Here is a 54,418-nt window from a genome sequence, read left to right as displayed (position 1 = left end):
GGATGCGGCGCAGAAGAAGATCGGCACCATGACGCAGGAGCTCGACGAGCAGAAGCAGGTGAGCGAGCGGGCGCTCAGCCAGGTCGAACTCTTGAACCAGCAGATCGCCGCACTTCGCAGCCAGATCGCCGCCGTCGAAGCCGCCCTTCAGGCGTCGGAGGAGAAAGACCGGGTCTCGCAGACGAAGATCGCCGATCTCGGCAGCCGCCTCAACGTGGCGCTCGCCGCGCGCGTGCAGGAGCTGAACCGTTATCGCTCCGACTTCTTCGGCCGCCTGCGCGAGATCCTGTCCGATCGCGAGAATATTCGCATCGTCGGCGACCGTTTTGTCTTTCAGTCGGAAGTGCTGTTTCCCTCGGGCGGCGCCGACCTCAACCCGGAAGGTCAGACGGAGATGGCAAAGCTTGCCGCCGCTCTTCTCGATCTCGCCAAGGAAATTCCGCCGGAGATCAACTGGGTGCTGCGTGTCGACGGCCACACCGACAATGTGCCGCTTGCCGGAACGGGCCGTTATCGCGACAACTGGGAGCTTTCCTCGGCGCGTGCGATTTCCGTCGTCAAGTTCCTGATCGCGCAGGGCGTGCCGGCGGACCGGCTCGTTGCCGCCGGTTTCGGTGAATTCCAGCCGATCGCACCGGGCGATACGGCGGATGCGCGCTCCACCAACCGCCGCATCGAGCTAAAGTTGACCGAGAAATGATAAATCTGACATCGCCTGCCGCGCCTTCTTCTGCCGGCCTGTCAGGAAGTCACGCACGGCGGGACTCTCGCTGAGGCCGATTGCTGCGATGTAGGCGTCGGTCGCCGCGGTATCGTCGCCGGCCTCAGACAGAAGAAAGGCACGCACCGCCCAGTAGGGTTGGTAGCTTGCGACCGCGCGCTGATCGAGCTGGTCGAGCCGCTCCAGGCCGGCGGCGGCATTCAGCGCCCTGCCGATCACAGCAGCCTGGCTGACGCGGGCACCCAGCGTCGGCTTCATCGTCACCAGCGCCGCATAGAGTATCGTCAACGCCTGCCAGTCGGTCTTTCCCGACAGCCGGCGGGCGGCATGCACGGACTGGATTGCCGCCTGGCACTGGAAGGGGCCGAAACGCTCGAAACCTCCGGCCTTACGCAGCAATGCATCCGCCTCGTCGATCATGATCGCGTTCCACGCAGCCATATCCTGCTCGTCCAGCGGCACATATCGGCCGTCGCTGTCGCGCCGGGCGCTGCGGCGGGCTTCGCAGTGAAGCATCAACGAGAGGAGGCCGATTGCCTCCGGTTCGTCCGGCAGTACTGCCAGAAGCGCTCGGCCGAGCCAGATCGCCTCGCCGGAAAGCGAATGACGCTCTTCCTCGCCGTCGAGACCGTCCCAGCCGAGGCCGTAGGCGGCGTAGATCGCCGAGAGCACCGCGGCGAGCCGCCCGGGCAAGGTGGGACGCGGCGGAACGGCGAAGGGAATGCCGGCATCGCGAATCTTCACCTTGGCCCGCACCAGCCGCTGGCTCATCGTTTCCGGTGAAACGACAAAGGTCCGCGCGATGGTTCGCGCCTCAATGCCGAGAACGGTCTGCAGCATCAGCGCCGTATGCACGGAGCTGTCGATGGCGGGATGGGTACAGGCAAAGAGCAGTTTCAGCCGTTCATCGGGAAAGACCGCGTTGCCGGCCTCGTTCATACGTTCCTCCGCTTCTTCGAAGGCGATCGATATCGTCGGTTGCGCATTGGCCGCGACCGTGCGGTGGCGGGTGGCCTGCATGAGGTTGCGGCGTGCCGCCACCAGCAGCCAGGCTTCCGGATTGTCGGGAACGCCGCGCTCCGGCCAGACGCGTAGGGCCGAAGCCAGCGCTTCCGACAATGCGTCTTCCGCCGCCGGCACATCGCGCGAGCGGGCGGCAAGGAACGCGATCAGCTTGCCGTAGGATTGACGCGCCACCCTTTCGGCAACGCGTCCGGCATCGGGCGGCATCGTCACCTCACATCTGCAGGCGCGGGCGCACCTCGACCGAACCCTTGTCGGAGATCGGCACGCGGGTCGCCCATTCGAGTGCGGTGTCGATGTCGGGAACGTCGATCAGATAAAAGCCGCCGAGCTGTTCCTTGCCTTCCGGATAGGGTCCGTCCTGAACATCGTGTTCCCAGCCTTTGCGGCGCACGATTGTGCCGGTCTCCGGGCCCGTCAGTCCGGCGCCGCCGGTCATGATCCCTGCCTGGGCAAGCGCCTTGCTGTAGGCGACCCAGCCGTCGCGATAGGCGGGATCGTCACGGCGGGCGAAATCCTCAGGGGCTTCGCGAATGATGAGAGCATATTGCATAAAAAACTCCTGATCTCGTTGTTGGCGTTGATCCAGGCATCCCGATGGAGAGAACCGATATCCTATAGTGACGCCCGGTGGAGCGGTTCGGCCGTTCCGAGACAATGAGGCGCGGCCAGCGATCATTTCGACATGGCCTTAAAAAAATATGCGAAAAAGGAGAAATGGCGCCAAGGTCACAGGCAAACGCGCCGGGCTCAAGGGCCAGTGGCGCTCGGAGGCGCGGGCAGGGCGGCGTTTCACGCCGCCACTGCTTCTGCTCAGGCTTCGGCCTTCGTCTGGTCGACGACGTCGGCACTGGGCGTGTTTTTCTTGATCGATTCGATGGCGCTCATGGCGGACGCCTTCGCCTTGTAGCCTTCGGAAAGGAACATGGTTTCCCCGTTCGATGCCTTGAAGCGGAAGCGGAACTCGCCGGCCTTATCCTTATAAACTTCGAATTTATACATGGATGTCTCCCGAAACGCTGGATTGCAATCATCAGCATCGGGAGGCTAGATCAAAATGGCGAGCTTTTCCACTGCCTTAATTAGAATTGGGTTGCTTAGCGTCCAATTGTCACCACTCTGATTGGACGCAAGCAAAGAGATGGCAAGCGATTGCCTGCTCGTCTCACTCCATCTGGATATTCGCGCCCTTGACGACCGGTCCCCATTTGGCGAGCTCGGCCTTCACATGGGCGGCGAGTTGCTCCGGCGTCGAGCCGACGATGGTGGCGCTGAATTCCTTCATCCGTTCCGCGACGGCAGGGTCGGCGAGCGCTTTCTTGGCCGAGGCGTTCAGGCGCATCACCACGTCGTTCGGCGTCTTGGCCGGAGCGAAAAGCGCGTTCCAGGTATAGGTTTCGTAGCCTGGAATGCCTGACTCGGCGATCGTGGGCACATCGGGAAAGGAAGGCGCGCGTTCGGCCGTCGTCACCGCCAGCGCCCGCAGGGTGCCGGCTTTGATGTGGCTGGACGAGGACGGCAGATTGTCGAACATGATCGGCACCTGATTGCCGATGACGTCGTTCAATGCCGGGCCGGCGCCCTTATAGGGGATGTGCTGCATGCTGACGCCGGCCATCGACTTGAAGAGTTCGCCGGAAAGATGCAGCGGCGTGCCGTTGCCGGACGAGGCGTAGCTGTATTTGTCGGGCTCGGCCTTCAGCAGCGCGACCAGTTCCTGCACGGTCTTTACCGGCAATTCCGGATTGACGACCAGCACGTTCGGCACGACGACAAGCAGCGAGACCGGGGCGAAATCCTTCTCGGGGTCATAGGGAGTCGATTTGAGGATCAGCGGGTTAAGGGCGTGAGTTGCGACGGTGCCCATCAGAATGGTGTAGCCGTCAGGTTCGGCCCGGGCGACGTTGCCGGCGCCGAGATTGCCGCCGGCGCCGGCGACGTTCTGGACGATCACCTGCTGGCCGAGATCCTCCGACATTTTCTGCGCGACGATGCGGGCAACGACGTCGGTCGAGCCGCCGGCCGCGAAGGGCACGACCATGGTGATCGCGCGATCGGGAAAATCCGCAGCAGTGGCAGACGCGCCGGCAGCAAAGGCCGCAAGCACACCAAAGCCAAGCGCAAGGCCCGTGCGTCGCGTCATATCGGAAAGCGCCATTCCTATCTCCTCCCAAGAATTTCAACGGCAATATCCCCACCCCGGGGAATGAAAAGGTTAGGGCGGAGGGCGCGAAAAACAACCGCAGGGAAGCGCGGCGGAGGTCAGACTTTAGTCGCTGCTTGCAGAGATACGCATGCCGGCTATTTCGCGGTGGCGAGCACATCCTCGTTGGCGGCGTCGAATTGCAGCCGCGCCAGCCGTGCGTAGATGCCGCCATGGCGGATCAGGCTCTGATGCGTGCCCTCTTCGACGACACGGCCCTGATCCATGACGAGGATGCGGTCGGCCTTCAACACGGTTGCCAGGCGATGGGCGATGACGAGCGTCGTGCGGCCGTCGACCAGGCCGTCGAGCGCCTTCTGCACCAGCGTCTCGCTTTCGGCATCGAGGGCGGAGGTTGCCTCGTCGAGCAGCAGCACGGGCGCGTTTTTCAGGATGGCACGAGCGATGGCGATGCGCTGGCGTTGGCCGCCCGAGAGTGTAACGCCACGCTCGCCGACCTCGGTCTCGTACCCCTGATCCAGCCGCGTGATGAACTCGTCGGCCTGGGCGGCAAGGGCTGCGGCGCGAACCTCGTCACGCGAGGCGCCGGGACGACCAAAAGCGATATTGTCGTGGATCGAGGCGGCAAAGATGGTGACGTCCTGCGGCACGATGGCGATGCGCTGGCGCAACTCGTCGGGCGTCGTCAGTTGCGCGTCGACATCGTCGATCTTCACGCTGCCCTGCTGTGGATCGTAGAAGCGCAAAAGCAGCGAGAAGACGGTGCTCTTGCCGGCACCGGAAGGACCGACGATGGCAACGGTCTCGCCCGGCGTGATGGCGAAGCTTAAGCCATGCAGCGCCGATCTGCCGGGGCGCGAGGGATAGGCGAAATGCACACCGGAAAATTCGACGCGGCCACGGCCGGGCGAAGGGAGAGCCTGCGGGCTGGCGGGGGCGGCGATCGGCGAGACCTCGTCGAGGAGTTCGGTCAGCCGGTCGGCGGCACCGGCAGCCTGCGAAAGTTCGCCCCAGACCTCCGACAGCGCACCCAGCGAACCGGCTGATATGACGGCATAGAGCAGGAACTGGCCGAGCGTGCCGGCTGAAAGCGTGCCAGCAAGCACGCTATGGGCGCCGAACCAGAGCACGGCGACGACGCTGCCGAAGATCAGCGTGATGGCGATCCCCGTCAGCAGGGCGCGGGAGCGGATGGCGGCGCGGGCCGCTTCATAGGCGGATTCGACGGCGGCGCCGTAACGTGTCGCTGCGGCATCCTCGCCGTTGAAGGCTTGGACGGTGCGCGTCGCGGCGATCGTCTCGTTGGCGAAGGCGGAAGCCTCGGCGAGCGTATCCTGGGCGGCGCGCGAGCGCTTGCGCACCGAGCGGCCGAAGGCGACGAGCGGGAAGACGATCAGCGGGATGGCGCCGATGACGAGGCTCGAAAGCTTCGGCGAGGTGACGATCATCATGCCCATCGCGCCGATACAGAGGATGAGGTTCCTGAGGGCCACCGAGGCGGTGGCGCCGACCGCTGATTTGATCTGCGTCGTATCGGCAGTCAGGCGCGAGACGATCTCGCCGGACTGGTTGACGTCGAAGAAGGAGGGCGACAGCCTCGTCACATGGGCAAAGACATCGCGGCGAAGATCGGCGACGATGCGCTCGCCGATGGTGATGACGAAATAATAGCGTAGCGCGCTCGCGACCGCGAGCACGACAGCCATGACCAACAGCATGGCGAAGTAGCTGTTGATGAAGCGGCCGTCGGACTGGGTGAAGCCGTGATCGATCATCCGGCGCACGGCAAGCGGCAGTGTCAGCGAGGTGACGGCGGCAAGCGCCAGCGATATCAGCGCCCCGGCCACCATGCCGCGATAGCGCATGACATAAGGTGTCAGCCTGCCGAGCGGCCGCAGCGACCGCCTCTTGTTTTCCTCAGCTTGTGCCTGCTCTGCCAAATCGTCTCCGATCGCCCGCAGGACCCGCGCAATGCGGCCTGTTGGCTCTTGTTATCCCGGCGTCCTTCATGTATAGGCACCGCATCCTAATGGGAAGCCGTAGCCACCACGACTGCGGCTTCATTTATTCAATCGGTTCGTTGGCCGCAACTGCATGCGTCAATTGACCTCTGGTATCGCAGGAAGATTGTTATGAAGGCAGGCATCCATCCCGACTATCACATGATCAAGGTGGTCATGACCGATGGCACTGAGTACGAAACCCGCTCGACTTGGGGTTCGGAAGGCGCCGTCATGAACCTCGAAATCGATTCCAAGTCGCATCCGGCCTGGACCGGCGGCAACCAGCAGCTCATGGACCGCGGTGGCCGCGTCTCCAAGTTCAACAAGCGTTTCGGCGGCCTCGGCCTCTAATCGCTTCTGCTCGACGGAATTTGAAGAAGCCCGGTTTCGCCGGGCTTTTTTTGCGTCTATGCTGGCTGAGGCGTGTTTGGCTACAACAAAAAACCGGCCGCGCGGGGCGCAGCCGGTCTGTATCGAATTCTCGCGATGCGTCAGTTGTTGCCGAAGGCGGTCTGCAGCAGAGAAAGCTGGGCTTGGACGCTGTTCTGATTATCATGAACGATCACGGCTTCGGACGGGCGGTAGATCTCGCGGTCGAGCAAAGCAATGCGGTTCTGCAGACGGAGCGAGCGCTCGACGAGGTCGCGGAAGGATTCCGGCAGGTCGCCCCAGCCGGGTGCGGCGCGATCGACGTTGAAGCCGTCGAGGCGGACCTTGTTTTTCTCGGCCAGTACCTGGTCGCGGGACATTTCACCATTGTTGACGGCGCGCTGCAACAGCAGCCAGGAGGCCATCTGCATCAGGCGGGTGGTGAGGCGCATCGATTCTGCGGCGTAGAGAACCGAGGCCATCCGCGGCAGAACCTTTGAGGCGGCGCGGCCCTGGCCATCGAGATAGGCGGCGGTCTCTTCGACCAGCGACATGCCTTCCGCATAAAGTGCCTTGAACTGCGAGGATGCAGCGGCGCGGCCTGCAAAACTGATCGTGTTCAATCCAACTTCCGACATCGCAATAGTCCCTGTTGCACGCAGCTACTTTATATTCAGGTAACGCCGGCACAGACGGAAAAGTTTCCTGTGCCGGTCTCTATGACTTTAAGATGGTATCATTAGCCCAAATGCGCAAGCCGTTTCTTAAGAAAGGGTTAATCTCCACAGTTTCGTGGAAATGCGCCGGCCATGGGAAAAAGAAGAGCCGCAAAAGCGGCTCTCAAGGTAAAACAGGGAGAAAAATCAGACCAATTCACCGCTTGGAAAACTGTCTGAAATCCAGAGAAAATCTGGATGAGTACAGTAATATCTTATAAAGCTTAATATTCTATTAACATTGTGCCGGATTAAGACTTGAGGCGGGCTCATTTTGTAAGCCTACAGCCTTGTTTTCAGAAGTTTTTAGCAGATTACGAGCGGAAGAAGTTTTCCGCCGCCTGCCGCCCGGAGGCCTTGCGAGCGGCCTCGGCTTCGAGACGGTCGATCTCCGTCTTCAGCAATTCGACCCGCGCCTTCAGCTCGTCCACCGAAAGCATGGAGAGATCGGCGCCGATCTCGTGGGCGACCTTTTTCTGCGGCCGGTCGTCGTCGATGAAGCTCATGGTTCGTCCTCCGTTTGCTGTTCTATCGCTTTAACGCAATTCCGGACGCAAACCGCTGCGCATTTTTCGCGAAATTGCTCAGCCGAACTTTACCGCAGGATCGCCGCTTTCGGGAGACTTCCCGGTTTCAGGAGTTTTGCCGGTGCCGCGATCGGCAAGCGACATGCTTTGCGGTGTCAGCATCGGCGAGGTGCCGGTCGGGATCGTCGTGTAGGCATCGCGGTCGCTGGCCGGGACGGCGGCGCGGATGCGGCTCCTGATGATGGCGTAAACGGTGATCAGCACATGGGCGACGGCGGTGACCAGGAAAAGCGCGTGCGGGGTGATCACCGACATGACGGGGCCGCCGATCGTCGGGCCGATCACCGTGCCGATGCCGTAGAGCAGCAGCAGGCCACCGGAGACCTTGACGAAATCCTCCGATGCCGCGAAGTCGTTCGCGTGGGCGACGGCGATCGGATAGAGCGTATTGGCCACAGCACCGTAAAGGACAACGAGCCCGATCAGCAAGGCGGGCGACGTCGGGTGCAGCAAAAAGATCAGCAGGCCGGCAAGGGCGGCGACCCCGGACATGGCGGCAAGCACATAGCGCCGGTCGATACGATCGGAAAGCCGGCCGGCCGGCAGCTGCATCATGGCGCCGGCGAAAATGGTGGCGCTCATCATGACGGCGATGCTGGTGTCGGAGAGGCCGGCGCCGGCGCCGAACACGGCGCCGAGCGTGCCATAGGCGCCGTTGGCGATGCCGACGAGCAGGATGCCGAGGCAGGAGACCGGCGAGTTGCGATAGAGCGCCGGCAGGTCGAGGCGCACCGCCTTCAGCGGCTGCGGCGAAGCGGCGGTCGACAGCGTCGTCGGCAGCATGGCGATGCAATAGAAGATGCCGCAAATCATGAACAGCACCGGCGTGCGCACGTCCTCGAGCGGGATCATCATCTGGCCGCCGACGACGCCGATGAGTGTGATGCCGATATAGAGTGAGAAGATCATGCCGCGGCTCTCGTTGCTGGCGCGCTCATTCAGCCAGCTTTCGATGATCATCGAGGTGCCGGCGGTGGAGAAGCCGGTCACCGCGCGCAGGACCACCCACCAGATCGGATCGATGATGATGCCACTGACCAGCGCGATGATGGCGATGATCGAGATGAAGCCGGAGAAAGCTCTGACATGGCCGACGCGGCGCACCAGTTTCGGCGCCACCAGGCAGCCGATGACGAAGCCCCCGGCCCATGACGTGCCGAGCAGGCCGAGCGTCGTCGTGGCGTAACCTTCGAGATTGCCGCGCACGGGAAGCAGGATGCCCTGCAGACCATTGCCCATGAAAAGGAAGAGCGTGCCAAACAGCAGCGCGGCGACGGACAGCAGATTTCTCTTCATTTCCCCAGACTCGGTCTTCAGCGATTTGCAATGGACATAAGGCACGACCGGCGTCAGCCCAGCCTCAAGATGATTGATTGTGCCCCGGAATGTCTTTACGGCGTGTCGTGGTCCTCTTGTTCGCGCGGAAAAATGTCCGTCCTGTGACATTCCGAAAAACGGAAAAAATAAAGCATGACAAAGCTGATAGCCTTGCTGCTCATTCTTGCCATGGCGATACAGCTGATCAAGCCGCTCGGGCTTCCCGGCCTCAGGCGGCGGATGGATTTCTGGAGGATCGCGCTGATCGCTTTCGGTGTTTGGGCACTGGACCTGCTGTTGCGCGATTTCCTGATGTAAGCCCCGTATTCAAGCCTCGATGTGGCCGTCAGTCCCGCAGGATGATTTCGCCGCGCATGACGGAAATGCAGCTTCCCGAAATGACGACGTCGGTAACGATGCCGCCCGATTTCACGACATCGAGGGTGATAATGCTGCGGCGACCCATTTCGACGCCCTGTTCAATGGTGATGCGGACCTTCATATCGGCGTCCGGTACAAGCGAGACGAGATAGGCGCCGAGAGCGGCGGAAGCGCTGCCGGTTGCCGGATCCTCAGGTACATTGTCGAGCGGCGCGAACATGCGGGCGCGGATGGTCCATGGATTTTCAGCTGTTCTGGCGTAAACGAAGAGCGAGAAGTCGTGACCGCTCGTCGTCTGGCGACCGGCGGCTGCCTGGAACCCGGCAAGGTTCGCACGGGCGGCGGCCAGCGCTTCCAGCCCGTTTAGCTCTGCGATGGCGAAATTCAGGCCGACGGAAGCGAAGACCGGGGCATGGGTGGTCGCGACGATGGCGCCGGGTTCGAGCGTGATGCAGTGGGCGATGGTTTCCGCGGCAATGGTATCGCCGATCGTCAGCGGCTGCGGCGCGCGGATGGCAGTGGCTGCGATCTTTCCGCCGCTGCGTCTCAGCTCGACTTCGACGATGCCGGCTTCTTCCTCGAAGCGCAGCCTATCGCCGACCGGCTTACCGAAGATTTCCGCCTGCTGGCCAAGCACGTAAGCGGTGCCGACATTCGGATGGCCGGCGAAGGGGATTTCCATCGTCGGAGTGAAGATGCGCACGCGGGCGGAATTCTCCGGACGATCAGGCGGCAGGACGAAGGTGACTTCGGAATAGTTGAATTCGGTGGCGATCTTCTGCATCGCCGCAGCACTGAGACCCCGCGCATCGGAAATAACGGCAAGCGGGTTGCCCTCGAAGCGGGTGGAGGTGAAGACATCGACGCTGACGTAGGAAATGGTATTCATCGCGGCTCCTGTTGTGGCGGGCCGCTATGGATAATCACGGACTTTGACGGGACGAAGCGGTTTCTTGTCGCCGTGACAATGATGGGGGATGTGCGCTGGGCTGATTTCCCCAGAGGCTCGTTGGTGAAGGGGTTGGGAGGAGCGGCAACGTTATGGTTGCCGCTCCTCCCGGAATCCCAGCGCAGAAACTCAAGCGGCCTTTTCCAGGTCCTTCTTCCAGCTGCCCTTGGCGGCGAGGCTGTTCATCTCGGCGCGGTGGGTGAATTCGCGCTGGCCGGCGGCGACGTTTTCCGGTTTGCCGTTCCAGGCCTTGAGCGCGCTGTCCTGCAGGGCGCGGCCGTACGAGAAGGTAACGAACCAGGGCAGGTCGGCTGTGGCATTGATGGCCGAAAGGTGGGCTGTCGCCTCTTCGGTCGACTGGCCGCCGGAAAGGAAGGCGATGCCGGGAACCGCTGATGGAACCGTGCGCTTCAGCACCTGCACGGTGCGTTCGGCGACTTCGGCGACCGAGGCCTTGCGGGCGTTCTTGCCGTCGATGACCATGTTCGGCTTCAGGATCATGCCTTCGAGGCTGACGCGGGCATCGGCGAGTTCCTCAAAAACGATGCGCAGCGTGGATTCGGTGACTTCGGCGCAGCGGTCGATATTGTGGTCGCCCGGCTTGCCGTCCATCAGGCATTCCGGCTCGACGATCGGAACGATTTTGGCCTCCTGGCAGAGTGCGGCATAACGAGCGAGCGCCTGAGCGTTGGCGCGGACCGAACCGCGGGTCGGCAGCGACGAGGAGATGGCGATGACGCCGCGCCACTTGGCGAAGCGGGCGCCGGCTTCATAATAGCGGGCAAGGCGCTCGCCGAGACCATCGAGGCCTTCGGTGATGGTTTCGCCGGGATATTTGGCCATCGGCTTGGCGCCGGTATCGACCTTGATGCCGGGAATGGAGCCGGCGGCGCGGATGATATCGACGAAAGGCGTGCCGTCCGCGGCCTTTTGGAAGAGCGTCTCTTCATAGAGGATGACGCCGGAGATATATTTCTTCATCGCCTCATCGGAGCGGAAGAGCATCTCGCGGTAATCGCGACGGCTCGTTTCGGTCGATTCGAGATTGATCGTGTCGAAACGCTTCTTGATGGTGGAGGTCGATTCATCGGCTGCAAGCAGTCCCCGGCCGCCCGTAACCATCTGCACTGCAATGTCTTCCAGTCGTTCGCTCATCTCGTTCTCTCCACTGCATTAAACATCGGCGATTTAAGAATATAGAACGGCGATAACAGAAGTTTATAGAGAGGAAAATGGAAGCCTAAGTCATTGAAACGATTGAAATCAATTCAATCGTTTGAAAATGTGGGATTTTTTCCGCGGCCTGAGCAAAAGACCGCGAAAAGCGCTTGGCCTCCGCGGTCTATCCGCATGTAAAACCTGTCAAATCAGGCTTTGCAATTATCTGCTCGCATTGAGAACGGCGACGCCGGGAAGCTCCTTGCCTTCCATCCATTCGAGGAAGGCGCCGCCGGCCGTGGAGACATAGGTGAAATCGTCGGCGACGCCGGCATGGTTCAGGGCAGAGACGGTGTCACCGCCGCCGGCAACGGAGGTGAGCTTGCCGGCCGTGGTGCGTCCGGCGGCGTATTTCGCGGCAGCGACGGTTGCGGCATCGAAGGGCTCGATCTCGAAGGCGCCAAGCGGGCCGTTCCAGACTAGGGTCGCCGCGCGCTCGATCCAGCTGTTGATGGCTTCGACGGATTTGGTACCGACGTCGAGCACCATGGCATCGGCCGGAATGGCGTTGATATCGACCGTCTCGTTGGCGGCACCTGCCTTGAACTCGCGGGCAACGACGCCGTCTTCCGGCAGGATGATGGCGCAGCCGGCAGTCGCGGCCTCGATCATGATCTGCTTGGCGGTTTCGGCGAGATCATGCTCGCAGAGCGACTTGCCGACATTGGTGCCGCGGGCGGCGATGAAGGTATTGGCCATGCCGCCGCCGATGACGAGCGCATCGACCTTCTTCACCAGGTTCATCAGGAGGTCGATCTTGGTGGACACCTTGGCGCCGCCGACGATTGCGACGACGGGGCGGGCCGGATCGCCGAGGCCCTTTTCCAGCGCCTCCAGCTCGGCCTGCATGGTGCGGCCGGCATAGGCCGGCAGGTGGTGAGCAAGGCCCTCGGTCGAGGCATGGGCGCGGTGGGCGGCGGAGAAGGCGTCGTTGACATAGACATCGCCGTTGGCGGCAAGCGCCTTGGTGAAGTCAGGATCGTTCTTTTCCTCGCCCTTGTGGAAACGGGTGTTTTCCAGAAGCAGAATATCGCCGTCCTTCATCGCCGCGACGGCGGAAGCGGCGGCTTCGCCGATGCAATCGGCGGCCGTCAGCACTGCGTGATCAAGCACTTCCTCGACGGAAGGGGCGATCAGCGACAGCGACAGGTCGGGCGAGGGCCCGTCCTTCGGTCGGCCGAAATGGGCCAGCAGGATGACCTTGGCGCCCTTGTTGGACAGTTCGAGGATCGTCGGCGCCACACGCTCGATGCGCGTCGTATCGGTGACCTTGCCGTCCTTGACCGGAACATTGAGGTCGACGCGGACGAGAACGCGCTTGCCGCGGATGTCTGTGAGATCGTCGAGGGTCTTGAAAGAAGGCATGGGGAGATCCAGTCTTGGTTGGCGGAAGTCGCGCCGACCATAGCAAGGATCATTCGAGACGCAAGGCGTTCAACGGCCGTTTTCGTGTGTGCCTTCGTCGCGTCCGGCCGTGGCTTTCGATGCGCTTTCGGAGGTCTTGATTTCACGGTTCCGGCGCCCGTTCAGCCGGTCGCGGATGCGCTGAATGATCTCCTTGAGATTGATGAAGATCGGCAGCGTGATCGCCGGTTCAACGGCTTCGAGCGACATGCCGACGGAGGTGATGTGGTCGTGCTCGTCGAGATCGCGAACGATGAGAATGATCGAGCCGAGGCGGACGCGGTCGGCATAATCGGCCTTGCCGCCGAGGCGCTGCCGCATCAGCTCGGCGATCGTCAGGCCCTTTTCGGATTCGTTGAGTAGGCCGGGACCATAGGCGGCGTCGAGATCCGCGGCGGGGCGGGCCGGGGAGAGTGCGAAAGCCCCGAAGAATTCGGCATCGTCCTCATCGACCGGCGCACGGCTGGCGAACAGCCGGTCGAGCAGGCGGGAATAACTCGGTACGATGAAGAGATAGACGAGATCGTGCTCGCGCAGCCGCCCGGCATATTGGTAGCGCATCGATTTGCCGTCACGGATGACGAGCGAGGGTGTCGCCCAGCGCGGAATGCGCTCGCCGCGCAGCACCGGGCTATCCTTGATGACGCGGTATGAGAGCAGCTCGTGGTTGGCCGCGCCCGGCAGGTCGACCTCGACCTTGTCGACCGCGCCGATGCGCGGTGGAATGATCAGGCCGAGCTTCTTGGCGACGGGCTTGATCGTCCAGCCCTGGAGGAGGAGGGAGACCAGCACGATGATGAAGGCCGTGTTGAAATAGATCTGACCATTCGGGAGCCCGCCGAGGATCGGCATGATGGCCAGCAGGATGGAGACGGCGCCGCGCAGGCCGACCCAGGCAACGAAGCCGATCTCCTGCTGCGTATAATCGAAGGGAAGCAGCGACAGCCAGACTGCTAAGGGTCGGGCGACGAAGATCAGGAAGAGCGCAAGCAGAATGGCCGGGACAATGATCGCAGGGAATTGCGACGGCGTGGCGAGCAGGCCGAGCACAAGGAACATGATGATCTGCGCCAGCCAGGTCATGCCGTCCTGGAAGCGCTTGATGGTGCCGATCGCCTGCATCTTGCGGTTTCCGGCGTAGATGCCGGCGACATAGACGGCGAGGAAACCGCTGCCGCCGACAGCACCGGTGAAGGAGAAGACGAGAAGGGCGAGCGCCAGCACGAAGATCGGCGTCAGGCCGCGATCGGTATCGAGCTTGCTGACGATCAGCACGATCATCATGCCACCGAGCAGGCCGAGAATGACGCCGAGGCCCATCTGCTGCACGAACATGGCGAGCATGCCGATATTGATGCCGGCATACCGCTCGCCGCTCGCCAGCACCTCGACAAGGGCGATGGTGAGGAAGATCGCCATCGGATCGTTGGTGCCGGATTCGACCTCCAGCGTCGAGCGCACCTTGTCGCGGATATTGATGCCGCCGATGCGCAGCAGGAAGAAGACGGCGGCGGCATCCGTCGATGCGACGATCGAGCCGAGCAGCAGGCCTTCCAGCCAGGTGAAATTCAAAAGCCACATGGCGGCGAAGGCAAAGAGCGAGGCGGTGATCAGCACGCCGACCGAGGCGAGCGCCAGCGAGGGCACGGCCGCCAGCCGAAAGGCCTGCATCGGGGTGCCGAAGCCGGAATCAAACAGGATGACGGCCAGCGCGATGGAGCCGAGAATATAGGCGAGGTAATTGTTGCTGAACTCGATGCCGAGGCCGTCGACACCGGCGGCAAGGCCGATCATCAGGAAAAGCAGCAGCAGGGGGGCGCCGAAGCGAAAGGCGAGCAGGCTTGAAAAAGCGGCAAGAAGCACGAGCGCCGTCGAGACCAGCACCACGATGTAGAACGCTTCCATGCCCACCCCTTTCCAACGACTGCTTGGCGGCCACCCGGACCGAGCCGCCTGAATTCCAAACTCTCCCTCACGCGCGGCGGTCCATCAGTAAACGGCAAAACGCCAGAGAAGGGTAGGCCTTGCGGCTTAACCTCGTCGCGACGCTGCATCATGCTGCTGAACGGCTGCCGGACGGCCAACCGACTTGGAATGCTACGGGAGAAATTCTCTATAAAGAATGTATAGGAAAATCAGGCGAGAGCAGGGCAAAAGAGAAAGGCACGAATATTTCCTGCCGGCATCTGCAACGGCAACAGGATAAGACAGGCTCCTGCGTTCACGCGGCCCGTTTGACCAGTCCAATGACTAGGAGTGGATTGCAGGCGCGGATGTGGACTGCGGAGATTTTTCGCGGGTAGGAAATGCCGGCGGTCGCGCGCGCGCAACCGGCTGTGGATTTGTGCCAGAAGGGCCAGTCGTTGCTCTGCTATCCCAACACGGCCTGAAGTATGACGATGGCGAGAAACGAGAGGCCGATGAACGCGGCGAACCAGACGACCAGACGATTGGCCTTTGCCAGAACGGCAGGCCTGACGTCCCGCTTGGGGTGAAACCGCTGCCGCCGCTTGAGGGTGGTGTGGGACAAGCGTTTCTGTGCCTCTGCCATTTATCACCTCCGCTTGGATCATTTCAGCCATTATGCCGCGCTGTGGATGTCCTCAATCTATCACGCCTGGCCAGCGGATGGCCAATCCGTGACGCGACTGCACCGCCATCTTGTTCTGCAAGCGGCAACGCCACATCGAACCCGTCGCTTCGATGTGGCGGGAACCGGAAAAAGATGCGGATCGCCGGTCAGTCTTCCGTGTCGTCGCCCTCGTCGGTGAGATCCGCGACCGGAACCAGGAAAACGACGAATTCGTCCTCGATCGTCCGTTCGGGATCATCGTCGAATTCATAGGCGTGCTCGACTTCGCTTGCTTCCTCGGCGGTCGCCTTGCGCAAACTCAGGCTCGCCTTGCGGTCCCAAAGGGGCTTGCCTTCGGACTCCAGGATGGTCAGATCGTCTCGAAAATCCTCCGCCTCGAAGAAATGCGTCGCTTCCTCGTCATTTTCGGAGCGAAAGCTGGCAACGGCACGGCCGGCGATTTCAACGGTAAAGTAATCCATCCATCTCTCTTTATCTCCCCCAGACGGCGATGCGGCTGCAGGGGTTATCGATGACGCCGTGGCCGGCTTCGGAGCCGAGGCTACTGGCGGTCTGTGCATGTCGTATGCCCAAGGCCGCTTATCCTACCAGATCCGGTGCTGGAAATGGGAAATGATGCGACATGAGCGCGTATAACAAAACGGCCCGGTTTCCCGGGCCGCTTGCGATCGTCGATAGTCAGGCTCTTAGATGAGCTTGGCAAACGCGACGGCGGTGTCGGACATGCGGCTGGAGAAGCCCCACTCGTTGTCGTACCACGACAACACGCGCACGAAGTTGCCTTCCATGACCTTGGTCTGGTCGGTTGCGAAGATCGAGGAGTGGCTGTCGTGGTTGAAGTCACGGGAGACCAGCGGCTCGTCGGTGTAGCCGAGGATGCCCTTCAGCTTGCCGTCTGCCGCAGCCTTGATGGCTTCGTTGATTTCGCCGACGCTGGTCGCCTTCTTGGCGACGAACTTGAAGTCGACGACCGAGACGTTCGGGGTCGGAACGCGGATCGAGGTGCCGTCGAGCTTGCCCTTCAGATGCGGCAGAACGAGGCCGACGGCCTTGGCTGCACCCGTCGAGGTCGGGATCATCGAAAGGGCAGCGGCGCGGGCGCGATACAGGTCCTTGTGCATCGTATCGAGCGTCGGCTGGTCGCCGGTGTAGGAGTGGATGGTGGTCATGAAGCCGTGGTCGATGCCGACGGCGTCGTCGAGAACCTTCACGACCGGCACCAGGCAGTTGGTGGTGCAGGAGGCGTTGGAGACGACCAGGTGCTCCTTGGTGAGCTGGTCATGGTTGACGCCGAAGACGACGGTCAGGTCGGCGCCATCGGCGGGAGCCGAGACGATGACGCGCTTGGCGCCGGCCGTCAGATGAGCGGCGGCCTTGTCGCGGGCGGTGAAGATGCCGGTGCATTCCATGGCGATGTCGACGCCGAGCTCGCGGTGCGGCAGCGTTGCCGGATCCTTGATCGCCGTAACCTTGATCGGTTTGCCGTTGCCGACGATGATCGTGTCACCTTCGACCTTCACGGTTGCCGGGAAACGGCCGTGGATCGAGTCGTAGCGCAGCAGGTGAGCGTTGGTTTCGACCGGGCCGAGGTCGTTGATGGCGACGATTTCGATGTCGGTGCGGCCGGATTCGACGATGGCGCGAAGGACGTTACGGCCGATGCGGCCGAAACCGTTGATGGCAACCTTGACTGTCATGTTCATTCACTCCCGATAGAGGTGGGCCCGATAGAGAGGGCCTGGAATTGAGGAGATGGAGAGCGCCTCAAGGCGCCCTCATTAAAGCTTTGCTTCGGCGGCCGCAACGACGGCGTCGGCGGTGATGCCGAAATGCTTGTAGACGTCCTTGACCGGGCCGGACGCGCCGAAGCTCTTCATTCCGACGAACGTGCCTTCCGGTCCGATGAACGCATCCCAGCCTTCGCGGACGGCGGCTTCGACAGCGATCTTGACCGGCGAATTGCCGAGGACTTCCTTACGATAGGCGTCTGGCTGCTCGAAGAACAGTTCCGTGCAGGGAACCGATACGACGCGGACGGTGACGCCCTTGGCTTCGAGCGCCGTGCGAGCGGCAACGGCGATTTCGACTTCCGAGCCAGAGGCGAAGATCGTCACCTTGGCGTCGGCATTGCCGGCCAGCGTGTAGGCGCCCTGTTCGCAGAGGTTCTTTTCACTATAGTCGGTACGGGCGGCGAGCAGGTTCTGGCGGGTCAGTGCAAGGCCCGAAGGACGGTTGTGCGTCTTGATGGCGATCTGCCAGCATTCCGCCGTTTCCGTGGCGTCGGCAGGCCGGAAGACCATCAGATTCGGGATGGCGCGCAAACCAGCGAGCTGTTCAACCGGCTGGTGCGTCGGGCCGTCTTCTCCGACGCCGATCGAGTCATGCGTCAGGACATGGATGACGCGGATGCCCATCAGCGCCGCCAGGCGGATCGGCGGGCGGCAATAATCCGAGAAGATCAGGAAGCCGCCGCTATAGGGAATGAGGCCGCCATGCAGCGCAATGCCGTTCATGGCAGAGGCCATGCCGTGCTCGCGAATGCCCCAATGCACGTAACGGCCTGCGAAATCCGTCGGCGTGATCGAGTGCATCTGGCTGGTTTTGGTGTTGTTCGACGGCGTCAGGTCGGCGGAGCCGCCGAGCGTTTCCGGCAGGAAGCCGTTGATGACCTCGAGTGCATCTTCCGAAGCCTTGCGGGTCGCTACCGTCGGCTTGGTCTCGGCGAGCTTCTTCTTATATGCGCTGATCGCGGCGTCGAAGCCTTCCGGCAGCTCGCCTGCCATGCGGCGGGTGAATTCGGCCTTGGCGGCGGCTTTGGCGAGGGTTTCTTCCCATGCCTTGACGATATTGTCAGAGCGGGTGCCGGCTGCGCGCCATGCGTCGAGGACGTCGGAAGGGATGACGAAGGGCTCGTAATCCCAGTTCAGCGCCTTGCGGGTGGCGGCGATTTCTTCGGCGCCGAGCGGGCTGCCGTGCACCTTGTGGCTGCCGGCCTTGTTCGGAGCGCCGAAGCCGATGACGGTCTTGCAGGCGATGAAGGTCGGACGGTCGGACTTGTGGGCGGCTTCGATCGCCTCGGCGATGGCGGCCTGATCGTGACCGTCGATCTCGATGGTGTTCCAGTGAACGGCCTTGAAGCGGGCGATCTGGTCAGTCGAGTCCGACAGCGATACGGCGCCGTCGATGGTGATCGAATTATTGTCCCAGAAGAGGATCAGCTTGTTCAGCTTCAGGTGGCCGGCAAGCGCGATCGCCTCATGGCTGATGCCTTCCATCAGGCAGCCGTCGCCATTGATGACGTAGGTATAGTGGTCCTGCAGATCGGAGCCGAACTCCTCGCGCAGCTTGCGCTCGGCGATCGCCATGCCGACGGCATTGGCGATGCCCTGGCCGAGCGGGCCTGTCGTCGTTTCGATGCCGGTGGCATGACCATATTCCGGATGGCCGGCGGTCTTCGAGCCGACTTGACGGAACTGCTTCAGATCTTCGACCGTCATGTCGGGATAACCGGTCAGATACAGCAGCGAATAGAGCAGCATCGAGCCATGGCCGGCCGAGAGCACGAAGCGATCGCGGTTCGGCCAGTGCGGCTTCTTCGGATCAAACTTCAGATATTTGGTGAACAGGACCGTCGCCACATCGGCCATGCCCATCGGCATGCCCGGGTGACCGGAGTTCGCCTTTTCGACGGCATCCATGGCGAGAAAACGGATCGCATTCGCCATCCGGTCATGTTGTTCGGGAGAGGTCATGGCTTTTCCGCAAGTTCCGGGTGTCGGGGGGATGGCCTCGAGCCTCCAAGACCATCGAGTGAAAGCGGCAGACACATAGCAGTTGGGGCTGGCAAGTCAATAAATGGGACGCCAAATCCGGGCAGGCAGCGGCGATTTTTGACATTTGATCGGGCGATTGTACAAATGACGAATCTCGTATGGCGATCACGTGTAAAGTGCTCATCCACAGGATAGGTCGGTGGGCAAGTGACAGGATTTATTGACGCGCCGTTTACGAGCGGCATATCCTTTTGAAATCACAGGATCGGCGCGGCGTGCCGATTCGCGGATTCTGTGCGGGAATCGGAAAGACATGATGCCCACAGGCAAAACCATGGAAGCAGCGCTCAACGAATTGAGACAGGCGATTTCGAGCCTCGAAAACGCCGTCGACATGCGCGTCGAGCGGCAGCGCGAGCAGGGCGAGATCGAAGGCGAGGTGCGGCGCGTGCACGCCGACCGCTCCCGGCTGGCGCAGGAACTCGACCAGGCGGAATTCCGCGCCAACCGGCTGGAGGAGGTCAACCGCGAGGTATCGCGGCGGCTGGTGACGGCTATGGAAACGATCCGCGCGGTTCTGGATCGCTGATAGAAAGAGTTTGGCATGGCGCAGGTGACGGTAACGATCGACGGCAAGGCCTATCGCATGGCTTGCGAGGAGGGGCAGGAGGATCACCTGACCGATCTCGCCAACCGCTTCGACGGCTATGTCGGCCATCTCAAGGCCCAGTTCGGTGAAATCGGCGATCTCAGGATCACCGTCATGGCCGGCATCATGGTCATGGACGAGATTGCCGAGCTGACGCGCCGCGTCGCCGGGCTGGAATCCGAACTCGAGTCGCTGCGCGGCAACCGCGACACGGTGCTTGCGGCCACCGCGCGCACCGAAGAAAATCTTGCGGCAGCGCTCAGCGAGGTTTCAACCCGCATTCGCGGCATTACCGATAAACTGAACGGCCGGCCCGCCCCCGAACTCAATTGACTCAATTAAATAAGGACGACTTGCTGCCGCCACTGGCGCGCCCGCGCAAACGTCCTTATATATCGCGGTGCGGTCTGCGCCTCTCGACAGGAACCACAATCCCTGGGGCCATACTCGATCCAAAGGGAGCTGTCCCTGGCCAGGCCCGTGGGCCTGGACACACGGCGCCCACCTACGTTTGTAGGCACCCAGGATCGTAAACATCCATCGGTGGTCGTGGATCGCACCTTTCCTCTTCATCACGACGAAGACGGCGAACGCGGCTGCAGCGTCCGCCATTTTCAACGCATCCGCTATTTCTTCAAGCCCGGAAGGGTGACCTGGAAGACCTGGAACATGGTGTCGACATCGGCACCACCGTCCGCCTTGTAGGCGGCGCCCACCTGGAAACCATCCTGTGTGAGGAAGTCGTTGTCATTAGCGACGAACAGGAAATAATCGTCCGGCAGGTTCGGGTCGAGAACGCTTGCCAGACCCATGGCTTCCCATTTTTCCGACAGATTGTTCTTGTCGTTCGGCGCGCCGTTGTGCAGGCCGAAGCGGGCGAGATCGGCCTTGTCGTTGAGGTCGATGAGTGGTGTCCGCGTCGCCGGCGTCAGTGACGGATCGAGGACGCCCTTCGGCGCGATCGGCTTGCCTGCATCGAAATCGCTGCCGGCGATATCGGTCGCCTTGGAAAGGTCTGCGATGTCGATCTTGCGGTAGAGCGAGGTATCGCCCTTCAGACCCTGGCCGTTGCCGCTGTCGCGGGCGAGCATCAGGAAGGTCTTGTCGGAAAGGGCGACGATTTCGCTCTCTGCGGCGATCGTCGTCTTGTCCTTGGCGTCCTTGAACACCGGCAGCGGCACGACATATTCGTGCACCAGTTTCAGGTGATTTAGATCGGCGGCGTCATAGACCATGGCGCGGGTATTCTGGCGGGTCGAACTGGAATCGCCACCGTCCTGACGGGCGGCCGACTGCAGCACTGCTATGATGAACTTACCATCAGGCGTCATCGCCATGCCTTCGAGACCCTGATTGTTCTGGCGGCCGGTCTCCGGATCCTTCGGGTCCGGAGCGGAGGCGCGGGGGCCGGGATTGTTGGAGGCAAAGCTCAACGCGCCCTTGCGCATCGGCAAAAGCGCCTTCGGCGGCTGGGTGGCAGACAGCAGACGGCCGTCGGCCGAGAAGTGGTAGATATAAGGCCCGTATTCGTCGCTGACGAACATGGTGCCGTCGGCCAGGCGGATGATGGCTTCATTGTCGAGGGCGATCTTGCCGTTCACCGCCTGCGGCAGTGGCGGAAAATTGCCGGCAGCGGGGCGGACGCCGGATTCCGGGTCGAGACCGGTCATGTCGCCGCCTTTGTCGTCGACGAAGGGCGTGGAATCGACGAGCTTTGCGTCAACGCCCGACTGTTCCTTGCCGGCCTCGGGTGCCGCACCCGGAGCGGTCGGCGTCAGGCCGATCGAGATGGTGTTCAGGCGCGGACGATAGTCGACGGTGCCGACGGCGTTATAGCCACGGTCTGGCAGCAGGTAGAGCGTGCCCTTGTAGCTGGCGCCGTCGCGGCTCCAGGCGGCGGAATCGATCGCCATGCCGGAGCCGGAACCGAAGGTCTCACCGAATTTGTCACGCTGGTTGGCCGGGATGCGGCCGATGCCGACCAGGCCCTTGTTGACGAAGGCGAGGCCGTCGACAGTGGCGGAATTCTCGGCACTTGCGACGGCCGGAATGGCGGCGGATGCCGCAATAATGGCGGCAAACAGCCGCGCGTATGATCTGATGTTCTTCATGAAATACCCTCTCGGTCAAAGCGTTCCTGCAGCGGCCCGCCCGGGCTGGACACCGCTTCAAATGACACCCCGGCCCTGGATTCGATTTCCCGATGGCAGAACACGCCCTGGATTTCGCCGCCCCATATCCCCTCAGACGGTTTATGACAGCATCATGATATCTGGATGACGCTTTGCAGCGAAAAGGCCATGCCGGGAGAATGTCGGGCTTTCGCCTATCCGCAGTCCAGCTTGCTGCCCTATCCCACGGGATAAGGCCCTTCAGCAAAGACCACGTCGTGGTAACCTTTCGAGCCGACATCAAGCGCCAAAGGGCTGCGCCATTCCCTGTTGTCGCGCAGGCAATCGAGCACGAAACGGAAATCATATCGCGGCTGCCAGCCGAGTTCCCGCCTTGCCCGCGCGTTGACATAGACACGGTCGAGCGTTGGAAACATCTTCCAGCCGCGTGATGCATAGAGGGCGCCTGCACCTGGGAACAGCCGTTCGACGACAGCAGGCGCGTCGTGCCTGATTGCGGCAAGATCGCTTGCCGGAAACGGCGTCGTGGCGGAGACGATGTAGCGGCCGAAGCCGATTGCCGGCGCCTTTTCGAGCGCCAGCAGATGAGCGCCGGCCACATCGGCGATATCGACGCGGCGGTGAAGAAGCTCGTTGGCCTGGGCATTTTCCGCCGGATAGCCGCTGCGAATGTCAGGATCGTCGTCGTTTTCGGGAAAGAAACGCGATGTCCTGAGAATGATCACCGGCAGGCCGGACTTGCGGGCGAAGAGTTCGCACAGACCTTCGGCGGCGAGCTTCGTGACACCGTAGATGTTTTTTGCGACCGGCAGCACGTCCTCGGTCACCCATGCTGCCGGTGCGCCGGCGGCCGGCGTCAAAGCCGCACCGAAGGTGCTGGTGGTGCTGGTGAAGACGAAGCTTGCGACGTCTGCGGCGACGGCTGCTTCGAGCAGGTTCAGCGTGCCGGCGATATTGGTGTCGAGGAAATCGCGATTGTCATGGGTCGCCACATGCGGCTTGTGCAGCGTCGCGGCATGGATGACGCAGCTGATGCCTGACATCGCTTGCCGGATGAAGGCGCGATCACCGATCGAGCCGACCATATCGGTAAAAGCCGAGGGCTTGATATCGATGCCGCGCACCCATCGGCTTTCGGCCTTCAAAGTGCGCATCAGCGCCTCGCCAAGATGGCCGGCACTTCCCGTCACCAGTATCGTCATCACATCGCCTCCCGACCGTTCAGGAGGCGGACGCTATAAAGACCGGCATTCCGGGACAACGCATAAATTATGCACGGGAATGCAGGAAAGCTGCAGGCTCGCCGATGGTCGTGACAAGGCGGCCGGCGCTGCCATCGGAAAGCATGATCCTTTCCCAGATCACGCGGCCGGCGGCGATCGGCAGCAGCGCATTGCCGTTGGCGCCGGTATCGAGGGTCAGTGACGAAAGCCTGCCCTCATGCCAGCCGCGCTCTTCCAGCGACTGCTCGGCCGCGGTGATTTCAGCAGATGCGTAGGAGAAAAGCGAGCGGCCGAGAAAGGCAGCGAGCGGCGCCCGCCATTCCGCCTGCCGCGGGCGGGAGGCGGAGAGCAGCCGGTGGGTGCTGTCGCAGATCAGATGCACCGGTCGGACGGAATCCTCGACCAGTCGCTTCAGCGCCGCATCAGCCGCGGCATGTCGCGGTGAGGCGAAAATCCGTTCCAGCTGGACGGCCTGTTCGGGCGACAGCGCGAGTTGTCCGCACTCCCAGCGTGACACCGTCGTCTGGTTGACGCCGAGGAGTTCGGCGAGATGCTGCTGCTTCATGCCGCGCAGCAGCCGCATGCGGCGTATGCCAGCTCCCGATATCGTCATCCGTCTGATCCCATGCCATTTTTGCCAGCATAAGGCTTCGGCGGACCGGGCAGCAAGCTGGGTTGCGCGGATCACTCTTCCGGCTGGCCTTCGAGATCGCTTCTCAGCCGGTCGAGTATAGAGAGCGCATGGCCGGCATAGGCGCTGATCCAACGGTCGTAAATGTGCTTGATCGGCAGGCTGTTTAAGTGGTTCCAGCGCTCGCGGCCCTCCTTCCTGGCGATGACCAGATCGGCTTCCTCCAGCACTTTCAGATGCTGCATTACCGTACAGCGGTCCATCTGCGGAAACATCTCGCAAAGCGTCCCTGTGGTCCGGGGGCCATCCTTGAGCCGGTCGAGGATTTCGCGGCGGCGATGGTGGGCCAGCGCCTTGAAAACCGGATCGTCTTTTGATTCGCTTGACATGTTATGTTTTTATAACACAATGACGCTGGACGCCATGACAAACAGCAATGGAGAAGAGGAGAAGTGCCATGTCTCTCGGAATCCGTGTTTCCGGCCGCATCGGACGTCCCGTCGCAGAGGTATTCGACGCCGTCGTCAACCCGAAGAAGCTCAGCAGCTATTTCACCACGATCGGCGGGGCGAGCGCGCCGCTCGTCCAGGGCACGACGGTAACCTGGTGGAAGGATGCTGCGGTTGAGGTGGTCGAACTCGTGCCCGAAAGCCGCATCGTGCTCAGTTGGGACGGCGGCACCGCCGAAGATAAGGCGACCTATAAGACGATGGTGGAGATGAACTTCAAACCGCTGGAGGATGGCGGCACGCTGGTGACCATCGCCGAAACCGGCTGGCGCGAAGACGATGCCGGTCGGCGCGGCACCTATCTCAACTGCGAGGGCTGGACGCAGATGCTCTGCTGCATGAAGGCCTTCGTCGAATACGGCATCAATCTGCGGGAGGGCATGTTCCTCAGCGAAATGAAGGGAGAGCCGGCCAGCGCACCTGACGCTTGACGAGCGCATCGGTCTGCAGGAGATCGGCGGCGCAATCGTCGCATTCGCCAATCAGGTCGAGACTTCGCTTGCCTGTCACACTGCGGGTGCTAATTTCCGGATTCGAGACTTCATTTCGGTTTCCAGGAGATTCATTATGCAGCTTGGCATGGTTGGTTTGGGCCGCATGGGCAATTACATGGTCCAGCGCTTGATGCGAGGCGGTCACGAATGCGTCGTCTACGACGCCAGGCCGGAAAGCGTTGCCGAGCTCGCAGGCCTCGGTGCGATCGGCAGTGCTTCGCTCCAGGAATTCGTCTCGAAGCTCACCCATCCGCGCGCGATCTGGCTGATGCTGCCGGCGGCGATCGTCGACAAGGTGCTGGCGAGCCTGGTGCCGCTGCTTGAGAATGGCGATATCGTCATTGACGGCGGCAACTCTTATTACCATGACGACATTCGTCGCGGCGCCGACCTCATCACCAAGGGCATCCACTATGTCGATGTCGGCACAAGCGGCGGTGTCTTCGGCCTCGAGCGCGGTTATTGCCTGATGATCGGCGGCGAGAAGGGCATCGTCGAACACCTTTCCCCGATCTTCGCGACGCTGGCGCCCGGCGTCGGCAAGACGGAAGCCTCGCCGAACCGGAGCGCCGAAGCGGCTGCAGCCAGCACCGCGGAGCAGGGTTACCTGCATTGCGGCCCGCATGGCGCCGGTCATTTCGTCAAGATGGTGCATAACGGCATCGAATACGGTCTGATGGCCGCCTATGCCGAAGGTATCAATATTCTGAAACACGCCAATATCGGCGCCGCCTCGCATGAGGCCGATGCGGAAACCGCGCCGCTCGCCCATCCGGAACATTTCCAGTATGATTTCAACCTGCAGGATGTCGCCGAAGTCTGGCGCCGCGGCAGCGTCATCACCTCCTGGCTGCTCGATCTTACAGCCGATGCGCTGCATGCCGATCCGGCGCTGTCGAAATATGCCGGCCGCGTCTCCGATAGCGGCGAAGGCCGCTGGACGATCATGGCGGCAATCGACGAAAGCGTGCCGACGCCGGTGCTGAGTGCCGCGCTCTACGGCCGCTTCTCCTCGCGCGACAATGACGAATTCGCCAATAAGGTGCTGTCGGCGATGCGCGCAGGCTTCGGCGGCCATGTGGAAAAGCCTGCTCCGAAGTCCTGAAGGAAGACGACTTTCCGCACCATTCCGACAAAGCCGTCCTGCCGAAATGGCGAGCGCAGCGCTTCGTTTCGAGGGCGGCGACGTCGCCGTTCCTAGCCATCGGTATGGTTTTCCTACTGCTTGCTGGCGGCAACGGTCGCGAGTATCCATTGCACAATGTCGGGGCTGCTTCATCCAAGCGGCCGACATTTCATTGGAGGCGGTCATGGAGCGTGGCATGGCAGGGGGCTTGAAGGCCGCCATATCAGGCATGCTGGCATTGCTTGCGCTTTGCTCGGCGGTTTCGCCTGGCTTTTCCCAAACGCCGCCGGCGCAAGTGCCGGCCGCTGCGGCCCCGCCGGCCCAGGTGCGTGAGATGATGCAGCTCATGCAGACGCCTGAGGTCAAACAATGGATGTCGACGCAGATGGCTGCGGCGCCTGCGGCCAATGCAGCGTCTGAAAACCAGATGTCGATCCTGTCGGGTCTGCTGCAGCATGCCCGCCGGCATGTTTCGATGGTCTCCGATGCGGCGATGGCATTGCCCTCGCAGATCGGCAATGCGTCCTCGCTGTTCCTCGGTGAAATCACCGCCAGCGGCTGGCCGCGCATGGTGGCGCAGTTCCTGGCGATCTTCCTGCTCGGCGGGATCGTCGAAAGCATTGCCCGTTATGCCTTCCGCCGCCGCCGTCGCCGGTTGGTTGAGATGGCGGGTATGCATCTGGCGTCGCGTGTCATTCCGGCACTGATCTTCGCTGCGGCAACGGTGCTCACGCTTCTCAGCCTCAGCTGGCCGCCGCTCAGCCAGAGCATCGCGATCGTCTGCGTCGTTGCGCTCATCGTCCAGCGTTTTACGATCTGCCTTGGCGGCGTGCTGATCGATCTCATCGGGCTGGCGCGGGCCGAGGAAGAGCGGCAAGGCGTTGCCGCTCCGATCATGCCGGGGCGCGCCGTCGCGCTCTTCTGGTATCGCCGCTGCGCGATGTTCGTCATCTATTTCATTTTCGGCTGGGCGCTGATCCAATCGATGGAGCCGCTCGGCTACTCTCCGAGCGTCCGGCTCTTGATCGGCTATTTCCTCGGTATCGGCCTGCTGTTGATTGCGATCGAGGCGGTCTGGTCGCGACCTCACAAGGACGAGAAGCGCGGTCACGGGGTCTCCTGGTCGTTCACCGTCTATTTCCTGCTGCTGTGGAGCATCTGGGTGGCGGGCTTCAACTGGCTGCTTTGGCTCGGCATCTACCTGCTTTTGCTGCCGCGCGTGCTTGCCGTCTCGACGCTTGCGGTGAAATCGCTGCAGCAGACCGAAGCAAGCTTCCTTGCCACGCGCCGTATCGCGGCAGTGTTGCTCGACCGCGGCGTGCGGGCGCTGATCATTGCCCTTGCAGCCATCTGGCTCGGGCATATGCTCGGCGTCGGTGCCGATACGATGGCCGCCGGCGATACGATGGCCGACAAGATCGCGCGCGGTCTTATCGGCGGCATCGTCATCCTGCTTGCCGCCGACCTGCTTTGGCACGTCATCAAGGCCTATATCAACGGCAAGCTGCTCGATTCGTCCATGGACGGCGGAGCAACCGACGAGGAGAAGGCCAAACGCGCGCGGATACATACGCTGCTGCCGATCATCCGCAATATCCTTGCCGTCGTGATCGCCGTCATCGCCGTGCTGATGGTGCTCTCGGGTCTCGGCATCGAGATCGGGCCGCTGATCGCCGGCGCCGGCGTCGTCGGCGTCGCGGTCGGTTTCGGCGCACAAACGATCGTCAAGGACGTGATCAGCGGCATGTTCTATCTCTGGGACGATGCCTTCCGCATCGGCGAATATATCGAAAGCGGCAGCCACAAGGGTGTGGTCGAGGCCTTCAGCCTGCGCTCGGTGAAGCTCCGGCATCATCGTGGACCGCTGACGACGGTGCCGTTCGGCGAACTCGGTGCGGTGAAGAACCTCAATCGCGACTGGACGATCGACAAGATCAGCCTCAACGTCAAATACGACACCGATCTGGTCAAGGCGAAGAAGGTGATCAAGCAGATCGGCCAGACGCTGCTCGAGAATCCGGAATTCGGCCCGCATATCATCGAGACACTGAAGATGAAGGGTGTCGAGCAGTTCGGCGAATTCGCGATCGAAATCCGGCTGTCGATGATGACGAAGCCCGGTGAGCAATTCGTCATTCGCCGCAATGCGCTGGCGATGATCCGCAATGCCTTCAATGAAAACGGCATCGAATTCGCCGTGCCGACGGTGCAGGTGGCGGGCGATCGCGATGCAGAGGTCGATGCTGCCGTCGCGCGCTATGCCGCGCATGCACGGGCCGGCAGCGAGCCGGCGGCCTAAACCCTCAAATCACCCCGGCGGCTGCAATCAGCAGGCCGCCGATGATCGCCATATTGGTTTTCCAGCTATTGATCGCGCTTTCGCGGGCCGTTCCCTGCATATCCCAGAAATTCAGCAGCATGATCATGGCGGTAAGGGTGAAGACGATGAGACCGAATGCCGCTGCCGTGACGAAGAGACCCAGTATCAACAGAGTGCCGGCGACAATCTGGAAAATGCTGCCGAAGAGCAGCACCCATTTCGCAAAAGGGATGCCGCGGGCTTCGATCGCGTCGGTCAGCGGCACGATAACGAAAAAATGATGAATGCCGCCAGCGACATAGAGGCCGCCCAGCAACAGACGGCCGAGGACAAGCATCATGAAGGCTGGACCGTCCTGCATATCAAACCATTCTCCCTTGCCTCGAATCCCGTTGCCGGGCAAAGCTCGGCCCAAGCTTACGAAAATGCAATGGAGCGTTATGTCGACCTGCGCAAATTCGCCCCAATTGGGGATGATTGAGGCGCAGGCGGCGGGGCTTGGAGTAGCGGCGGCATGGTTTCATAGAGCTTATGCGCCTCTCATGTTACGTCTTTCGAAAATGATTCCCGCCATGCTGCCAATTGCGGCAGGTACGAGATGTCGGGTTACGGCAAGTTGGAAGAGATGGAAGAAACGGACGATTTTTCTTTTCGCGGGCTTTTCAGGCGTTACAGGACGCCGTTGGTGGCAGCCGCGACACTCGTGGTCTTCTGTCTCGTCGGTTATGCGATCATGCAGCTCACCAACGAGGTGCGCTATGACGACGTCGTCGATGCGCTGGCGGCGACCAAGCCGAGCGCGATCCTGCTTGCGCTCTTCTTCACGGCACTGAGTTTCCTTTCGCTGATCTTCTACGATCTCAACGCTATCGAATATATCGGCAAGAGGCTGCCCTTTCCGCATGTGGCGCTGACGGCGTTCAGCGCCTATGCGGTCGGCAATACCGCCGGCTTCGGGGCGCTCTCCGGGGGCGCGATCCGCTACCGCGCCTATACCCGCCTCGGGCTTTCGCCGGAGGATATCGGTCGCATCATCGCCTTCGTGACGCTTTCCTTCGGCCTCGGGCTGGCAGGCGTTGCGGCGATCGCCCTCATCATCATCGCCGACGAGATCGGCCCGCTCATCGGTGTCAGCGCCTTCCTTCTGCGGTTGATCGCCGGGTCGATCGTCGCCATTCTCGGTGCTGTGATGATCATCGGCCGTGACGGGCACGTGCTTAATCTCGGCCCTGTGGCAGTTCGTCTGCCGGATTCGCGTACCTGGTCGCGGCAGTTCCTCGTCACCGCCTTCGATATCGCCGCTTCGGCGTCCGTGCTCTACGTGCTGCTGCCGCAGACGGCAATCGGCTGGCCGGTCTTCCTCGCCGTCTATGCGATCGCCGTCGGTCTCGGCGTGCTCAGCCACGTTCCGGCCGGGCTCGGCGTGTTCGAGACCGTGATCATCGCGTCGCTCGGCAGCGCGGTGAACATCGATGCCGTGCTCGGATCGCTGGTGCTCTACCGGCTGGTCTACCATGTGCTGCCGCTGCTGATCGCCGTGCTCGCGGTCTCGGCCGCCGAGCTGCGTCGTTTCGTCGACCATCCGGCCGCCTCCAGCGTGCGGCGCATCGGCGGACGGCTGATGCCGCAGCTGCTGTCGGCCCTCGCGCTGCTGCTCGGCGTCATGCTGGTATTTTCGAGCGTCACGCCGACGCCGGACCAGAACCTCGAATTCCTCTCCAACTATCTGCCGCTGCCGCTGGTCGAAGGGGCGCATTTCCTCTCCAGTCTGCTGGGACTCGCGCTCGTCGTCGCCGCGCGCGGCCTTGGCCAGCGACTCGACGGTGCCTGGTGGGTGGCCGTGTTCTCGGCTGTTGCCGCACTGACCTTGTCACTCCTGAAGGCGATTGCGCTCGTCGAAGCCGCTTTTCTCGCCTTCCTCATTTTCGGGCTCTTCGTCAGCCGTAGGCTCTTTACCCGCCATGCCTCGCTGCTTAACCAGGCGCTGACGGCGTCCTGGCTGATGGCGATCGCCGTCATCGTCGTCGGCGCCGTCGTCATCCTGCTCTTCGTCTATCGCGATGTCGAATACAGCAACCAGCTCTGGTGGCAGTTCGAATTCACCGCCGAGGCGCCGCGGGGCTTACGCGCCGTGCTCGGCATCACCATCATCTCGTCGGCGATCGCCATCTTCAGCCTGCTTCGGCCGGCGACCTTTCGGCCGGAACCGGCGACGAACGAGGCGCTGTCGCGTGCCGTCGATATCGTCATGAAGCAGGGCAATGCCGACGCCAATCTGGTGCGCATGGGCGACAAGAGCATCATGTTCTCGGAAAAAGGTGACGCCTTCATCATGTACGGCCGGCAGGGCCGCTCCTGGATTGCGCTGTTCGACCCGGTCGGCGAGCATCGCGCCGTGCAGGAACTCGTCTGGCGTTTCGTCGAAGCGGCGCGCGCCGCCGGCTGCCGGGCCGTCTTCTATCAGATCTCGCCGGCGCTGCTTTCCCATTGCGCCGATGCCGGCCTTCGCGCCTTCAAACTCGGCGAGCTGGCGGTGGCCGATCTCAGGACATTCGAAATGAAGGGCGGCAAATGGGCGAACCTTCGCCAGACGGCTAGCCGCGCCCAGCGCGACGGGCTGGAATTCGCCGTCGTCGAACCTGAGAACGTGCGCTCGGTCATCGATGATCTCTCCGCCGTTTCCACGGCCTGGCTCGAGCATCACAACGCCAAGGAAAAAGGCTTTTCTCTCGGCGCCTTCGATGCCGATTACGTCTCCTCGCAGCCGGTCGGCATCCTGAAAAAGGACGGCAGGATCGTCGCCTTCGCCAATATCCTCGTCACCGAATCCAGGGAGGAGGGCACGATCGATCTCATGCGCTTCTCGCCGGACGCGCCGAAGGGCTCGATGGACTTTCTCTTCGTGCAGATCATGGAATATCTGCGCGGTCAGGGTTTCACCCACTTCAATCTCGGCATGGCGCCCCTCTCCGGCATGTCGAAACGTGAGGCGGCGCCCGTCTGGGACCGCATCGGCAGCACCGTCTTCGAACACGGCGAGCGCTTCTACAACTTCAAAGGCCTTCGGGCATTCAAATCCAAGTTTCATCCGCACTGGCAACCGCGCTATCTTGCGGTATCCGGAGGGGGCAATCCGATGATCGCGTTGATGGACGCGACATTGCTGATCGGGGGCGGATTGAAAGGGGTAGTGAGAAAATGATCAGGACAATCCTTCTTGCCACGGCATGCGCCTGCATGCTCGCGGCCGCACCGGCTGATGCCGCCGAAGAGACCACACAGAGCTTCGAAGCCGGGCTCATCCCGTCGCCGCACATCTTCCTGCCGGAAGGGGAGGTGAAAGGCACGGTGATGCTGATCTCGGATGCTGCCGGTTGGGGCGACTATGAGAAGGCCGAAGCCGACAGGCTGGTTGCCGAAGGCGCCGTCGTCATCGGCGTCGACTTTCCTTCCTACATCCAGGCGCTCAACCGGTACGATGTCAGCCTCAACGACGGCTGCGTCTACATGGTCTCGGACATCGAATCGCTGAGCCAGCAGGTGCAGCGCGCGACCGGCAACAGTGCCTATCATCTGCCGATCGTCGCCGGCATCGGCGAGGGCGGGGCCCTAGCGCTGGCGATCGCCGCGCAGACGCCGGATGCGACGATCGGCCAGACGCTTGCCGTCGATCCGAAGGCCGGCATTCCGCTCGCCCAGGCGCTTTGCACGCCGGCTTCCAAGCAGGTCGTCGGCCAACGCACGATTTATGGCCTCAGCGACGGCGCTCTGCCGGATCCGATCGTCACCGTCTTCACGCCCAATGCCGACAAGGATAGCCGGGCGCATGCGGAAACGCTGAAGAAGACCCATGCTGCGGTCGAGATCCGCGATTCCACCGACGATGCGCAGACGGTGTTTGGCGATACGCTCGACGATCTCGTCACCGCCTCGGGCGCCTTCGGCAATCCGCTCGGCCTGCCGCTGGCGATCCTCGAGGCGACTCCCGCCCTCGATACGATGGCGGTGATCTATTCCGGCGACGGCGGCTGGCGCGACATCGACAAGGAGGTCGGTGCCACGCTGCAGAAGGAAGGCATTCCGGTCGTCGGCGTCGATTCGCTTCACTATTTCTGGTCGGAGCGCAAGCCGGAGGAGACCGCCGCCGATCTTTCGAAGATCATCGATTTCTACCGAAAGCAGTGGAAGGTGAAGCATGTGCTGCTCGTCGGATATTCCTTCGGCGCCGATGTCGTGCCGGCCACCTATCAGCTCCTCAAGCCAGCCGAAAAGTCGGCGGTGGCGCAATTGTCGCTGCTGTCGCTCTCGCACGAAGTCGACTACGTCATCTCCGTTCTCGGTTGGCTCGGCCAGAAAACGGATGGGGCCGGAGGCGATCCCGTCAGCGATCTGAAGAACATCGATGCGAAGCTCGTGCAATGCATCTACGGCAAGGACGACGATGACGACGTTGCCTGTCCGGCGGTAAAGGAGAGCGGCGCCGAGGTCATCGAATTGCCCGGCGACCACCATTTCGACGAGAATTACGACCTTCTTACCAAGACCATCATCGACGGGCTGAAGAGGCGGCTGCAGGACTAAGCGCCGCGCGTCCGATGCGACGCGATAAGGACGCTTTATCATGAAATCAGCGCATCAGCCTCTCTTCGCTCCAGCCGAGGTCGGCGAGTTCCCCGCCGCGAAACCGCGCATCGTCGGCGACGATGAATTCATCGAGTTGTGGCGGGGTGACGCTGGTGCCGGAGAGCATCGCATGCACCTGGCCGCGATGATGGGTCTGATGCTGAAAGAGGTGAGCGAGCACGTCTTCCATCCGCTCCTCCTGGATGCGGGCGCCGCGATGGAGGCTAACGGCCGAGGCGAGCCTCTCCGACGTCAGGGTCTCGCAAAGCGCCACCAGGCGCTGATCGACCTTCGCCTGCGCTTGCGCAAGGGATAAAACGTCATCGAACGGTTCGTCGACCTCGAAAGCCTGGAAGCCGAGCGTGCCGCCTTCCAGGCCGTCGACATAGAACCAATCGACGGTGACGATGTGGTTCAAGGTTTCCTTGATCGAGGGGAAGAAGCTCACGCGCGACGCTTCGAATTCGCCGGGTTTCAATGCCGTGCAGGCTTGAAGCAGACGGTGGTTGGCAAGGGCGTTGTTATAGGCAAGCTTGCGGAATGGCCTGACGGGGTCGAAGGTCGGCAACGGCGCATCTCCTCTTCCAGCGTTTCTGGTGGGTCAGTTCTTGCCATCGAGGTTGCCGTCCCGCCAGACGAGATGACGTGGCGCAACGGGAAGGGCCTCGATTTCATCGGCGATGAAATAGGGCGGGATGTCGAGTGTGGTCAGGGCCTGGCGCGTTGCCGGCACCCATTTGAATTCGAGATGGTTGTCGCCGTCTTCGACGCGATGGATGATTTCGTGTGGCTCGAAGGGGAATTCCGGGGGGATGTCCATCAGATAATAGAGGCCGAGTTCATGCCAGTCGCGCTGTTCGTAGTGGAAAAAATTCTCGACGACCCAGAGCAGGCGGGAGACGGTGACCTCGACCCCCAGTTCCTCCACCATCTCTCGTTTCAGCGTCTCCTCCGACGTCTCGCCGATCTCGGCCCTGCCACCCGGAAAGGTCCAGAAGGGCTCGTGCACGGCACGATGAACGAGCACGTAGCCATTCCGAAAACCGAGGCCGGCAATGCGATAGTTGAAACGCTCAGCGCCGGCAGTCAGGCGGATGAGAGTGCGCTTGGCCATGTCATTCCTATCCAAGATCGATCACGACGATTTCCGGCGGTACGCCGAAGCGCACCGGTGCAATGGAGCAACCGAGCCCGCCGGACACGATGATATTACGCCCCTCCTCGACAATATGGCCATAGGCGTAGCGGTTGCCGTACCGCGAGGGGACGATCGGCGAACGGCCGAGGAAACGGATCTGTCCGCCATGCGTGTGGCCCGACAGCGTCAGCGACACGCGCTCGGGCACGCGCGGAAAGATATCGGGCTCATGGGCGAGCAGAATGACAGGCGCATCGTCGGTCACCTCAGCCATGGTTCCATCGAGATCGTCGAGGCCAAGCATCTGCGTGCGGCCCCACTTCCTGCCTGGCAGCAGCGCCAGCTGATCTTCGAGACCTGCGAGCCAGAAGCCGTGGCCGTCCTTTTCAAGCCGAACGGCGCGGTTGCCGTAGACCGGGATTCCGACGTCGGCGAGAGCCCGGTGTCCGAATGTTTCCATCCCGCCGTTCTTCTGCGCAGTCCTGTCCTCCCACCAGTCATGGTTACCCATGATCGCATGGACGCCGAGCGGGGCTTGCAGGGTGGCGAGCGCTTTCGACCATTGGCTCGAATGTACATATTGCGTCACCATGTTCATGCCGGCGGCATAATCGCCGAGCAGGACGGTGATATCGCCTTCGAGTTCATTGGCCCGGTGGCAGATCGCGGCAATGCGGTTTGCCGACATCCACGGTTCGCAGGCATGGATATCAGCAAGCGCGACAACGCGCAGCTTCAGCCCCGGTGTCCATCCCGGCGGCGTCAGCCGGTAGCGAGTGATGGCGAGACGCGCCAGCGGCTCATAGGCGAAGGCGTAACCGCCGAGCGCCATAACACCGGTGATACCGCCGCCAAGAACCTTGAAAAATCCGCGGCGGGTGATCACTCAGTTGTCCTCCTGGAACAGCCGGAACTGCGCAGCCTCCATCTCCTTGGGCGGTTGCATTCCCAGATGTTTCCACGCGATTGCGGTCAGAACACGGCCGCGTGGCGTGCGCTGAATGAAACCCTGCTGGATCATGTAGGGCTCGATGATGTCTTCGATCGCGTCGCGCGGCTCGGAAAGGCCGGCGGCAATGGTTTCGATGCCGACCGGGCCGCCGCCGAAATTGACGGCGATCATGTTGAGGTAACGTTTGTCGAGCTGGTCGAAGCCGACATTGTCGACGAGCAGGCGGGTCAGCGCCTCGTCGGCGATCTCGCGGGTGACGGCTTCGGCCCTTGCCACCTCGGCGAAGTCGCGCACGCGCCGCAGCAGCCGGCCGGCGATGCGCGGGGTGCCGCGGGCGCGTCTTGCGATCTCGCGGGCACCCTCTTCGGTCATCGGCAGGTTCATCAGTCGTGCGCCGCGGCGCACGATCAGCTCCAGCTCCTCGACGGTATAGAAGCTCAGGCGTACCGGGATGCCGAAGCGGTCGCGCAACGGCGTCGTCAACAGGCCGAGACGGGTGGTTGCCGCCACCAGCGTGAACTTCGACAGGTCGATCTTCACCGAGCGCGCCGCGGGGCCTTCGCCGATGATCAGGTCGAGCTGGAAATCTTCCATAGCCGGATAGAGGATTTCCTCGACGGCGGGATTGAGGCGATGGATCTCGTCGATGAAGAGCACGTCGCGCTCCTCGAGATTGGTGAGCAGGGCGGCAAGATCGCCGGCCTTGGCAATGACAGGGCCTGATGTCGAGCGGAAGTTGACACCGAGCTCTTTCGCCATGATCTGCGCCAGCGTCGTCTTGCCGAGGCCGGGTGGGCCGACGAACAGCACATGGTCCAGCGCCTCGCCGCGGTTTTTCGCCGCCTCGATAAAGACCTTGAGATTGGCGCGCGCCTCCGCCTGGCCGGTGAACTCGTCCAGCGATTGCGGGCGCAAGGTGAGATCGAGATCTTCGCCCCGCTTTTCCGGCGATATCAGGCGGGCGGGTTCGCTCATGTCAGAAGCTCCATACCTGGCACGGTCTTGAATGCGTGCCGGTCAAATGTCTTGGTCGCCTGGCATCCCTCATCCGCGGCGCGGTAACCTATCAGGGCATCGGCAAAATCGGCGTTTCGCGTTTCCACGGCCCTCAAGGCCTTGATCACCAGGGTCTGGTTCTCGATGTCCAATCCTCTGACGCGTGTCAATTTGCCGATTGCCGCGACAACATCCTTTTTCTTGAAGCCGAACCGTGCGCGCAACGCCCAATCCAGCTCCAAGAGGTTCAGAAGCGAGAGAAATCCACGATAGTCCCTGCCGATACCTTCACCGAACTTCAGCGCGGCAGCCCTTTGCTCCGGATCGTCGTCGACGATAAGCCTCAGCAGGACGTTCGTGTCCACGCCATAGGCAATCATGCCGCCATATCCGATTTCGACCGCGTGGCCTCGTCGACCACATCACTGCCCGCAGCATCGGTGACCGTTGCGTCGATCTCTTCCAGGGAAGCGCGGCCATTTGGAGGCGATCCGAGAAGGCCCGCGAGATCGTTGAAGTTGATCGATTTTGGTGTGATCACGACCTCTCCATCGATGATGGAAAAAACAAGCTGATCGCCAGCCTGAAGGCCGAGAGCCTCCCGTAGCTCTTTTGGGAGCGTTATCTGGCCCTTGGGCGAAAGCGTAAATTCTCCCCACATCGATCAGTAATCCTATGCTGGCGCGTTAGTCGGAAGATTTGCCATTTGGTGGAAAATTGACAATTTATCCTACTCTATCGCGCTAGTTCCTTCAATCCCAACCTGATCAGCTTAGCACTGTCGGCGTCGTCGCCAGCGGCCTTCATCGCCGCGGCAACCGCATTCGCCGCCTGATCGCGGGAATAGCCGAGGTTGGTGAGCGCGGAAACCGCATCGGCAACAGGTGCTGCCGCGACACCTTCGCCGAGTTCCTGCTTCAGGGCGATATTGAGCGCTTCCCCGGCAAAGGCCGGCGCCCGGTTCTTCAGTTCCGTGACGAGGCGCATTGCCACTTTCGGGCCGACGCCCGGCGCGCGGGAGACGGCGGCGCGGTCCTGCAGGGCGATTGCATTGGCGAGTTCGCCCGGTGTCAGCGTCGAGAGCACGGCGAGCGCCACTTTGGCGCCGACGCCCTGGACGCTCTGGAGCAGGTTGAACCATTCTCGCTCCAAGGCGGTCATGAAGCCGAAGAGCTTCAATTGATCCTCACGCACATAGGTCTCGATGAACAGCACGCAGGCCTCGCCGGCCGAGCCGAGCTTGGACAGGGTGCGGGTCGAGCAATGGGCGACGTAGCAGACGCCGTGCACATCGACGAGCACATAGTCTTCGCCGATCTCGTCTATGGTGCCTTTCAGCTTGCCGATCATGAGGCGCGGTCTTTCAAGAGTGCGTTTCGGGAGAAATGATGTCCAATTCCGGGAAATAAGAGCGGTAGCGCGCGCCATCGCGCGTCAGAAGGCGGTGCGATCGAACGAGGGCGTGCGCACCGATGAAAAAATCCGGCAGGGTGCGCTCGCGCAGGCCGCCGCTCCTCCGGTACTGCGCATGTGCCATGCCGGCCCGGTAAGCGGCGGAAAACGGCAGGGCCTCGCGGATCAGGTTTAACCGCGACAGCACAAATGCAAGGGTTTCCTCGCGCGGGGTCATGCATGCCAGCTCCGCCCAAACGACGGGTGTCATGATGAATTGCGAATCCGGACGCAATGCGCTCAACGCCCGCGCGGACCATTCCCTGAAAGGATTATCCGGTCCGAAGACATCGATGAAAATGTTCGTATCAACGAGGACCGAGGTCATCACGTGGTCCTCTCAACCATTCCATGAATTCATCAGTCGTCATGCCGCTGGTGTCGAGGGTCCCGCTCATACTGCCGAGCCAGGATTCAAAATCGTCCTGCGACGGCTCTATCCTGCTGGATAGAACAACCAGGCGGGCACCCTTTTCATCGGCAACGAAATCCACCTCGGATCCCGGCCCGATCTTCAAGCGGTCCCGGATGTCCTTGGGAATCGTCACCTGGCCTTTTTCCGTTACGCGCATGGTAATACCTCCGAGGTATTACTTATCATGGAATGAGAACAAGTCAAGAACAGATTAACCGGCCAGCGCTTGGCGCATCCGGTTGCTGCCGCGATTATGCGCATGGCAGATGGCGATCGCCAGGGCGTCGGCGGCGTCGTCACCCTTGAATTCGACTTTCGGCATCAGGATCTTCAACATCATGTGGATCTGGTGTTTTTCGCCGTGGCCGACGCCGATAACCGCCTTCTTCACCGCGTTCGGGGCATATTCGGAGACCGGCAAGCCGGCGCGCGCCGGCACCAGCATGGCGATGCCGCGGGCCTGGCCGAGCTTCAGCGTCGCCACCGCATCCTTGTTGACGAAAGTCTGTTCGACGGCGGCTTCATCCGGCTTATAGCTGTGGACGACCTCCGCCAGGCCGTCATGCAGCTGGCAGAGGCGGGAGGCAAGATCCATGTCTCCATCAGAGGTCACGGTTCCGGAGGCCACAAATCGGAGGGAGTTGCCTGACGTCTCGATGATTCCCCAGCCGGTGCGGCGAAGTCCGGGATCGATGCCGACGATGCGAATCGTGTTTTGCATGGTTCAACCTATAGCGATTGCGAAATAACTGCCACCGATATGTGAACAAAACAAAAACACTCATGGATTTAGGCCGCGCCATTTACCGCTAATTAAAACAGATGCCTGAATTCTAGTCGTCAATACGAGAGGGGCTACTTTTCGCAAAGATGAAGCCCCCGATGTTCTGTTTACAGGTCAGTGTCAGGCATGCGTTGTGTGCCGAGGCTGGCAGACGCGTTCAGAGGGGTTCGTCGTACATGGCACAGAGATTTCAATCCCTGTCCTTCAAGGTCATTGCCACATTCATTCTGCTGACCGTGCTGTCGATCGCGGTGATCGACGTGCTTGCCTATTTCGCCAGCAGCCGGATCTCCGACGAACAGGCGCTGAAGGCCAAGGAAAGCGTGCTGATCTTTCGCGGCGACATGCTGCAGGACCAGCTAACGCAGCTCGAAAACCAGGCGAATTCCATCGCGCGCATCGAAGCGCTGCAAATGTCGATCACCAGCCTGAAAAGCGGCTGGAAGACCATCGAGAAGACCTCGGGTGATGCCCGCGCCGAACTGAAGAAGGTTTTCATATCGGGCAATCCCAACCCGGCCGACCAGCGCGAGAAGCTGATGAAGCCGGAAGGGCCGAGCGGCTTCTATTATTCGAACCACGAGAAGACACAGGGCGAAGTCGCCCGCGACCTCGAGGATACCGCCTTCAGCGACCTGCTGATCGCCGATCTCGACGGCACGGTCCTCTATTCCTATAAGAAGGAGGACGACTTCGCCGAAAACCTGAAGTCGGACGCCTGGAAGGCGACCGGCGCCGGCATCGCTTTTGCCAAGGCGATCGAGAATACCGCCAAGGCGACCGATGATGCCGCCCCGACAGGTTTTTCCGGTCTTCGCGTCGATGCTGGCAGCGGCAAGCCGGCGATCTTCTACGCCGTGCCGATCATCAAGCTCGGCGCGGCCAAGGGTATCATCCTCTTCAAGGTGCGCGACGACATCGTCACCGGTATCCTTGGCAAAGGCATCGTCCAGAGCAGCACGGCGCGGGCGGCGATCATCTCCGGCGATGGCTCGGCCGTCGGTCTTGACCAGAGCGGCAAGCTTGCGACGCTCGATACGACCTCCTTCACCTTCATCAAGAGCGCGCTGGCGAGTTCGGCGATGACCGTGGCCGATTTCAACCGGGTGGACGGGCCTGCCCGCGCCTATGTTCGCGGCATCGACTATCGCGGCGACCGCTTCCTCGTGGTCGAGAGCGTGCTTTTGAGCGAACTCAATGCCGGCTCGGTCGAGATTGCCACGCTGCTGACGATGATCGGCATCGGCGTGCTCGTCGTCATGGCGGTCGCGACCGGCCTCGTCACCAATTTCCTGTTTTCGCCGCTTGCACGGCTTGCCGGTGTCACCCGCGATGTCGCCGACGGCAAACTCGACAGCGAGATCGGCAGCCTGAGCCGCAAGGACGAGATCGGCACGATGGCGAATGCGCTCGCGCGCTTCCGCCAGTCGCTGATCGAAAGCCGCGAATTCGAAGCCGCCAGCGAAGAGACGCGCTTGCAGGCCGAGCACGACCGCCAGCAGAATCTGGCCGAGCGCGAGGCCGAGGCGAAGACGTTGCAGCAGGTGGTCGAGGCGATCGATGAGGGCCTGCATCATCTGGCGAGCGGTGATCTCGCCTATCAGATCGATACCCGCTTCCCCAACGAGCTCGAAAGTCTGCGCATCAATTTCAACGAGGCGCTCGCGACGCTGAGCGAAACCATGACGGCAATCGGCGGCAACTCGATGGCGGTGCGCGCCGGCTCCGAGGAGATGCGCACCGGCGCCGACGAACTTGCCGGTCGCACCGAGCGCCAGGCCAGCTCGATCACTGAGACGGCGAATGCGATCAGCGCCATCACCCAGTCCGTCCGCCGGCAGATCGAGCGGGCCGAACAGGCCGAGCGCATTGCCCGCGACGCCAAGAAGGAGACGACCGGCTCCGGCCAGATCATGCGCGAAACGATCGCTGCGATGGAGGCGATCCAGACCTCTTCGCGCCAGATCAACACGATCATCTCGGTTATCGACGACATCGCTTTCCAGACCAACCTGCTGGCGCTCAATGCCGGCGTCGAGGCAGCACGCGCCGGTGAATCGGGCAAGGGCTTTGCCGTCGTCGCCATGGAAGTGCGCGAACTTGCCCAGCGCTCGTCGAGTGCGGCAAAGGAGATTTCCGGCCTGCTGCAGAAATCGACGCATGAGGTCGAAAGCGGTGTGGCGCTTGTGGAAAAGGCCGGCGTTGCGCTGACCGGCATCGGCGCCCATGTCGAGGCGATCAACGGACAGATCACCGAGATCATGGGTGCGACCCGCGAGGAGGCGAATACGCTACGTGAGATCAACAGCGCCGTCGCCGAACTCGATGCGATGACGCAGCAGAACGCTTCGATGGTCGAGGAGACGACGGAAGCGATCCATCGGCTGGCGACGGAAGCCCTGGAAATGGACCGCCAGCTCGGCAATTTCACGCTGCCGCATGGCCTCCACCAGCCAAGCGCCGAGGTGCATATGCTGCGCCGTCATCGCTAAGCCGTGGCTTTGACCGTTGGCAAGGGTCGCGCTTGTGCGGCCCTTTTTGTTGCGTGCATGGTTTGGAATGGCGGGGGCGGCAACCTACATAGACGGCATCCTTCAAACTGCCGGCAGGTTTCCCATGGTTCCCTTCTCCATACTCGACCTCTCCCCCGTTGCCGAAGGCAGCAGTATCCGCCAGTCTCTCGAGAGCTCGGCACGGATGGCACGGAAGGCCGAGGACTTCGGCTACAAGCGCTTCTGGCTTGCCGAGCATCACGGCATGCCGGGGATCGCCAGCGCCGCCACATCAGTCGTTATCGGCCATATCGGGGCCGCGACAACACGTATCCGCATCGGCTCCGGCGGCATTATGCTGCCCAATCATTCGCCGCTCGTCATCGCCGAACAGTTCGGCACGCTGGAGGCACTCTTCCCCGGCCGTATCGATCTCGGCCTCGGGCGCGCGCCGGGAACGGATATTCGCACGGCGCAGGCGCTGCGGCGCAATCTCGAGGCCGGCGGCAACAGCTTCCCGAACGACGTGGTGGAACTGCAGCAACTCCTCGGTACGCCGGTCGAGAACCAGGCGATCCTCGCGGTGCCCGGCAATGGCTCGCATATCCCGATCTGGCTGCTTGGTTCCAGCCTGTACAGCGCCCAGCTCGCCGCCATGCTCGGGCTTCCCTATGCCTTCGCCTCACATTTCGCGCCCGACATGCTGCTCGATGCGATCGCGATCTACCGAGACCGCTTCCAGCCCTCGGCGACGCTCGACAAGCCCTATGTCATGGTCGGCGTCATGGGTGCGGCGGCGGCAACGGACGAGGAAGCGCGCTACCATTTTTCCTCCGCTGAGCAGCAGTTCGTCAACCTGCGCCGCAATGTCCGCGGTCCGTTCCCCCGCCCGGTGGCCGATATGGAAAATTTCTGGTCGCCGATGGAGAAGATGAACGTCGAACACACGCTGCGTTACGCCGTGGTGGGGTCTCCGCAGACGGCGGAGGCGAAATTGGCGGCGTTTCTGCGGGAAACGCAGGCCGACGAGGTGATCGTCTCGATGCCGATCCACGACATCGAGGCACGGCTGAGGTCGGTGGAACTGTTCGCGGGGCTGGGAAATTTCATGCGGGCAGCTGCGTAGGGTTTGCCAACTGGCGCCCTGCAGAAGATTCATCTTGCACAAACAAAAAACCCGGCGTCGCGGCCGGGTTTTCGATTGGCGACGGTCTGAAGAAATCAGGCGGAGAGCTTCGCCAGAACCTCTTCCGAGACTTCGAAGTTGGAATAGACGTTCTGGACGTCGTCATCATCTTCGAGGCTGTCGATGAGCTTCATCAGCGACTGGGCCTTTTCCTCGTCCACCGGCACGTTGTTCTGGGCGCGCCAGACGGCCTTGACGGTTTCGGCTTCGCCGAGGCTTGCTTCCAGCGCTTTCGACACTTCGCCGAGGGCTTCGAAGCCACAGGTGATGTAGTGGCCGTCCTCGTCGGTCTCGACATCGTCGGCGCCGGCTTCGATCGCGGCTTCCATCACCTTGTCGGCATCGCCGACGGAAAGCTTGTAGGTGATCTCACCGACATGGTCGAAGGAGAAGGAAACGGAACCGGTTTCGCCAAGTGCGCCGCCGGCCTTGGTGAAGATCGAGCGGACGTTGGAGGCGGTGCGGTTGCGGTTGTCGGTGAGCGCCTCGACGATGATCGCGGTGCCGCCGGGACCATAACCCTCATAGCGGACTTCATCGTAGTTTTCGCCGTCGGCGCCGGCTGCCTTCTTGATGGCGCGGTCGATATTGTCCTTCGGCATGGACTGGGCCTTGGCGTTCTGGATCGCCAGGCGAAGACGGGCGTTCATTGTCGGGTCGGGCAGGCCGGCCTTGGCGGCAACGGTGATTTCGCGCGCAAGCTTCGAGAACATTTTCGACCGCACGGCATCCTGACGGCCTTTGCGATGCATGATGTTTTTAAACTGTGAATGGCCAGCCATGGCACCCCTGTTCACGTCTCATTGTTCGGAATGGGCCGCCTTATAAGAGCGAAACGGCACCCGTTCAAGGAAAAAGCGGTGGATTTGCCGCACGATGCGCGGACCCGCCGCCCGCCTCAGTCAACCGTCAGCCGCCTACGGCTGGCGAAGAAACCATGTCCGTCCCGGCGTCGGCAACGCAGCCCCTCCGTGCCGGAGGTGCAGGAATAGGGGCCACCCTTCCAGGTATCGCCATAGTCGAGAATATGTTCCTCGCTGCAGCAGGCGGTATCGCCGACCATCTTGAAGATAGTGGCCTTGCCGCTCGCCGACATGATGAGGCGGACGTAGAGCGGCTCTTTTCGCTCGCAGGCGAGCTCCGGCCCGCCGTCTTCGGGAACATACATTTCGACGCCGCCCTTTGGCGTATAGACACAGCCGATATTCCTTGTGGGCGTGACGAAGACGACCTGGCCATTCTGGTCGGGCTTGAAGGTCTTTTCTGCTGCAAGGACTGTTGGCGCAAAGGCTGCGCAAAAAATCAAAGTCAGAATCGAATGTTTTGTTCGCATGACGATCCTTTCTCGGTCAGGCGCACTATCGCATATTCCCGCACCCTGAAAAGACGACGTCGCCCGCTGCTTCTGCGGGGAACAAAGGCGATGGGATGACGTTTCAACGGAACTCCATCCAACGGAAAGGAACGGTCATGGCAAGTCTCAGCGAGGCCCAGGAGCATCCAGCACGTCAGCTCTGGGATCAGGTCAACGATGTTCATGCCGGCATGCTCGGAATTTCCGGGGTGGACATGCACATGCAGCCGATGGCGCCACATGCCGATCCCACCACCAACACCATCTGGTTCTATACCAAGACGGATGCCGACATCGTGCGCGCCATCAAGCCCGGCAGCCGCGCGCATTTCTGCGTTATCGGCAAGGATCACGACTATCACGCCTGCCTTGCCGGTGTGATCGAAGTGCGCCCTGACCCTTCCAAGATCGAGGAGTATTGGAGTTCGATCATTGCGGCCTGGTATGACAACGGCAAGAAGGACCCCAAGCTCACCATGCTTTCCCTCCATGTCGACGATGCCGAGATCTGGGTCTCCACAGGCAACAAGCTGAAATTCGGCTGGGAGATCGCCAAGGCCAATCTCGATGACGACAAGATGCCGGATGTCGGCATCAAGCGCCATCTGCAGTTCGCTTGATGCGAATGACCCGGAGGGAAGAGCCTTTTACCGGACGCCCTGCAGCACATAGATCAGCGGTTTCTTCGGCAGCGTACGCATCGAGACAGTGATGCTGTCATCGGTCGCATAGGCGATGTCGAAATCCTTACCGAACATCGAAACGAAGGCGTCGACCGGTGGGCCACGGCGGTGCATCGGCAGAATCAACGACGAGCGCAGCCGCTTGATGACGCGGCTCATGCTGTCGGCGCCCATGGTCAGGCCGCCGTCGACCGGCACCATCACGATATCGAGTCGGCCGATCTCGATATAATGGGTGTCCGTCAGTTCGTAGTGCAAGTGGCCGAGATGGCCGATGCAGAGACCGGCGATCTCGAAGATGAAGATGGAATTGCCGTTCTCCTGCGAGCCACCGAGCCCGTAGCTGAAGCGGATATCCGTCGGAACATTGCGGATATAGGCATCGCCGACGACGAGATCGATGTCGGCCTTTCCGCCGGGAACGTCGCTCCACCCATGCAGCACATGTTTGATGCCGGGGTCGGGCGTCAAGGTGAAGTGGGTCGTGTGCGCCTTGTTCATGGTCACGACATCGGGCGTCGTCGCCGGCCGGTACCAGCCGTTATAGTCTGTGGCGATGATGATGCCGCCGGGCGTCTCGATTTCAAAGGTGGAGTGGCCGAGGAAGGTGAATTTGACGTCTTCATCCTCGGAGACGGCGGGCGTCAACGGTGCCGTGCCGGAAAAGCTTGCGAAGGTTGCCTTGGGGATATTCTGCGCGATCGCCTGGCACTGGCTGACGGGCGTTTGCTGTTCCTCCGCTGCGGCGGGAGTTGGCGCGGCGAAGGCCGCAAGGTATGCGATTGCGAGGACAAGATATTGCGGCTTCATGCCACCCCTCCGGCGCTTTCACGGAGAGCGCCGCGCGTCTGAAGGGCGCGCTAAGGACGCTCGATCACTTTGAATTGGCGGCCGGAGAATGCGGCAAGAGGTCGCAGGGGTCCAGACTGGGGATGCTCACAATCGCGTGTTGGGCGCGGGGCGAATTACCGCCAGAACTCCGGCACCGTCTCGGCCAATCGTGGTCCAAGCCTCAGCGGCGCGATCTTCTCGGCCAGTCCCGTGCTGTCGGAAATCTCCACGCCGACGCCGCAGATCGTCGCGGGGCCGTTTGCCGCTTCCATGCGGCCCTTCGGCATCTTGGAGATGAAGCGGTTCAGCGGCTCTTCCTTATCCATGCCGAGCGAAGAGTCGTAATCGCCGCACATGCCGGCATCCGACATATAGGCGGTGCCGCCGTTCAGGATCTGTGCGTCGGCCGTCGGCACATGCGTGTGGGTGCCGACGACGAAACTGGCACGGCCGTCGACGAAATGGCCGAAGCACTGCTTCTCGCTGGTCGCCTCTGCATGGAAATCGAAGATGATCGCATCGGCCTGCTCCTTGAGCGGGCAGGCGGCGAGGATTACTTCCGCCGATTTGAAGGGGTCGTCGAGTTCGGGGTGCATGAAGACCCGGCCCATGACATTGGCGACGAGCACACGCGCGCCGTTCCGGGCATAGAACAGGCCGGAGCCGCGGCCGGGCGTGCCTTGCGGATAGTTGGCCGGCCGCAGGAATTGATCGTGCCGCCCGGCGAAGGCGACCGCTTCCTTCTGGTCCCAGACGTGATTGCCCGTCGTCACCACATCGGCGCCGGCATTGATCGTCTCTAGAAAAATGTCCTCGGTGATCCCGAAGCCGCCGGCGGCATTCTCGCCGTTGACGACGACGAAATCGAGCTTGAGGTCGGAGATCAGGCCGGGAAGGCGGTCCCAGACTGCCGTGCGTCCCGTCTTGCCGACCATGTCACCCAGAAAAAGCAGCCGCATTCCCTATCCAATCCAAGAGGCAAAAAAGCGAAGGCCGCTTTCTGTCAGGATGGCATCCAGGCTTATGTCGTGCGGCTCAGCGGGCACATGTGCCACTTCCTGGCAGTCGAATGCAATGCCGATCAGCTTCGGATGCAGGCCTTTTTGCCTTAGCCGGCTGATGGCGCGGTCGTAGTGGCCGGCGCCGTAGCCGATGCGGTGGCCGCTGATATCGAAGGCCGAAAGCGGCACCAGCATGATCTCGGGATCGAGAGTAGCGGTATCCGCGCTGGGGCCGACCGTGCCGAAACCGGTGTCGACAAGCGGCGCACCCTCCGCCAGCTCGCGAAAGACGATGGTCTGCCGATCGAGGATCGCCGGCACGCAAAGCCGCGCGCCGCGCACGGCAAAGCGGGCCATCAGCGGCCTGAGGTCAGCTTCCGAACGGATCGGCAGGAAGCCGGAGATGATCGTGCCCAGCGCAAAACCGACGGCCTCGCCGGCATGATCAGCCATTGCGAGACTTTTGGAGGCGCGTTCCTCGGCGGGGATGGCGTCGCGTGCGGACAGGCGTTCGTTGCGCAGCTGCGCTTTCAATTCTTTAGCGGTCATTCGATCTGCCAGATATAGGAAAGTTCGACCGAGCATAGACGGCCGGATGCCCGATGCAAATGCCGGATGCGACAGTGCCGCGCGTGTTTCACGCCCTTTTCTTGGGATGTGGCTGAAGGTCAGATGACGATACTTGTCGGGATTGTCGCGGTGGCGCTGGATAAGTCCGCCATATCGGGAACGGCGTTGGCTCCCGGCTGCCGGTTCTGCTGCCGCAGATCGTGCATCGCCTTTTCGAGCAACTGCTTGAGTTCACGGACGACCGCCTTGAACTCTTCCATCGTTTCTCGATCATCAGTCGAGATGCTCGAGAATTTCGGGGCATCCTCGGCGACGCTCTGATAGGCGTTGCGGGCGCTGGTAGCGGCGTCCGGTTCCTGCGCGCCGGTTGCAGTGGTTCCGCTTTCTCCTGAGGTATCCGTCAGCGCGGCAGCGGCCCCGCTCGTTGCGGTCGCCGTTGCATCCGAGGTTGCATCCGCCGGGACGACGACTGCTGAGCTCCCGGTCGCCACCGATGATGCGAACTCGGAGGCGGCGGCGCCGACCTTGCGCGCCAGTTCGGCGGCCAGACGGGCAACCACCTCAGGCGGCATGTTGGAGCTGCGCAGCATCTCCAACTGCTGCTGTGCCTCTTCGAGCTTGCGTTGCGCCTTCGTCTTGTCCTCTTCCTCCGAGGTCGCCAGCGTCTGCCGTATCTGTTGCAGCGCCTGGGTGGTGCGCTGCAGTTTCAGCACACCCTGATCGGTCTCGTTTCCCGCGGCGGATATGGCCGTTGCCGAAGACGCGCCGCGCAAAATAATGGAGGCAGAGGTGGTTGCGATCTGCATGGACAATTTCCCGACAGCTCGGGCCCCGATTGCAATTCGGGTGCATCCTGCAAAATCAGACTTGCGTGGACCTGTGTCTCGGGGATGCCGGCAGTGCTGCGGCCAGCCGCCGCATCGTCTCTTGGAATAGCGGGGTTCCGCCCGGCTCCCAGCCGAGCGCGCGGATTTTCGCTGTGCCCATGGGATTGAGCGCGATCCTATCGCCGGGCGGCGGCAGCGCGTGTCGACAGCCCGTTTCGCGGCGGATGGCTGAAAGGATGTCACTCGTGTCGACCGCGATGTCTGAGACGTTGAAAATCTCGCCGGAGATGCGGTTGCTTTCCGTCTCCAGCATCAGCCGTACCGCCCGTCCGAGGTCGCGGCCGTGAACTTCCGTTCCCACACGTGGCGCAACCGGCCGGCCGGCGAGGTAATCGGCAATCAGAGCGTCCCATTTGTTGGGCGAGAGATCTCCATAGATGCCGGTCGCCCGCAGGCTCACGCCGGCAAAACCCGGCGTGGAGAGGTGGGCAAGCGCTCGCTCGGCATCGAGCTTGACCTGGCCGTAGAGTGTTTCGGGCTTGGCCAGCATCGTCTCTGTCATCTCGCTTCCCCTGGGATGTTCGCCGTAGGCGGCGCGGCTGGACAGGAAGACGCAGCGGCGCGTGCCGGCGCGTTTGGCAGCTTCGAAAAGCCGGACGGTGCCGTCGAGGTTCAGCCTGTGGAAGGTTTTGGGATCGTCACCCTCGCCGCCGCGGTATTTGCCCGGGATATGGCTGAAGGCGGCGTGGACGAAAAAATAGGCGTCGTCGAAAACGTCGATTTGATCCTTGTCGGGATCAAGGGAAAGGGCTGCGAACTCGACCGGGCGGGAGAAGAGGCGCGGATGCGGCGCACGGCGTCCGCCGACGATCACCTGATAGCCGGCGGTCAGCAGTTCTTCGACGACATACCGGCCGACGAGACCCGTTCCACCAGATACCAATACCTTCATGCTGTCCCTTCCGGATTGTCCAGCGCCGTGATCTCAGGCACATCGCTGCCATCATGGAAACGGTGCCACAGATCGATCAAAGGTTGTAGTCGCGCTGCCTTGGGATGATCCTTTTCCCACGGTTTTTCATACTGGTAATGCAGGATCGAAATGCTCTTCCAGTCCCAAAGCTCCGGCATGGTGAACCATACATATTGCAGCATGTTGAAATAGATCGGCAGGCCGTGCCAATCCGGGAAGAACGTCTCGAGAAAGGTCTGATCGGTGCGCCGCCAGAAGGCGTCCGGCCTGTCGAGCCTTTCGAGCATGTGCCGGAACGTGTCATGCGAGGGCGTGGCGACGAAGACGCCGGAATTCATGCGGCGGAAGTCGGCGAGACTTTCATAGACATTGGGGGCGGCGGAAAATTCCGGGTAGAGGAAGAGCCTGTCGACATTCTTCAGCACGAGGGCATCGGCGTCGATGAAGACGCAGCGCTGGTATTCGACGAGTTGCCACAGCCTGAGCTTGCAGAAATTGTCGAGCGGCGAATGGAAATCCGGCTTGCGGCCCTTGGTGAAGGGGGCGGCTGAGTGAAGCTGGCCGCGGGCATGGCGCTCGTTGAAGGCGGCAGACAGCGGCAGGTGCTCGACCTCGATCAGGCGGCAACCGGGGGTCTTGAGCGGGGCGAGGGCGGCCGCATCGACGCCGCCGGTGTGGAGGATGACGATGTCGGCGCTGGTGCCGGTTCGGCGAAGCGAATTTGCTAGGGCGGTGGCGCCCTTGGCGTAGTCTGCATTGCTGACGAGGGTGACATAGGCGAGGGTTGAGGTAGAAATCATCGTTGTCGACCACCTCCTCGCCATCCCTCATTCCTGTGCTTGTCACAGGAATCCAGCCACGGCGCGTCGGCGCCGTGAATGACTCTCCTGCGCCCAAAGACTTGGGCGTGCTGGATTCCTGTGACAAACACAGGAATGAGGGGGACATCGTTGGACTGGCGGGGTTTCAACAATAAGACACCGCTCACGAGACAGACTTCAGCCGCTTGCCTTCCGGATCGTGATTGATCGTCGCGGCGATGTCCTTGGTCCAGGCGGAGACGGCCGGCACGCGCGAGCGGTCGACGCGATAGGCGAATTTCTTTGCGACGTCGACGATCTCGCCGAGCAGGCCTGCTTCCAGCGTGATCGGTTCGAGGCCGAGATTGCGGAACTTTTCGTTCTGGACGATCAACTCGTTCTCGGCGGCTTCCTTGCGCGGGTTGGGCAGCCAGGCGATGTCGGCGCCGCTCATCCTGGCGATCATCTGGGCGAGGTCGCGCACCCGGTGGGTTTCCGTCATCTGGTTGAAGATCTCGACGCGGGCGCCGCGGGCCGGCGGGTTTTTCAGCGCCAGTTCGATGCAGCGCACCGAATCCTGGATATGGATGAAGGCACGGGTCTGGCCGCCGGTGCCGTGCACCGTCAAGGGATAGCCGATCGCCGCCTGGATGAGGAAGCGGTTCAGCACCGTGCCGTAGTCGCCGTCGTAGTCGAAACGGTTGATCAACTGCGCATGGCGGCGCGTCTGCTCGGTATGCGTGCCCCAGACGATGCCCTGGTGCAGATCGGTGATCCTGAGCACGTCGTTCTTGGCGTAGAACTGGAAGAGAAGTTGATCCAGGCACTTGGTCATGTGGTAGATCGAGCCGGGATTGGAGGGATAGAGGATCTCCTGGTTGACCGTCTCGCCGGCTGGCGTTTCGATGCCGACCGGCAGGTAGCCTTCGGGGATGGCCGCGCCGACCGTCGAATAGCCGTAGACGCCCATGGTGCCGAGATGGATGAGATGGGCGTCGAGATTGAGTTCGGTCAACGCGTTCAGCAGGTTGTGCGTGGCGCTGACATTGTTGTTGACGGTGTAGTTCTTGTGGCGGTCGCTTTTCATCGAATAGGGCGCGGCCCGCTGCTCGGCGAAGTGGATGACGGCATCCGGGCGGTGCTCGGAAAGCCAGTTCTTCAACAGTTCATAATCCCTGGCGAGATCGATCAGGTTGAAGTGGATGCGGCGTCCGGTTTCGGCATGCCAGATGCGGGTGCGCTCCTGGATCGAATCCATTGGCGTCAGCGACTGAACGCCGAGTTCGGTGTCGATCCAGCGGCGCGAGAGATTGTCGAGGATATGGACGTCGTGACCGGCATCGGAGAGATGTAGCGACGTCGGCCAGCCAATGAAACCGTCTCCGCCCATAACCGCAATCTTCATCGCATCGTCTCCTGATCGGTTGGTTCGTTATCGGGAATAGTTAGGAATTATGACAATCATTCAATGCCTGCCTGCCGGGCATTCAATGCTTGCCTGCCGGGAAGCGTTGCGCCAAAGAGGGCACCGAAGTTTGGAGATAATTATGACGGAACGCCCTTTTTCCATTTCGGGAGAGCTGACGGAGGCCGGGCACCGCCTCGTCCAGCGGGTCTATTATGAAGACACGGATTTCTCCGGCCTGGTCTATCACGCCCGTTACCTGCATTTCCTCGAGCGCGGCCGCACCGATTATCTGCGCTGCCTCGGCGTCGAGCAGCGCGAGCTCATCAGCGCCGATGAGGAAGGCCTAGTCTTCGTCGTCCACCGTATGGAGATCGACTTCAAGAGCCCGGCGCGCATGGATGATGTGCTGACGATCCTGACGCATACGGAGAAGGCCGGCGGCGCCAAGATGGTGCTCAATCAGCAGATCCGTTCGGGCGAGACGCTGCTGATCGCCGCCAAGGTGATCATCGCCGTCATCAACGCCCGGGGGCGGCCGCGGCGGCTGCCGGAGACACTGGCGGCGAAATTCCTCGAAGGCAGCACGCCGCTATAGCGACGAATCGCCCGGAATTCAGGCTTGTCAAAACTTGAGTTATATGTGAAGGAATTCCCGCGCCGCAGGATGAGCGCTCGGGCAGCCGGATCTTGCTCCGGTCAAGTAATCCATGGAACGAAACCTTCCAAATACAGGCTTACTGTCACAATCCAGCACTAACGATCTATTAACCATAATAGTGTCTTACTGGGAAAGTCGGAGTTTGTGCGGTGCACGCCTTCCTTTGACCAAATTTGACGGCAAGAAGGCGGAAGATGAGCTTGGAAGCTTGACCAGGGCTTTGGGCGGTCGCCGGACACTTCTTGCGAGATCATTTTGTGCCGCCCGGTCCAGCACCGGGCGTTTGGATTCGGGGATTTTGGATCAATGGAACAAGTAGGATTGGCAGCAGCAACGACGGACGTCAGCCTCTGGTCGCTTTTCATGCAGGCCGGCATCGTCGTCAAGCTCGTCATGCTCGGGCTCATCGCAGCCTCGGTGTGGACATGGGCGATCGTCATCGACAAATATCTGGCCTATGGCCGCGCACGGCGCCAGTTCGACAAGTTCGAGCAGGTCTTCTGGTCGGGCCAGTCGCTGGAGGAGCTTTACCGCTCGCTGTCGGAACGCAACAATACCGGGCTGGCGGCGATCTTCGTGGCGGCCATGCGCGAGTGGAAGAAATCCTTCGAACGCGGCGCCCGCTCGCCGATCGGCCTGCAGATGCGCATCGATAGGGCGATGGACGTGACGCTGTCACGCGAATCGGAATTTCTCGGCGCCCGTCTCGGGTCACTGGCAACGATCGGTTCGGCCGGTCCGTTCATCGGTCTCTTCGGCACGGTCGTCGGCATCATGACCTCGTTCCAGGCGATCGCCGGTTCGAAGTCGACCAACCTTGCGGTTGTCGCGCCCGGTATCGCCGAAGCGCTGCTTGCGACCGCGATCGGCCTCGTTGCCGCTATCCCGGCGGTTATCGCCTACAACAAGTTCTCTGCCGATGCCGGCAAGCTCTCGGGCCGCATGGAAGGCTTCGCGGATGAATTCTCCGCCATACTTTCGCGCCAGATCGACGAGAAACTGCAGCCGCGCGCTGCCGCTCAGTAACCAACGGAGTATTCTGACATGGGTATGGCTGTTGGAGGCAATGGCGGCGGGGGCGGCGGACGCCGCCGTCGCGGCGGTCGGAACAGGGCCGTGATTTCCGAAATCAACGTGACGCCGCTTGTCGACGTCATGCTGGTGCTTTTGATCATCTTCATGGTCGCAGCACCGATGATGACCGTCGGGGTGCCGATCGACCTGCCGGAAACGCAGGCCAAGGCGCTGAATTCCGAGACGCAGCCGATCACCATCTCCGTCAAGAACGACGGCGAAGTGTTCCTGCAGGAAACGCCGATCCCGGCCGCGGAGATCGCCGCCAAGCTCGAGGCGATCGCCACCACCGGTTATAACGAACGTATCTTCGTGCGCGGCGACGCAACGGCGCCCTACGGTGTCATCGCCGACGTCATGGCCCGTATTCAGGGTGCAGGCTTCAAGAATATCGGCCTCGTGACGCAGCAGAAGAAGGACCAATAGCGTTCAAGATGAAGACCAGCGTCGTCACATCTGCTGTTCTGCATTGCCTGGTGCTTACCTGGGCGATGGTGTCGCTCAGCGCGCCCGAATCCTTCAAGGTGGAGGATTTCGAGGCGATGCCGGTCGATCTGGTGCCGGTGGAATCCATCACCCAGATGCAGCAAGGCGACAAGAAGGCTCCGAAGAAGGAGACTTCCGCGCCTGTGCCGACGACGCGGCCGCCGATCGCGCAGCCGGCTGAGAATGCCGGCGACAACAATGTCGATCTGAAGACGCCGCCGGTTCCGAATGCCAAGCCGAGCAACAGCGAAGCGGCGGCGGCGAATTCGAGCGAAAAGCCGCAGCCTCAGGTCGATCCCAAGCCGAACGACGTCAAGGAAATCAATAAGGAAGAGACCGAGGTCGAGCAGCCGAAGGAGGTCGCGTCGATTCCGCCGCCGAAGCCGGTCGAGGTGACGCCGCCGAAGCCGGAGGAGAAGCCGCCGGAAGAGCAGGCCAAGCCGGAGGAACCGCCGAAGCCGGACGCCGAGGCGCTGCCGGACAAGGTGCCGACACCTGTCGCCAAACCCGAGGTGAAGCCGCCGGAGCCACAGAAGCCTGCCGAGAAGCCGGCGGAAAAAACTCCGGACGAGCCGAAGGCTGCCGAAAAACCGACGGACAAGAAGAAGGCCGACAAGAAGCAGGAAGTGGCGAAATCGGCCTCGACGATGAAGAGCGATTTCAATGCCGATGAGATTTCGGCTCTGCTGAACAAGACCGATCCTTCCGCCGGCGGCGCCAAGCGTTCGACGCAGGAGGCATCGCTGGGGGCGAAGAAGAGCAATGGCGGTTCCAAGCTCAGCCAAAGCGAAGAAGATGCGATGCGTAGCCTGATCGAAGGTAATTGGCTTGTCACGCCCGGGATGGAAGGCCTTTCCGGCATGGTCATCAAGGTGCACATGAAGCTCGACAAAGACGGCAACATTATCGGCCAGCCGGAAGTCGAGTCGTCGGGCGGCAGCAGCAGCGACTCCACGCGCCGTGCGTTGGAAGGCGGTGCTTATAGAGCTGTGATGAAGTCTGCACCCTTCTCGACGCTTCCGAAGGACAAGTATGATGCCTGGAATGAGGTCGAGCTTAACTTCGATCCAAGTAGCATGGGAATCTAGATGCTGGCCGACCTGTCCCATGACAACCAGTCTTTTGCAGCCGGCGCGATTGTTGGCTCGCCCGAGGTAGAAGCCACCGGCGGCAATGAAGCTGCTCGGAAAAACCTATCGGCTGCGGCTCTCCGCGCGGTGCTGCGTGCATCGCAGTTCACCATGCTTCCGAAAGAGAAATACGAGTCCTGGAAGGAAGTCGTCCTGCACTTCGAACCCAGCGATCCGACTCCATAGATGCTGAAAGGCTGTTTGGTATGACAAAGTGTTCTTTTTTTCGCGCCATTTTGGTCGCAGCTGGTCTATTGACCGCCGCCGTCTTCACGACGCCGGC

At 61.7% G+C, this 54,418-nt stretch carries 59 protein-coding genes and 1 other RNA gene (2 of these 60 running past the window's edge); 20 read left to right on the top strand and 40 right to left on the bottom strand.

Translation table 11 applies throughout. The features are described from left to right. Positions 1–700, top strand: the 3' portion of a protein-coding gene (locus tag QMO82_RS19275) for a peptidoglycan -binding protein (RefSeq protein ID WP_183609570.1). It extends 332 nt beyond the left edge of the window; 700 of the gene's 1,032 nt are visible here — the last part of the coding sequence; its start codon lies beyond the left edge, outside the window; its stop codon occupies positions 698–700. Here the strand turns inward: QMO82_RS19275 and QMO82_RS19270 are convergent. The 5 genes from QMO82_RS19270 to QMO82_RS19250 form a co-directional block, all read right to left on the bottom strand. Beyond that, a complete protein-coding gene (locus QMO82_RS19270; RefSeq protein ID WP_183609661.1) occupies positions 680–1,951 on the bottom strand; it encodes an RNA polymerase sigma factor in 1,272 nt (423 codons plus the stop codon). The genes QMO82_RS19275 and QMO82_RS19270 overlap by 21 nt on opposite strands. Before the next feature lie 7 nt (positions 1,952–1,958). Next, complete coding sequence (locus QMO82_RS19265) at positions 1,959–2,297, bottom strand: YciI family protein (RefSeq protein ID WP_183609571.1); 339 nt, start codon at positions 2,295–2,297, stop codon at positions 1,959–1,961. A gap of 260 nt (positions 2,298–2,557) precedes the next feature. Then, positions 2,558–2,746: a YegP family protein gene (locus QMO82_RS19260; protein WP_003566419.1), complete on the bottom strand. Its 189-nt coding sequence runs from the start codon at positions 2,744–2,746 to the stop codon at positions 2,558–2,560. Between the two features lie 163 nt (positions 2,747–2,909). Then, entirely contained in the window at positions 2,910–3,902 is a 993-nt protein-coding gene (locus QMO82_RS19255) for a tripartite tricarboxylate transporter substrate binding protein (RefSeq protein ID WP_183609572.1), read from the bottom strand. A gap of 143 nt (positions 3,903–4,045) precedes the next feature. Continuing rightward, on the bottom strand, positions 4,046–5,848 hold the full coding sequence (locus QMO82_RS19250; RefSeq protein ID WP_183609573.1) for an ABC transporter transmembrane domain-containing protein: 1,803 nt from the start codon (positions 5,846–5,848) through the stop codon (positions 4,046–4,048). 192 nt (positions 5,849–6,040) lie between these two features. Here QMO82_RS19250 and rpmE point away from each other — a divergent pair, with 192 nt between their 5' ends. Then, complete coding sequence (gene rpmE / locus QMO82_RS19245) at positions 6,041–6,262, top strand: 50S ribosomal protein L31 (protein WP_003566413.1); 222 nt, start codon at positions 6,041–6,043, stop codon at positions 6,260–6,262. Positions 6,263–6,402: 140 nt separating this feature from the next. Here rpmE and QMO82_RS19240 read toward each other — a convergent pair whose 3' ends face one another. The 3 genes from QMO82_RS19240 to QMO82_RS19230 all read right to left on the bottom strand — a co-directional run bounded on the left by QMO82_RS19240 (position 6,403) and on the right by QMO82_RS19230 (position 8,879). After that, complete coding sequence (locus QMO82_RS19240; protein WP_003542804.1) at positions 6,403–6,918, bottom strand: DUF1465 family protein; 516 nt, start codon at positions 6,916–6,918, stop codon at positions 6,403–6,405. 392 nt (positions 6,919–7,310) lie between these two features. After that, entirely contained in the window at positions 7,311–7,502 is a 192-nt protein-coding gene (locus QMO82_RS19235) for a DUF1192 domain-containing protein (RefSeq protein ID WP_097621224.1), read from the bottom strand. Positions 7,503–7,580: 78 nt separating this feature from the next. Next, positions 7,581–8,879: an MFS transporter gene (locus QMO82_RS19230; RefSeq protein WP_183609574.1), complete on the bottom strand. Its 1,299-nt coding sequence runs from the start codon at positions 8,877–8,879 to the stop codon at positions 7,581–7,583. A 174-nt stretch (positions 8,880–9,053) separates the two neighbouring features. Between QMO82_RS19230 and QMO82_RS19225 the strand changes: the two genes are divergently transcribed. Continuing rightward, positions 9,054–9,218 carry a hypothetical protein gene (locus QMO82_RS19225; RefSeq protein WP_097621222.1) on the top strand — a complete coding sequence of 55 codons (165 nt, stop codon included), beginning with the start codon at positions 9,054–9,056 and terminating at the stop codon, positions 9,216–9,218. 28 nt (positions 9,219–9,246) lie between these two features. On the opposite strand, the gene QMO82_RS19220 is transcribed toward QMO82_RS19225, so the two are convergent. From QMO82_RS19220 to tkt, 8 genes are all read right to left on the bottom strand, one after another. Then, positions 9,247–10,170 (bottom strand): PhzF family phenazine biosynthesis protein, encoded by a 924-nt coding sequence (locus tag QMO82_RS19220; protein ID WP_183609575.1) that lies wholly within the window; start codon positions 10,168–10,170, stop codon positions 9,247–9,249. Between the two features lie 189 nt (positions 10,171–10,359). Further along, positions 10,360–11,385: a class I fructose-bisphosphate aldolase gene (locus QMO82_RS19215; RefSeq protein ID WP_183609576.1), complete on the bottom strand. Its 1,026-nt coding sequence runs from the start codon at positions 11,383–11,385 to the stop codon at positions 10,360–10,362. A 225-nt stretch (positions 11,386–11,610) separates the two neighbouring features. Continuing rightward, a complete protein-coding gene (gene pgk, locus QMO82_RS19210) occupies positions 11,611–12,813 on the bottom strand; it encodes a phosphoglycerate kinase (protein WP_183609578.1) in 1,203 nt (400 codons plus the stop codon). Between the two features lie 69 nt (positions 12,814–12,882). After that, positions 12,883–14,757 (bottom strand): potassium/proton antiporter, encoded by a 1,875-nt coding sequence (locus QMO82_RS19205; protein WP_183609579.1) that lies wholly within the window; start codon positions 14,755–14,757, stop codon positions 12,883–12,885. Between the two features lie 466 nt (positions 14,758–15,223). Continuing rightward, a complete protein-coding gene (locus QMO82_RS19200; protein WP_183609580.1) occupies positions 15,224–15,403 on the bottom strand; it encodes a hypothetical protein in 180 nt (59 codons plus the stop codon). 188 nt (positions 15,404–15,591) lie between these two features. After that, entirely contained in the window at positions 15,592–15,906 is a 315-nt protein-coding gene (locus QMO82_RS19195; RefSeq protein WP_183609581.1) for a hypothetical protein, read from the bottom strand. 225 nt (positions 15,907–16,131) lie between these two features. Beyond that, positions 16,132–17,142: a type I glyceraldehyde-3-phosphate dehydrogenase gene (gene gap, locus QMO82_RS19190; RefSeq protein ID WP_183609582.1), complete on the bottom strand. Its 1,011-nt coding sequence runs from the start codon at positions 17,140–17,142 to the stop codon at positions 16,132–16,134. A gap of 81 nt (positions 17,143–17,223) precedes the next feature. Beyond that, positions 17,224–19,197 carry a transketolase gene (gene tkt, locus QMO82_RS19185; protein ID WP_183609583.1) on the bottom strand — a complete coding sequence of 658 codons (1,974 nt, stop codon included), beginning with the start codon at positions 19,195–19,197 and terminating at the stop codon, positions 17,224–17,226. Between the two features lie 334 nt (positions 19,198–19,531). On the opposite strand from tkt, the gene QMO82_RS19180 reads away from it, so the two are divergent. From QMO82_RS19180 to ssrS, 3 genes are all read left to right on the top strand, one after another. Then, positions 19,532–19,807 (top strand): DUF4164 domain-containing protein, encoded by a 276-nt coding sequence (locus tag QMO82_RS19180; protein ID WP_012758879.1) that lies wholly within the window; start codon positions 19,532–19,534, stop codon positions 19,805–19,807. 15 nt (positions 19,808–19,822) lie between these two features. After that, positions 19,823–20,200: a cell division protein ZapA gene (locus QMO82_RS19175; RefSeq protein WP_183609584.1), complete on the top strand. Its 378-nt coding sequence runs from the start codon at positions 19,823–19,825 to the stop codon at positions 20,198–20,200. Positions 20,201–20,268: 68 nt separating this feature from the next. After that, positions 20,269–20,427, top strand: a non-coding RNA gene (gene ssrS / locus QMO82_RS19170) — 6S RNA. A gap of 66 nt (positions 20,428–20,493) precedes the next feature. On the opposite strand, the gene QMO82_RS19165 is transcribed toward ssrS, so the two are convergent. From QMO82_RS19165 to QMO82_RS19150, 4 genes are all read right to left on the bottom strand, one after another. Further along, positions 20,494–21,978 (bottom strand): esterase-like activity of phytase family protein, encoded by a 1,485-nt coding sequence (locus QMO82_RS19165; protein ID WP_183609585.1) that lies wholly within the window; start codon positions 21,976–21,978, stop codon positions 20,494–20,496. A 239-nt stretch (positions 21,979–22,217) separates the two neighbouring features. Next, a complete protein-coding gene (locus QMO82_RS19160) occupies positions 22,218–23,201 on the bottom strand; it encodes an NAD(P)-dependent oxidoreductase (RefSeq protein ID WP_183609586.1) in 984 nt (327 codons plus the stop codon). Between the two features lie 67 nt (positions 23,202–23,268). Then, a complete protein-coding gene (locus tag QMO82_RS19155) occupies positions 23,269–23,835 on the bottom strand; it encodes a helix-turn-helix transcriptional regulator (RefSeq protein ID WP_183609587.1) in 567 nt (188 codons plus the stop codon). A gap of 71 nt (positions 23,836–23,906) precedes the next feature. Beyond that, on the bottom strand, positions 23,907–24,242 hold the full coding sequence (locus QMO82_RS19150; RefSeq protein ID WP_183609588.1) for a helix-turn-helix transcriptional regulator: 336 nt from the start codon (positions 24,240–24,242) through the stop codon (positions 23,907–23,909). Positions 24,243–24,310: 68 nt separating this feature from the next. Between QMO82_RS19150 and QMO82_RS19145 the strand changes: the two genes are divergently transcribed. The 3 genes from QMO82_RS19145 to QMO82_RS19135 all read left to right on the top strand — a co-directional run bounded on the left by QMO82_RS19145 (position 24,311) and on the right by QMO82_RS19135 (position 28,281). Continuing rightward, on the top strand, positions 24,311–24,793 hold the full coding sequence (locus QMO82_RS19145) for an SRPBCC domain-containing protein (protein WP_183609589.1): 483 nt from the start codon (positions 24,311–24,313) through the stop codon (positions 24,791–24,793). 136 nt (positions 24,794–24,929) lie between these two features. Next, complete coding sequence (gene gnd / locus QMO82_RS19140; RefSeq protein ID WP_183609590.1) at positions 24,930–25,961, top strand: phosphogluconate dehydrogenase (NAD(+)-dependent, decarboxylating); 1,032 nt, start codon at positions 24,930–24,932, stop codon at positions 25,959–25,961. 205 nt (positions 25,962–26,166) lie between these two features. Next, positions 26,167–28,281 carry a mechanosensitive ion channel family protein gene (locus tag QMO82_RS19135; RefSeq protein WP_183609591.1) on the top strand — a complete coding sequence of 705 codons (2,115 nt, stop codon included), beginning with the start codon at positions 26,167–26,169 and terminating at the stop codon, positions 28,279–28,281. A gap of 4 nt (positions 28,282–28,285) precedes the next feature. On the opposite strand, the gene QMO82_RS19130 is transcribed toward QMO82_RS19135, so the two are convergent. Next, the gene (locus tag QMO82_RS19130; protein WP_183609592.1) at positions 28,286–28,663 is read right to left on the bottom strand and encodes a DoxX family protein; all 378 of its coding nucleotides are present in this window, start codon (positions 28,661–28,663) and stop codon (positions 28,286–28,288) included. Between the two features lie 237 nt (positions 28,664–28,900). On the opposite strand from QMO82_RS19130, the gene mprF reads away from it, so the two are divergent. Together mprF and QMO82_RS19120 are read left to right on the top strand one after the other, a co-directional pair. Beyond that, a complete protein-coding gene (gene mprF, locus QMO82_RS19125) occupies positions 28,901–31,504 on the top strand; it encodes a bifunctional lysylphosphatidylglycerol flippase/synthetase MprF (protein ID WP_183609593.1) in 2,604 nt (867 codons plus the stop codon). After that, positions 31,501–32,883: a virulence factor family protein gene (locus QMO82_RS19120; RefSeq protein ID WP_183609594.1), complete on the top strand. Its 1,383-nt coding sequence runs from the start codon at positions 31,501–31,503 to the stop codon at positions 32,881–32,883. The genes mprF and QMO82_RS19120 overlap by 4 nt, the downstream gene beginning before the upstream one ends. Positions 32,884–32,929: 46 nt before the next feature. On the opposite strand, the gene QMO82_RS19115 is transcribed toward QMO82_RS19120, so the two are convergent. The 10 genes from QMO82_RS19115 to ruvC all read right to left on the bottom strand — a co-directional run bounded on the left by QMO82_RS19115 (position 32,930) and on the right by ruvC (position 38,599). After that, positions 32,930–33,493: a DinB family protein gene (locus tag QMO82_RS19115; RefSeq protein ID WP_183609595.1), complete on the bottom strand. Its 564-nt coding sequence runs from the start codon at positions 33,491–33,493 to the stop codon at positions 32,930–32,932. 33 nt (positions 33,494–33,526) lie between these two features. Next, positions 33,527–34,039, bottom strand: a complete 513-nt coding sequence (locus QMO82_RS19110) for an NUDIX hydrolase (RefSeq protein ID WP_183609596.1) — start codon at positions 34,037–34,039, stop codon at positions 33,527–33,529. 7 nt (positions 34,040–34,046) lie between these two features. Then, positions 34,047–34,949: a metallophosphoesterase gene (locus QMO82_RS19105; RefSeq protein WP_183609597.1), complete on the bottom strand. Its 903-nt coding sequence runs from the start codon at positions 34,947–34,949 to the stop codon at positions 34,047–34,049. Next, positions 34,950–35,990, bottom strand: coding sequence for a Holliday junction branch migration DNA helicase RuvB (gene ruvB / locus QMO82_RS19100; RefSeq protein ID WP_003582138.1), 1,041 nt, complete (start codon positions 35,988–35,990; stop codon positions 34,950–34,952). Then, entirely contained in the window at positions 35,987–36,391 is a 405-nt protein-coding gene (locus tag QMO82_RS19095; RefSeq protein WP_183609598.1) for a PIN domain-containing protein, read from the bottom strand. The genes ruvB and QMO82_RS19095 overlap by 4 nt, the downstream gene beginning before the upstream one ends. Continuing rightward, a complete protein-coding gene (locus QMO82_RS19090) occupies positions 36,388–36,672 on the bottom strand; it encodes an AbrB/MazE/SpoVT family DNA-binding domain-containing protein (RefSeq protein ID WP_183609599.1) in 285 nt (94 codons plus the stop codon). Before QMO82_RS19090 ends, QMO82_RS19095 begins: the two co-directional genes overlap by 4 nt. Positions 36,673–36,746: 74 nt before the next feature. Continuing rightward, complete coding sequence (ruvA, locus tag QMO82_RS19085) at positions 36,747–37,361, bottom strand: Holliday junction branch migration protein RuvA (protein ID WP_183609600.1); 615 nt, start codon at positions 37,359–37,361, stop codon at positions 36,747–36,749. A 13-nt stretch (positions 37,362–37,374) separates the two neighbouring features. Then, entirely contained in the window at positions 37,375–37,791 is a 417-nt protein-coding gene (locus QMO82_RS19080; RefSeq protein WP_183609601.1) for a type II toxin-antitoxin system VapC family toxin, read from the bottom strand. Then, entirely contained in the window at positions 37,772–38,035 is a 264-nt protein-coding gene (locus QMO82_RS19075) for an AbrB/MazE/SpoVT family DNA-binding domain-containing protein (RefSeq protein ID WP_183609602.1), read from the bottom strand. The genes QMO82_RS19080 and QMO82_RS19075 overlap by 20 nt, the downstream gene beginning before the upstream one ends. Positions 38,036–38,089: 54 nt before the next feature. After that, positions 38,090–38,599, bottom strand: a complete 510-nt coding sequence (gene ruvC, locus QMO82_RS19070; RefSeq protein WP_183609603.1) for a crossover junction endodeoxyribonuclease RuvC — start codon at positions 38,597–38,599, stop codon at positions 38,090–38,092. Positions 38,600–38,838: 239 nt separating this feature from the next. On the opposite strand from ruvC, the gene QMO82_RS19065 reads away from it, so the two are divergent. Together QMO82_RS19065 and QMO82_RS19060 are read left to right on the top strand one after the other, a co-directional pair. Further along, a complete protein-coding gene (locus tag QMO82_RS19065; protein WP_183609604.1) occupies positions 38,839–41,154 on the top strand; it encodes a methyl-accepting chemotaxis protein in 2,316 nt (771 codons plus the stop codon). 124 nt (positions 41,155–41,278) lie between these two features. Then, positions 41,279–42,280: an LLM class flavin-dependent oxidoreductase gene (locus QMO82_RS19060; RefSeq protein WP_183609605.1), complete on the top strand. Its 1,002-nt coding sequence runs from the start codon at positions 41,279–41,281 to the stop codon at positions 42,278–42,280. Positions 42,281–42,375: 95 nt separating this feature from the next. On the opposite strand, the gene QMO82_RS19055 is transcribed toward QMO82_RS19060, so the two are convergent. Both QMO82_RS19055 and QMO82_RS19050 read right to left on the bottom strand, forming a co-directional pair. Next, positions 42,376–43,122, bottom strand: a complete 747-nt coding sequence (locus QMO82_RS19055) for a YebC/PmpR family DNA-binding transcriptional regulator (protein ID WP_097615004.1) — start codon at positions 43,120–43,122, stop codon at positions 42,376–42,378. A gap of 116 nt (positions 43,123–43,238) precedes the next feature. Beyond that, positions 43,239–43,673 (bottom strand): DUF6636 domain-containing protein, encoded by a 435-nt coding sequence (locus QMO82_RS19050; RefSeq protein WP_183609606.1) that lies wholly within the window; start codon positions 43,671–43,673, stop codon positions 43,239–43,241. Between the two features lie 137 nt (positions 43,674–43,810). Between QMO82_RS19050 and QMO82_RS19045 the strand changes: the two genes are divergently transcribed. Further along, the gene (locus QMO82_RS19045; RefSeq protein ID WP_183609607.1) at positions 43,811–44,314 is read left to right on the top strand and encodes a pyridoxamine 5'-phosphate oxidase family protein; all 504 of its coding nucleotides are present in this window, start codon (positions 43,811–43,813) and stop codon (positions 44,312–44,314) included. Positions 44,315–44,341: 27 nt separating this feature from the next. Here the strand turns inward: QMO82_RS19045 and QMO82_RS19040 are convergent, their stop codons facing one another. From QMO82_RS19040 to QMO82_RS19010, 7 genes are all read right to left on the bottom strand, one after another. Then, entirely contained in the window at positions 44,342–45,187 is an 846-nt protein-coding gene (locus tag QMO82_RS19040; RefSeq protein ID WP_183609608.1) for an MBL fold metallo-hydrolase, read from the bottom strand. Positions 45,188–45,342: 155 nt separating this feature from the next. Beyond that, complete coding sequence (locus QMO82_RS19035) at positions 45,343–46,167, bottom strand: TIGR00282 family metallophosphoesterase (protein ID WP_183609609.1); 825 nt, start codon at positions 46,165–46,167, stop codon at positions 45,343–45,345. A 3-nt stretch (positions 46,168–46,170) separates the two neighbouring features. After that, the gene (locus QMO82_RS19030; RefSeq protein ID WP_183609610.1) at positions 46,171–46,758 is read right to left on the bottom strand and encodes a 5-formyltetrahydrofolate cyclo-ligase; all 588 of its coding nucleotides are present in this window, start codon (positions 46,756–46,758) and stop codon (positions 46,171–46,173) included. Between the two features lie 119 nt (positions 46,759–46,877). Continuing rightward, positions 46,878–47,585, bottom strand: coding sequence for a hypothetical protein (locus QMO82_RS19025; protein WP_183609611.1), 708 nt, complete (start codon positions 47,583–47,585; stop codon positions 46,878–46,880). Between the two features lie 55 nt (positions 47,586–47,640). Beyond that, positions 47,641–48,558, bottom strand: coding sequence for an NAD(P)-dependent oxidoreductase (locus QMO82_RS19020; protein ID WP_183609612.1), 918 nt, complete (start codon positions 48,556–48,558; stop codon positions 47,641–47,643). Then, positions 48,555–49,379, bottom strand: a complete 825-nt coding sequence (locus tag QMO82_RS19015; protein ID WP_183609613.1) for a glycosyltransferase — start codon at positions 49,377–49,379, stop codon at positions 48,555–48,557. Before QMO82_RS19015 ends, QMO82_RS19020 begins: the two co-directional genes overlap by 4 nt. Before the next feature lie 184 nt (positions 49,380–49,563). Next, the gene (locus QMO82_RS19010; protein WP_183609614.1) at positions 49,564–50,784 is read right to left on the bottom strand and encodes an NAD-dependent epimerase/dehydratase family protein; all 1,221 of its coding nucleotides are present in this window, start codon (positions 50,782–50,784) and stop codon (positions 49,564–49,566) included. Positions 50,785–50,926: 142 nt separating this feature from the next. Here QMO82_RS19010 and ybgC point away from each other — a divergent pair, with 142 nt between their 5' ends. From ybgC to tolB, 6 genes are all read left to right on the top strand, one after another. Beyond that, positions 50,927–51,382, top strand: a complete 456-nt coding sequence (gene ybgC, locus QMO82_RS19005) for a tol-pal system-associated acyl-CoA thioesterase (protein WP_183609615.1) — start codon at positions 50,927–50,929, stop codon at positions 51,380–51,382. Positions 51,383–51,751: 369 nt separating this feature from the next. Beyond that, positions 51,752–52,471 (top strand): protein TolQ, encoded by a 720-nt coding sequence (gene tolQ / locus QMO82_RS19000; RefSeq protein WP_003582115.1) that lies wholly within the window; start codon positions 51,752–51,754, stop codon positions 52,469–52,471. Between the two features lie 18 nt (positions 52,472–52,489). Then, the gene (gene tolR / locus QMO82_RS18995) at positions 52,490–52,945 is read left to right on the top strand and encodes a protein TolR (RefSeq protein ID WP_003542730.1); all 456 of its coding nucleotides are present in this window, start codon (positions 52,490–52,492) and stop codon (positions 52,943–52,945) included. Between the two features lie 8 nt (positions 52,946–52,953). Next, positions 52,954–54,093 carry a hypothetical protein gene (locus QMO82_RS18990; protein WP_183609616.1) on the top strand — a complete coding sequence of 380 codons (1,140 nt, stop codon included), beginning with the start codon at positions 52,954–52,956 and terminating at the stop codon, positions 54,091–54,093. Continuing rightward, a complete protein-coding gene (locus QMO82_RS18985) occupies positions 54,094–54,321 on the top strand; it encodes a hypothetical protein (RefSeq protein WP_246718384.1) in 228 nt (75 codons plus the stop codon). 20 nt (positions 54,322–54,341) lie between these two features. Then, positions 54,342–54,418, top strand: partial view of a Tol-Pal system beta propeller repeat protein TolB gene (gene tolB, locus QMO82_RS18980; protein WP_183609617.1) — the 5' end (the start) only. The gene runs 1,234 nt beyond the window's last position; the window shows 77 of its 1,311 coding nt (coding positions 1–77); it begins with the start codon at positions 54,342–54,344; the stop codon falls past the right edge of the window.

It is taken from the genome of Rhizobium sp. BT04, from assembly GCF_030053135.1.
In the GTDB taxonomy this organism is placed as follows: domain Bacteria; phylum Pseudomonadota; class Alphaproteobacteria; order Rhizobiales; family Rhizobiaceae; genus Rhizobium; species Rhizobium binxianense.
The sequence above is the reverse complement of the archived record's forward strand: the minus strand, read 5'-3'. Positions and strand labels throughout refer to the sequence as shown.

Coding starts and splice junctions, on each gene's coding strand:
- QMO82_RS19270 (WP_183609661.1), bottom strand. CDS start 1,951: ATGCCGCCCGATGCCGGACGCGTTGCCGAAAGGGTGGCGCGTCAATCC.
- QMO82_RS19265 (WP_183609571.1), bottom strand. CDS start 2,297: ATGCAATATGCTCTCATCATTCGCGAAGCCCCTGAGGATTTCGCCCGC.
- QMO82_RS19260 (WP_003566419.1), bottom strand. CDS start 2,746: ATGTATAAATTCGAAGTTTATAAGGATAAGGCCGGCGAGTTCCGCTTC.
- QMO82_RS19255 (WP_183609572.1), bottom strand. CDS start 3,902: ATGGCGCTTTCCGATATGACGCGACGCACGGGCCTTGCGCTTGGCTTT.
- rpmE (WP_003566413.1), top strand. CDS start 6,041: ATGAAGGCAGGCATCCATCCCGACTATCACATGATCAAGGTGGTCATG.
- QMO82_RS19240 (WP_003542804.1), bottom strand. CDS start 6,918: ATGTCGGAAGTTGGATTGAACACGATCAGTTTTGCAGGCCGCGCCGCT.
- QMO82_RS19235 (WP_097621224.1), bottom strand. CDS start 7,502: ATGAGCTTCATCGACGACGACCGGCCGCAGAAAAAGGTCGCCCACGAG.
- QMO82_RS19230 (WP_183609574.1), bottom strand. CDS start 8,879: ATGAAGAGAAATCTGCTGTCCGTCGCCGCGCTGCTGTTTGGCACGCTC.
- QMO82_RS19225 (WP_097621222.1), top strand. CDS start 9,054: ATGACAAAGCTGATAGCCTTGCTGCTCATTCTTGCCATGGCGATACAG.
- QMO82_RS19220 (WP_183609575.1), bottom strand. CDS start 10,170: ATGAATACCATTTCCTACGTCAGCGTCGATGTCTTCACCTCCACCCGC.
- QMO82_RS19215 (WP_183609576.1), bottom strand. CDS start 11,385: ATGAGCGAACGACTGGAAGACATTGCAGTGCAGATGGTTACGGGCGGC.
- pgk (WP_183609578.1), bottom strand. CDS start 12,813: ATGCCTTCTTTCAAGACCCTCGACGATCTCACAGACATCCGCGGCAAG.
- QMO82_RS19205 (WP_183609579.1), bottom strand. CDS start 14,757: ATGGAAGCGTTCTACATCGTGGTGCTGGTCTCGACGGCGCTCGTGCTT.
- QMO82_RS19200 (WP_183609580.1), bottom strand. CDS start 15,403: ATGGCAGAGGCACAGAAACGCTTGTCCCACACCACCCTCAAGCGGCGG.
- QMO82_RS19195 (WP_183609581.1), bottom strand. CDS start 15,906: ATGGATTACTTTACCGTTGAAATCGCCGGCCGTGCCGTTGCCAGCTTT.
- gap (WP_183609582.1), bottom strand. CDS start 17,142: ATGACAGTCAAGGTTGCCATCAACGGTTTCGGCCGCATCGGCCGTAAC.
- tkt (WP_183609583.1), bottom strand. CDS start 19,197: ATGACCTCTCCCGAACAACATGACCGGATGGCGAATGCGATCCGTTTT.
- QMO82_RS19180 (WP_012758879.1), top strand. CDS start 19,532: ATGATGCCCACAGGCAAAACCATGGAAGCAGCGCTCAACGAATTGAGA.
- QMO82_RS19175 (WP_183609584.1), top strand. CDS start 19,823: ATGGCGCAGGTGACGGTAACGATCGACGGCAAGGCCTATCGCATGGCT.
- QMO82_RS19165 (WP_183609585.1), bottom strand. CDS start 21,978: ATGAAGAACATCAGATCATACGCGCGGCTGTTTGCCGCCATTATTGCG.
- QMO82_RS19160 (WP_183609586.1), bottom strand. CDS start 23,201: ATGACGATACTGGTGACGGGAAGTGCCGGCCATCTTGGCGAGGCGCTG.
- QMO82_RS19155 (WP_183609587.1), bottom strand. CDS start 23,835: ATGACGATATCGGGAGCTGGCATACGCCGCATGCGGCTGCTGCGCGGC.
- QMO82_RS19150 (WP_183609588.1), bottom strand. CDS start 24,242: ATGTCAAGCGAATCAAAAGACGATCCGGTTTTCAAGGCGCTGGCCCAC.
- QMO82_RS19145 (WP_183609589.1), top strand. CDS start 24,311: ATGTCTCTCGGAATCCGTGTTTCCGGCCGCATCGGACGTCCCGTCGCA.
- gnd (WP_183609590.1), top strand. CDS start 24,930: ATGCAGCTTGGCATGGTTGGTTTGGGCCGCATGGGCAATTACATGGTC.
- QMO82_RS19135 (WP_183609591.1), top strand. CDS start 26,167: ATGGAGCGTGGCATGGCAGGGGGCTTGAAGGCCGCCATATCAGGCATG.
- QMO82_RS19130 (WP_183609592.1), bottom strand. CDS start 28,663: ATGCAGGACGGTCCAGCCTTCATGATGCTTGTCCTCGGCCGTCTGTTG.
- mprF (WP_183609593.1), top strand. CDS start 28,901: ATGTCGGGTTACGGCAAGTTGGAAGAGATGGAAGAAACGGACGATTTT.
- QMO82_RS19120 (WP_183609594.1), top strand. CDS start 31,501: ATGATCAGGACAATCCTTCTTGCCACGGCATGCGCCTGCATGCTCGCG.
- QMO82_RS19110 (WP_183609596.1), bottom strand. CDS start 34,039: ATGGCCAAGCGCACTCTCATCCGCCTGACTGCCGGCGCTGAGCGTTTC.
- ruvB (WP_003582138.1), bottom strand. CDS start 35,990: ATGAGCGAACCCGCCCGCCTGATATCGCCGGAAAAGCGGGGCGAAGAT.
- QMO82_RS19095 (WP_183609598.1), bottom strand. CDS start 36,391: ATGATTGCCTATGGCGTGGACACGAACGTCCTGCTGAGGCTTATCGTC.
- QMO82_RS19090 (WP_183609599.1), bottom strand. CDS start 36,672: ATGTGGGGAGAATTTACGCTTTCGCCCAAGGGCCAGATAACGCTCCCA.
- ruvA (WP_183609600.1), bottom strand. CDS start 37,361: ATGATCGGCAAGCTGAAAGGCACCATAGACGAGATCGGCGAAGACTAT.
- QMO82_RS19080 (WP_183609601.1), bottom strand. CDS start 37,791: ATGACCTCGGTCCTCGTTGATACGAACATTTTCATCGATGTCTTCGGA.
- QMO82_RS19075 (WP_183609602.1), bottom strand. CDS start 38,035: ATGCGCGTAACGGAAAAAGGCCAGGTGACGATTCCCAAGGACATCCGG.
- ruvC (WP_183609603.1), bottom strand. CDS start 38,599: ATGCAAAACACGATTCGCATCGTCGGCATCGATCCCGGACTTCGCCGC.
- QMO82_RS19065 (WP_183609604.1), top strand. CDS start 38,839: ATGGCACAGAGATTTCAATCCCTGTCCTTCAAGGTCATTGCCACATTC.
- QMO82_RS19060 (WP_183609605.1), top strand. CDS start 41,279: ATGGTTCCCTTCTCCATACTCGACCTCTCCCCCGTTGCCGAAGGCAGC.
- QMO82_RS19055 (WP_097615004.1), bottom strand. CDS start 43,122: ATGGCTGGCCATTCACAGTTTAAAAACATCATGCATCGCAAAGGCCGT.
- QMO82_RS19050 (WP_183609606.1), bottom strand. CDS start 43,673: ATGCGAACAAAACATTCGATTCTGACTTTGATTTTTTGCGCAGCCTTT.
- QMO82_RS19045 (WP_183609607.1), top strand. CDS start 43,811: ATGGCAAGTCTCAGCGAGGCCCAGGAGCATCCAGCACGTCAGCTCTGG.
- QMO82_RS19040 (WP_183609608.1), bottom strand. CDS start 45,187: ATGAAGCCGCAATATCTTGTCCTCGCAATCGCATACCTTGCGGCCTTC.
- QMO82_RS19035 (WP_183609609.1), bottom strand. CDS start 46,167: ATGCGGCTGCTTTTTCTGGGTGACATGGTCGGCAAGACGGGACGCACG.
- QMO82_RS19030 (WP_183609610.1), bottom strand. CDS start 46,758: ATGACCGCTAAAGAATTGAAAGCGCAGCTGCGCAACGAACGCCTGTCC.
- QMO82_RS19025 (WP_183609611.1), bottom strand. CDS start 47,585: ATGCAGATCGCAACCACCTCTGCCTCCATTATTTTGCGCGGCGCGTCT.
- QMO82_RS19020 (WP_183609612.1), bottom strand. CDS start 48,558: ATGAAGGTATTGGTATCTGGTGGAACGGGTCTCGTCGGCCGGTATGTC.
- QMO82_RS19015 (WP_183609613.1), bottom strand. CDS start 49,379: ATGATTTCTACCTCAACCCTCGCCTATGTCACCCTCGTCAGCAATGCA.
- QMO82_RS19010 (WP_183609614.1), bottom strand. CDS start 50,784: ATGAAGATTGCGGTTATGGGCGGAGACGGTTTCATTGGCTGGCCGACG.
- ybgC (WP_183609615.1), top strand. CDS start 50,927: ATGACGGAACGCCCTTTTTCCATTTCGGGAGAGCTGACGGAGGCCGGG.
- tolQ (WP_003582115.1), top strand. CDS start 51,752: ATGGAACAAGTAGGATTGGCAGCAGCAACGACGGACGTCAGCCTCTGG.
- tolR (WP_003542730.1), top strand. CDS start 52,490: ATGGGTATGGCTGTTGGAGGCAATGGCGGCGGGGGCGGCGGACGCCGC.
- QMO82_RS18990 (WP_183609616.1), top strand. CDS start 52,954: ATGAAGACCAGCGTCGTCACATCTGCTGTTCTGCATTGCCTGGTGCTT.
- QMO82_RS18985 (WP_246718384.1), top strand. CDS start 54,094: ATGCTGGCCGACCTGTCCCATGACAACCAGTCTTTTGCAGCCGGCGCG.